Genomic DNA, 56,200 nt, shown 5'->3' on the forward strand with positions numbered 1-56,200 from the left:
GTTGATAGGCCGGATCTGGAAGCCCAGTAATGGGTGGAGGTGACCGGTACTAATAGGCCGAGGGCTTGTCCTCAGTTGCTCGCGTCCACTGTGTTAGTTCTGAGGCAACGACTGTTGCCGGTTTTTTGAGCAGAACGCATCACTATAACTACAGAGTGTGCTTGTTCGCTCGAAACCATTAGGGTTTCGGTGGTCATAGCGTGAGGGAAACGCCCGGTTACATTCCGAACCCGGAAGCTAAGCCTCAAAGCGCCGATGGTACTGCAGGGGGGACCCTGTGGGAGAGTAGGACGCCGCCGAACAATCTTTGGAAGGACCCCAGGTCCCAGCGTTCAGCTGGGACCTGGGGTCCTTTTGTTTTTACAATGCTTGCGGTACCGAAGACAGGAGTCACCGATGTCCACCAACTCTCCCGACGACCGACCTGAGCGCGACCAGCGGCGACGGGACAGTGGTGACCGGGGCGATCGCGGCGGCTTCCGCCGTGACGACCGTGGTGACCGCGGTGACCGTGGCGGGTACGGTCGGCGCGATGACAACCGTGGCGGCGGTGGCGGTGGCGGGTACGCCGGCCGTCGCGACGACCGCCGTGGAGACGACCGGCGCAGCGACGATCGTGGTGGCTTCCGCCGTGACGACAACCGAGGCGGCGGCGGTGGTGGTTACGCCCCGCGCCGTGACGACCGCCGTGATGACCGTCGTGGTGACGACCGTGGTTCCCGTCCGGCGTTCCGTCGTGATGGTGACCGTCCTGCCGGTCCGCGTCGTGACGATCGGGATCGTGACCGTGGGTTCCGTCGTGACGGTGACCGTCCCGCCTTCCGCCGCGACGACGACCGCCGTGGAGACGACCGCCGTAGCGACAACCGTGGCGGCGACAACCGTGGCGGTTACGCCCCCCGCCGTGACGACAACCGTGGTGGTGGCGGTGGCGGTTACGCCCCGCGTCGTGACGACCGCCGTGATGACCGTCGTGGCGATGACCGGGGCCCCCGTCCGGCTTTCCGTCGTGACGACAACCGCGGTGGATTCGACCGTCGTGACGACCGCCGTGACGACCGGCGCGATGACCGCCGGGACGGCGACCGCGGCGGCTTCCGTCGTGACGACCGCCGTGATGACCGTCGTGGTGACGACCGGGGTTCCCGTCCGGCGTTCCGTCGTGATGGTGACCGTCCTGCCGGTCCGCGTCGTGACGATCGGGATCGTGACCGTGGGTTCCGTCGTGACGGTGACCGTCCCGCCTTCCGCCGCGACGACGACCGCCGTGGAGACGACCGGCGCAGCGACGATCGTGGTGGCTTCCGCCGGGACGACAACCGAGGCGGCGGCGGTGGCGGCTACGCCCCGCGTCGTGACGACAACCGTGGCGGCGGCGGTGGCGGCTACGCTCCGCGCCGTGACGACAACCGGGGCGGATTCGACCGCCGTGACGACCGACGCGACGACCGCCGGGACGGCGACCGCGGCGGCTTCCGCCGGGACGACCGAGGCCCCCGTCGCGATGACCGCCGTGACGACCGAGGTCCCCGTAGGGACGACCGAGGTGGCCGGCCCGGAGGCGGCGGCTTCCGCGGGCGCGACGACCGGCGTGACGACAGGCGTGACGACCGTGGTGGGTACGGGCGGGGGGACGACCGCCGTGGTGGTGGCCGGTTCCGCGACGACCGGGATCGTGACCGCGACCGGGACCGTGAGCCCATCAAGCGGCTGCCGATCCCCGAGGACGTCACCGGCGACGAGATCGACAAGGACGTGCGGCAGGAGCTCCAGAGCCTGCCGAAGACGCTCGCGGAAGACGTCGCGCGCAACCTGGTGATGGTCGCGCGGCTCATCGACGAGGACCCCGAGGGCGCCTACGGCTACTCCAAGGTGGCGCTGCGGCTCGCGTCGCGTGTCGCGGCGGTGCGCGAGGCGGCCGGCTTCGCGGCGTACGCGAACCAGAAGTACGGCGAGGCCCTCGCCGAGTTCCGGGCCGCGCGGCGCATGACCGGCAACGTCGAGCTGTGGCCCGTGATGGCCGACTGCGAGCGTGGGCTCGGCCGGCCGGAGAAGGCGCTGGACATGGCGGGCGCGCCCGACGTGAACAAGCTGGACAAGGCCGGTCAGGTCGAGATGCGGCTCGTCGCGGCCGGTGCCCGGCGTGACATGGGCCAGCTGGAGGCGGCCATCGTGACGCTCCAGAGCCCCGAGCTGGCGTCCAGCTCGGTGCAGCCCTGGACCGCGCGGCTGCGCTACGCCTACGCGGACGCGCTGCTCGCGGCCGGCCGTGACGGCGAGGCGCGCGAGTGGTTCGCCAAGGCCGTCGAGGCCGACCGGGACGGCAGCACCGACGCCTCCGACCGGCTCGCCGAGCTGGACGGCGTCGAGTTCGTCGACGCGCTCGGCGATGACGAGGCCACCCCCGAGGCGCAGCCCGAGCCCGAGGCAGAGCCCCAGGCCGAGATCACGGTCGTCGAGAGCGACATCGACGAGGACGACATCGACGACATCGGCGAGGACGACCTCGACGAGGACGACGAGGACGACGAGGACGACGAGGACGACGAGGACGTCAAGGGTGACGAGGACGTCAAGGGTGACGACAAGGACTGACGTCCGTCCCCGAGCGTGGGCACGTGAGAGCGTGAGCAAGTGAAAGGGCGGGATCCCGGTATCGGGATCCCGCCCTTTTCGTAGGGGCGCGGCGGCTCGGACCGGCTCAGATCTCCAGGGCGCGCAGCACCAGTCCCGACGCCGGCTTCGGGCCGAAGGACGTCGACTTGCGGGGCATGGTGACGCCCTGGCGGGCCAGGTCGCGGACGACCTCCTCGCGGACCGGGTGCATGAGGACGGCCGTGCCGCCGTCGCGCTCGGCCTTGCGGACCGTGGCCGCCGTGTCGTGGATGTAGGCGATGCGGGCCGGGTCGTCCTCGGGGACGTGCCAGACGTGCTCCAGGAGCGTGGCGTGCAGGACCGTCGCGTCCAGGGTGCGCCAGGCCGCCGGGCGGTCGGCGGGGATCGTGCGGGCCAGGAGGTCCGGGTCGGGGCGGTCCAGGAGGTGGAAGGCTCCGTCTCCGGCGAGGAGGAAGGCGTTGCCCGCGCAGGCCGCGTCGGCCAGGGCCTCCAGGGCTTCGGGCAGAGGCACGTCCAGGCGTTCCACCCGGAACAGGCCCTCCAGGGGAGCCAGCGCCCGCGCGACCGGCACGCCGTGCAGGAGCCGGTGGATCGCGCGGACGCGGAGCGGGTAGCGGACCGTGTCGACGAGGAGGACCAGGCCGTAGTCCCAGGGGCTCGGCGAGGGATGCTCCGCGCGTAGACGACGGTAGGTCGCCCAGCGGTGGTGGCCGTCGGCGATCAGGGCCTGGTGGTGGGCGAGGTCGGACTGGACGGCGCTCACGTCGGCGGGGTCGGTGAGGGCCCACAGGCGGTGGCTGTAGCCGTCCTCGGTGGTGGTGGCGAGGAGCGGGGGCCGTTCCGCCGTCCGCTCCACGACCGCCGTGGTGTCTCCAGTCGAGCCGTTGCCGCGGTAGGTCAGGAGCAGGGGCTCCAGGTTCGCGGAGGTCGCGCGCATCAGGGCCGCACGGTCGGCGACCACATGCGGCATCACGTCCTCGTGGGGCAGCACCACATGGTCCGCCGGGTCCGAGACATGGAGGGCGCCGATGATGCCGCGCTGGAGCATGCCGTCCGCGTGGCGCTGCTCGTAGACGTAGAAGCCGGGTTCGGCGTCGGCGGCCAGGACTCCCTCGGCGAGCCAGCGGCGCAGGGTGTCGGCGGCCTGTTCGTTGCGAGCGCTCGGCGTGGTCGCCTGCGGCAGGATGAGCCGGACGATGTTGTACGGGTCGGCGGACTGGAGCTGGTGCAGGCCGTCGGGGCGGACGACGACGTCGTACGGGGGCGATGTCACGGCGGCGAGGCTGCCGACCCGGTCGGGGTCGTAGCGGAGGCCGCGGAACGGGGTGAGTTCCAGACCTCGGGGCACCCTTGCTTCCGAGTGACCTGCAGTGTTCATCCCGGCATCGTACGTGTGTCGGTGGTGTGCGAGATGATCGGGGGAAAGCCGTCCAGTGAGGAGCGATGCGGAATGAGCCAGAGCGTCAGGACGAGGCCCGAGGGCAGTGGGCAGGCCCTGAGCGAGGCGTACGACACCGCGCTGCTCGACCTCGACGGGGTGGTGTACGCCGGGGGGAGCGCCATCGCGCACGCCGTCGAGTCGCTGGCCACCGCGCGTGCGGGCGGGATGCGTCTCGCGTACGTCACGAACAACGCCCTGCGGACGCCCGACACGGTGGCGGGGCATCTGACCGAGCTGGGGATACCGACGGAGGCGCCGGAGGTCATCACCTCCGCGCAGGCGGTGGCCCGGCTGATCTCCGAGCAGGTGCCCGCCGGGTCGCGGGTGCTGGTCATCGGCGGTGAGGGGCTGCGGGTCGCGCTGCGCGAGCGGGAGCTCGTTCCCGTGGAGTCCGCGGACGACGATCCGGTCGCCGTGGTGCAGGGCTTCGGCGGGCCCGATCTGCCGTGGGGACGGTTCGCGGAGGCGTCGTACGCGATCGCGCGCGGGGTCCCGTGGTTCGCGTCCAACACGGACCTGACGATTCCCAGCGGGCGCGGGATCGCGCCGGGGAACGGGGCCGCCGTGGAGGTCGTGCGGATCGCGACGGGTGCCGAGCCGCAGGTCGCGGGCAAGCCGCTGCCTCCGATGCACCGGGAGACGATCCTGCGGACGGGCGCCGAGCGGCCGTTGGTGGTCGGGGACCGGCTGGACACCGACATCGAGGGCGCGTTCAACGGCGAGGTGGACTCGCTGCTCGTGCTGACCGGTGTGACCGACGGGGCCCAGCTGCTGGCCGCCCCGCCGCAGCACCGGCCGACGTACGTCGACGCGGACCTGCGCGGCATGCTCACCGGACAGCCCGAGGTCACGGAGGCGGACGGCGGGTTCCGGTGCGGCGGGTGGACCGCGGTCGCCGGTGCGGAGCGGCTGGAACTCGACGGTGACGGGGAGCCGTTGGACGGCCTTCGGGCGCTGTGCGCGGCGGCCTGGACGGCCGCCGGGGCGGGAAGCTGCGCGCTGGACGCGGGGAAGGCGCTGGCCCGGCTGGGCCTGTAGGGAGAAGAAGCCGGGCCGCCCGTATCGAGGCCGGGGCGGCCCGGCCGTGTCCCCGTGCAGCGGGAGCGTGGCCGGATCGGAGGGTAGGCTAACCTAACTGCGTGTTGGTCGACAGTCCCCCTGAACAGCGCGCGGAGACCGCTCCCGCGCCCCCCGGCCGCCGGGCGATACGTGCCCTCGGGCTGCTCCTGTCCGTCGTGCTCCTGGTGCTCGTCGCGCTGGCGAGCATCGCGATCGGGGCGAAAGAGCTGACGCTCCCACAGGTGTGGCACGGCCTGTTCGAGAACTCGGGAACCTACGGCGACGTCGTGGTGACCGACCGGCTCTGGCGGACCGTCCTCGGTCTGCTGGCCGGCGCCGCGCTCGGTCTGTCCGGCACCGTGCTCCAGGCGCTCACCCGCAACCCGCTCGCCGACCCCGGGCTGCTCGGCATCAACGCCGGCGCGTCCGCCGCGGTCGTCACCGCGATCACGTTCTTCGGGATCACGAGCCTCGACGGCTATGTGTGGTTCGCGTTCCTCGGCGCGGCGGCCGTCGGAGCCCTCGTCTGGTTCCTCGGCGGCAGCCGGGGCGCGACCCCGGTGCGGCTCGCGCTCGCCGGTACGGCGATCAGCGCGGCGCTCTACGGCTATCTCCAGGCCGTGATGATCAGCGACGAGGCGGCGCTCGGCAAGATGCGCTTCTGGACCGTGGGTTCGCTGACCTCGGCCAGTGAGTCGACCATCCTCCAGGTGCTGCCGTTCCTGGCGGGCGGCTCGCTCCTCGCCCTCGCGCTCGCCCGGCCGCTGAACGCGATGGAGATGGGCGACGACACCGCCAAGGCCCTCGGCGCCAACCTGAACCGGACCCGGGCGCTGTCGATGCTCGCCGCCGTCGTGCTGTGCGGTGCGGCGACCGCCGCGTGCGGGCCGATCGTGTTCGTCGGGCTGATGGTGCCGCACGTCGTGCGCTCCTTCACCGGGCCCGACCTGCGCTGGATCATGCCGTACGCGGCCCTCCTGTCGCCGGTGCTGCTGCTCGGCGCCGATGTCGTCGGGCGCGTCGTGGCCCGGCCCTCGGAGCTCCAGGTCGGCATCGTGACCGCGATCCTCGGCGGTCCGGTCTTCATCTTCCTCGTACGACGGCGAAGGACGGCACAACTGTGAAGACCCTTCGTGCCGCACGCGCCACCCGTGCCGTCCGGACCCCGGGCGGTCTCTCGTTCCGGCTCGACGTCCGGGCCGCCGGGGTCGTCCTCGCCCTGCTGCTGGCCGCGCTCCTGGCGAGCGTCGTGCTGATCGGCACCGGCGACTTCCCGATCTCCGCCGGGGACGTCCTCAAGACCCTCGTCGGGGGCGGCAACGCGGGCCAGGAGTTCATCGTCAACGAGCTGCGGCTGCCGAGGGTCCTCGTCGGGCTGCTCGTCGGGGCCTCGCTCGGGCTCGGCGGGGCGCTGTTCCAGGCGGTGTCCCGCAACCCGCTCGGCAGCCCGGACATCCTGGGCCTCTCGCAGGGGGCGTCGGCCGGTGCGCTCGTCGTCATCGTGCTGTTCTCCGGGAGCGCCGCGCAGGTGACCCTGGGGGCGCTCGCCGGAGGGCTCGTGACCGGCGTGGCGATCTACCTGCTGTCCTGGAAACAGGGGGTGCACGGATACCGGCTCGTCCTGGTCGGCATCGGCGTCTCCGCGATCCTCACCGCCGTCAACGGCTATCTGCTCACCGTCTCCGACATCGTCGACGCGGCCCGTGCCGTCGTCTGGATGACCGGGTCGCTCAGCGGCCGGGACTGGGACCAGGTGTGGCCGCTGCTCGCGCTCTGCGCGGTGCTCGTGCCACTCGTCCTCGGCAACGCGCGCGGGCTGCGGATGATGGAGATGGGCGACGACGTCTCGAACGCCCTCGGGGTGCGCGTCGAACGGGTGCGGGCGCTGCTGCTGGTGGCCGCCGTGCTGCTGGTGGCGACCGCCACCGCCGCCGCGGGCCCGGTCAGCTTCGTGGCGCTCACCGCGCCGCAGCTCGCCCGCCGGCTGACCCGCTCGCCCGGCCCCAACCTGCTGGCGTCCCTGTGCATGGGCGCCGCCCTGCTGGTCACCGCCGACTGGCTGTCCCAGAAGGTCTTCGGCGCCGACCAGATGCCCGTCGGTGTGGTCACCGGTGTCCTCGGCGGCGTCTATCTGCTGTGGCTGCTGGTCACCGAACGCAAGGCGGGCCGGATATGAGCGGCTCGGCGAACATCGACACCCGGGCGAACCAGAACACCCGAAGGAGCACCGTGAACCGCCTCTCCGCCGAGAACGTCACTCTCGCCTACGACCAGCGCGTCATCGCCGAGGAGTTGTCGGTCGAGATCCCCGACAACTCCTTCACCGTGATCGTCGGGCCGAACGCGTGCGGCAAGTCCACGCTCCTGCGGGCCCTGTCGCGGATGCTGAAGCCGAACCAGGGCCGGGTGCTGCTCGACGGGCAGGTCATCCAGTCGATGCCCGCGAAGAAGGTCGCGCGGACGCTGGGCCTGCTGCCGCAGTCGTCGATCGCGCCCGACGGGATCACCGTCGCCGACCTCGTGGGCCGCGGCCGGTACCCGCACCAGGGCATCCTGCGCCAGTGGTCCACCGAGGACGAGCGGGTCGTCCAGGAGTCGATGGCGCGGACCGGTGTCGCCGAACTCGCCGACCGGTACGTCGACGAGCTGTCCGGCGGCCAGCGCCAGCGCGTGTGGATCGCCATGGCGCTCGCCCAGCAGACCCCGCTGCTGCTCCTCGACGAGCCGACGACCTACCTCGACATCCAGCACCAGATCGATGTTTTGGACCTCTGCGCCGAACTCCACGAGGAGCAGGGCCGTACGCTCGTCGCCGTCCTGCACGACCTCAACCACGCCGCCCGGTACGCCACCCATCTCATCGCCCTCAAGGGCGGCCGGGTGATCGCGGAGGGCGCGCCCGGCGACATCGTCACGGCCGGGCTGGTCGAGGAGGTCTTCGGGCTGGGCTGCCAGGTCATCGACGACCCGGAGACGGGGACGCCGCTGGTGGTCCCGGCGGCGCGCAAGGCCCGCACCCGGGGCGAGGGGCGCGCGGCGGCCGACGGGGCGCGCGCGGTGGCTACAGAAGCTTCCTGAGCTGGAACAGGTCGCGGAGGCCCGCTTCGAGCTTCACCCGGCCCGAGCCCCAGGCCTTCGCGAAGTTCAGCTCCCCGTCGACCAGGGCCAGCAGGTCGTCGCCCGTCATGGTCAGCCGGATCTGAGCCTTGTCCTTCGGGGGGCCCTGGAGCGTGTCGTGCACGACGATCCCGCCGCCGGTCATCCGCCCGGTGAACGTGACGTCCAGGTCGGTGATCCGGCAGCTCACCGAGCGGTCCAGGGCCGCCGCGGCGGCGACGTCCCCCTCGGCGCGCCGCATGCTGTCCGAGAGCTTCTCGAGTGCGCTGCGGCACTCCTCGATCGTGGCCATCGCGACCGACGGTACCGCAGCGCTTCGGGGTAGCGTCTGGGCATGAGCGACGCAGTTCCCGAGAGCCCGGAGGCCTTCGAGGAGGCGGCCGAGGACGACCCGTCCGCCCCGGCCCCCCTGGACGTCCCCCGCACCCCCACGGACCACCCCGGCGTGGACGCCCTGCTGGACCGGCTCGGCGACGCCGACCACCTCGCCACGGACGGCCACGTCGAGGTGTACGAGGATGTACACCGGGGGCTTCGTGACGCGCTGACCGCGCTCGACGCCCGCCCGGGACCTCAGGGGCCCGCACCGTCGTACGGACAACACAGGAGCTGAACCGAACGTGGCCGGAGTCGCACGCCGCCGTCTGGATGCCGAGCTGGTGCGCAGGAAGCTCGCGCGGTCGCGTGAGCACGCCAGCCAGCTGATCGCCGCCGGGCGGGTCACCGTCGGCAAGACCGTCGCGACGAAGCCCGCCACCCAGGTGGAGACCGCGGCGGCGATCGTCGTGACCGCCGACGACGGTGAGCCCGACTACGTGTCCCGCGGTGGGCACAAGCTTGCGGGCGCCTTCAGTGTGTTCGTCCCCCGGGGGCTCGTCGTCGAGGGACGGCGCGCGCTGGACGCCGGGGCCTCGACCGGCGGGTTCACCGATGTGCTGCTGCGCGCGGGTGCCGCGCACGTCGTCGCGGTGGACGTCGGCTACGGACAACTTGCATGGACTCTGCAGAGTGATGAACGCGTCACCGTCAAGGACCGTACGAACGTACGCGAGTTGACGCTTGAGGTGATCGATGAGGAGCCCGTGGATCTTGTCGTGGGGGATCTTTCCTTCATCCCGCTGGGGCTGGTCCTGCCTGCCCTGGTGCGCTGCGTGACACCGGACGCCGACCTGGTGATGATGGTGAAGCCGCAGTTCGAGGTGGGGAAGGAACGACTGGGCAGCGGGGGAGTCGTCCGGAGTACGGAGCTGCGCGCGGAGGCCGTGCGCGGGGTGGCCGAAAAGGCGTGGGAACTCGGGCTCGGGGTGAACGGTGTCACGGCAAGTCCGTTGCCCGGCCCCTCGGGCAATGTCGAATACTTCCTGTGGCTGCGTGCCGGGGCGCCCGCCCTGGACCCGGCCGATGTTGACCGTGCAGTGGCGGAGGGGCCGCGTTGACACAGAACCGAGCTCGTACTGTTTTCCTGCTGACCCACACCGGGCGGCCGGCCGCGATCAGAAGCGCCGAGCTGGTCGTGAAGGGGTTGCTCCGTGAGGGCATCGGAGTGCGGGTCCTGGCGTACGAGGCCGCCGACCTGCCGTTGCCCGAGGAGGTGGAGCTGGTCGAGGAGGCCACTCCGCAGTGCCTGGACGGCTGCGAGCTGCTGATCGTCCTGGGCGGTGACGGCACGCTGCTGCGCGGCGCCGAGTTCGCGCGCGCCTCCGGAGTGCCCATGCTGGGGGTGAACCTCGGCAGCGTCGGCTTCCTCGCCGAGGCCGAGCGGGACGACCTGGACAAGGTCGTCGACCGGGTCGTCAGCAAGGCGTACGAGGTCGAGGAGCGGATGACCGTCGACGTCGTCGTGCACAGCAACGGCGACATCGTGCACACCGACTGGGCGCTGAACGAGGCCGCGGTGCAGAAGGCGGGCGCCGAGAAGCTCCTGGAGGTCGTCCTGGAGATCGACGGGCGGCCGGTGACCGGGTTCGGGTGCGACGGCATCGTGCTGTCCACGCCGACCGGGTCGACCGCGTACGCGTTCTCGGCGGGCGGGCCCGTGGTGTGGCCCGAGGTCGAGGCGCTCCTGATGGTGCCGATCAGCGCGCACGCCCTGTTCGCGAAGCCGCTGGTGACCTCGCCGGACTCGGTGCTCGCCGTGGAGGTGCTGCCGCACATCCCGCCGGGCGTGCTGTGGTGCGACGGACGGCGGACCGTGGAGCTGCCCGCCGGGGCCCGGGTCGAGGTGCGGCGCGGGGCGGTGCCGGTGCGGCTGGCGCGGCTCCACCACGCCTCCTTCACCGACCGCCTGGTCGCGAAGTTCGCTTTGCCGGTTTCGGGCTGGCGCGGGGCTCCCCACTAGGGGCCGGTCCACCCGCCCGGGTGACAGGGCGCCTCGCATCCGGGCGCCCGTACCTCGTATGGTCGTGTCCGTGCTGGAAGAGATGCGGATACGGTCCCTCGGAGTCATCGACGACGCGGTCGTCGAGCTGTCGCCCGGGTTCACCGCCGTCACGGGTGAGACGGGCGCGGGCAAGACCATGGTGGTCACCAGCCTGGGGCTGTTGCTCGGTGGACGGGCGGACCCGGCGCTGGTACGGATCGGGGCCGAGAAGGCCGTGGTCGAAGGACGGATCGCGCTGCCGCCCGGCGCGTCCGCCGCGCTGCGGGCCGAGGAGGCCGGCGCCGAGCTGGACGACGGGGCGCTGCTGATCAGCCGTACCGTTTCGGCGGAGGGCCGGTCCCGGGCGCACGTGGGCGGGCGCAGCGTGCCCGTGGGCGTGCTCGCCGAGCTGGCCGACGAACTGGTCGCCGTGCACGGCCAGACCGACCAGCAGGGCCTGCTGAAGCTGTCCCGGCAGCGCCAGGCCCTGGACCGGTACGCCGGGGACGCCGTCGCGGGACCCCTCGCCAAGTACGGCGAGGCCTACCGGCGGCTGCGGGCGGTCTCCGTCGAACTCGACGAGATCACCACACGCGCGCGTGAACGGGCCCAGGAGGCCGACATGCTGCGCTACGGCCTGGACGAGATCGGCGCGGTCGAACCGCGCCCCGGGGAGGACGTCGAGCTGGCCGAGGAGGCCGAACGGCTCGGACACGCCGAGGCGTTGTCGTCCGCCGCGACGGTCGCGCACGCCGCCCTCGCCGGGAACCCCGAGGACCCCGAGGGCATCGACGCCAACACCCTGGTCGCGGGCGCCCAGCGGGCCCTGGACGCCGTACGGTCGCACGACCCGGAGCTGTCCGCGCTCGCCGACCGGATCGGCGAGGTCGGCATCCTGCTGGGCGACGTGGCGGGCGAGCTGGCCGGCTACGCGGACGACCTGGACGCCGATCCGCTGCGTCTGTCGGCCGTGGAGGAGCGGCGGGCCGCGCTCACCGCCCTGACCCGCAAGTACGGCGAGAACGTGGCCGCCGTGCTCGCCTGGGCCGAGCAGAGCGCCGCCCGGCTCACCGAACTCGACGGCGACGACGAGCGGATCGACGAGCTCACCGCCGAGCGCGACGGGCTGCGCGGTGAACTGGGCGGCCTCGCGCAGGCGTTGAGCGACGCGCGGACGGAGGCCGCCGAGCGGTTCGCGGCGGCCGTCACCGCCGAGCTGGCGTCCCTCGCGATGCCGCACGCGCGCGTGTCGTTCGCGCTGCGGCAGACCGAGGACCCCGAGGGCGTCGAGGTCGGCGGACGGCCCGTCGCCTACGGGCCCTCCGGTGTCGACGAGGTCGAGCTGCTGCTCGCCCCGCACCCGGGTGCCCCGCCGCGGCCCATCGCCAAGGGCGCCTCCGGCGGTGAGCTCTCGCGCGTGATGCTCGCCGTGGAGGTCGTGTTCGCCGGGACCGACCCGGTGCCGACGTACCTCTTCGACGAGGTCGACGCCGGTGTCGGCGGCAAGGCGGCCGTGGAGATCGGGCGGCGCCTGGCCAAGCTCGCCAAGTCCGCCCAGGTCGTGGTCGTCACGCACCTGCCGCAGGTCGCCGCCTTCGCCGACCGGCAGCTGCTGGTGGAGAAGACGAACGACGGGTCCGTCACCCGGTCCGGCGTGAAGGTCCTCGAAGGGGAGGACCGCGTACGGGAGTTGTCCCGGATGCTCGCCGGCCAGGAGGACTCCGAGACGGCCCGGGCGCACGCGGAGGAACTGCTGGCGGCGGCACGCGCGGGGGACGCGGGGTAGCGGAACCGACGCGTGGGGCGCACGCTCACCCATGTGGGTGACCCACGCGGAATCCGCACACTCCCGGCGTTCCCGGAACACCCGTGCGTGCTGGCATGCTTGGCGGTACGCACGCAGTACGCGGAGGAAGCGCGCGGTCCATCCCACCGCCCGGTCGCTTCTGTACGTTTCCTCGTGACCGCCCGACGCCGAACCAGGAGCCCCGGCCACGTGAGCCTCGTGAGCAGCCACTCACCGCACGGTCAGTCGCCGCTGCGCACCGTGCAGGTGCTCGGCGGAGGCAACGCCGGGAGCAGCGCGCATGTGCGGTCCCTGGCCTCGGGGCTCGTGGCGCGGGGCGTGCGGGTCACGGTGTGCGCCCCCGCCGATGCCGATCGCACCTACGACTTCTCGGGCGCCGGCGCCGAGCACGTGCACGTACCGCGCAGCAGCGATCCGACCTCCGTCGCCATGCTCCGGGCGGCCTGCGCGGACGCCGACCTGGTGCACGCGCACGGGCTGCACGCCTCCTTCCGCGCCGTCCTCGCGCTGAGCGGGCGCCGTACGCCCCTGGTCGTCACGTGGCACGACCGGGCGCAGGCCGAGGGCGCGCGCGCCCATCTGGTGCGCCTGCTGGAGCGGCGGGTCGTACGGGCCGCCTCCGTGGTGCTGGGCGCCAGTTCGGCCCTCGTCGACCGGGCCCGCTCCACAGGCGCCCGGGACGCGCGGCTCGCCGCCGTCGCCCTGCCGGGGCCCCGCCGGGAGGTCCGTGCGGAGGACCCGGCGCGCCCCAAGGTGCGGGCCGAACTCGGCGCCATCGGACGTCCGTTGCTGATGGCCGTCGGCTCCCTGGACCGGCACCGCGGCTACGACACCCTGCTGGACGCCTCCCGCGCGTGGCGCGCCCTGGACCCGCTGCCGCTCGTCGCGATCGCCGGGGAGGGGCCGCTGCGCGCCGAGTTGCAGCAGCGCATCGAGGACGAGGCGCTGCCGGTCCGGCTCATCGGACGGCGCGACGACGTCTCCGAGCTGCTCGCCGCCGCCGATCTCGCCCTCCTGACGAGCAGTTGGGAGGCGCGTTCCCTGCTCGCCCAGGAGGCCCTGCACGCGCGCGTGCCGCTCATCGCCACCGAGGTGGGCAGCATGCCCGAACTCGTCGGAGACGCCGCCGAACTCGTGCCCTACGGGGACACCCGGGCCCTCGCCGACGTCGTCGTCCGCCTCCTCGGGGACCCCGAGCGGTGCGAGGAGCTGCGGGAGCGGGGCGTGCGGCAGGCGGCGACCTGGCCGACCGAGGACGAGACGGTCGCGCAAGTCCTCAGCGTCTACGACGAGTTGACCCAGGCCCGGCCGCTGATCTGAGGCCGAGGGGGCGGACGGCCGGTCACGGCACGTGCCGGCGGGCCCGCAGGGCCAGGCTCAACGCCAGGACCGTCTGCGGGTCGTCCAGGTCCGTGCCGAGCAACTCGCCGATCCGCGCGAGCCGGTTGTAGAGGGTCTGCCGGTTCAGGTGCAGCTCGCGCGCGGTCTCCGCCTTGCGGCCCGCGTGCGCCAGATAGGTCTCCAGGGTGGGCAGCAGCGGCGGTTTGGACCGCAGGTCGTGATCGCGGACCGGGCCGATCGCGCGGTCCACGAAGGCCGCGAGGTCCGGGTGGTCGCGCAGCCGCCACAGCAGCAGGTCGATGTCCAGGCGCCGCGCGTCGTACCAGGGCAGGTCCGGCAGGCCCTGCGCGGCGGTCGCCGTCTCCGCCGCGTGCCGCAGGCCCGCCGAGGCCGCCGCCCAGCCGCCCGCCACGCCCACGACCACCACCGGCGGCCGGGCGCCGGGACGCCGCATCCCGGCGCGCTCCACCCCGGCCCGCAGCGCCGCCGCGACCCGGTCGGCGACCGTCGTGCGCTCCGGTTCCGTCCGCAGGCCCAGCAGGACCAGCACGCGGCCCTCGACCGGCCGTACGCCCAGCAGCACCGGCACGCCGACCGAGGCCAGCTCCTCGGAGACCGCGCGGGCCAGGACGGCCCAGCCTCCGCCGGGGGAGAGGGTGTCGCCCAGCCGCATCACCACCGGCAGCAGCGGGCTGCCGCCCGGCTTGAAGCCGAGCACGCGCGCCTGCGCGGGCGCGTCCTCGGCGGTGATCCGGCCCTCGGCGAGATCGGTGAGGAAGTCGCCGCGGCCCCGCGCCGCCAGCTCCTCCTCCTGGCGGGCCTGCATCAGCACCACCGCAAGGATGCCGGCCGCCCGCTCGGCGGCGATGCGGTGCACGGGCGCGAGCGGCGAGCGCACGGGCAGCAGCACCAGCCGGGCCCGTACCGAGCCGGTGCCGGGGCCCCCGCCGGGGACGTCCACGAGGACCGAGCCGGACGGCGGCGGGGCGTGCCGGTGCTGGCCGCGCAGCCCCTCCCACACCTGGAGCGGGTCGGCGCCCTCGGGACCGGCGCCCGCGGCGTACAGGAGCTGTCCGTCGACGGTCTCCAGGAACACCGGGTTGCCGCCGAAGTCGGCCAGGATGCCCAGCACCTGGGGCACCCCGCCGCCGCCCAGCAGGGCCTGGGTGCAGCGCCGGTGGACCTCCTCGGCCCGCTGGAGCAGCGCGTAGTGGCCGTTGACGATCTCGGTGTGGATCTCCTCCGTCACCGTCACGAACGGCACCTCACGGTGCAGCTGGACCAGCGGCAGCCCGGTCGAGCGGGCCGTGTCGACGAGGGTGGCGGGCAGCCGGGCGAACCGCGGCCCCAGCTCGATCACCAGGGCGGCGATGCCCCGCTCGGCCAGGGTCCGGACGAACGCGCGCTGCTCGGCGGGGCGGGTGCCGAGCCCGTAGCCGGTGGTCAGCAGCAGCTCCCCGCCCTTGAGGAGCGACGCGATGTGCGGCACCTCGCCCGCGTGCACCCACCGCACCGGCCGCTGGAGCCGCTCGGCGCCCGCGAGCACCTCCGGCAGCCCGCCGCGCAGGCCGGGCAGCTCCAGTGCCCGCTGAACGGTGATGCCGGCGCCGTGGCTGTCGAATCCGCTGTCCATGAGCCGGACGCTACCTCCGGGGGCGCCGCGGGCACATCTCAGGGTTCCCCACGCCCCGCCAGGCCGCCTGCCCGCTCACTCGGGGGCGATGTTGTGGTTGAAGCGGAACACGTTGTCCGGGTCGTACTCCCGTTTGAGAGCGGCCAGCCGGTGCGTGTTCTCGGCGCCTAGGCCGGCCACGACGCGGTCCGCGCCCTCGTCGCCGATGAAGTTGAGGTAGACGTCGCCGGTGGCCCAGGGTCTGGCCTCGGCGCGGACGTCTCGGACCCACTGCACGCAGCGCTCGTCGTCGGCCGGGTCCTCCCAGGCGGCGAAGGGGTGCATGCCCCAGGGCGCGCCGCGGTACGGCACCGGGAACCCGGCAGGCCCGTCGGCGACCGCGCCGCCCTCGGGGAACAGGACGTGCAGGGTCCCGCTCGGGACGGGCATGCGGGAGGCGCCGGCGCAGAACACGTTCACGTAGTCGTCGGTGAGCGCCGTCAGGTACTCCGCCGACCAGTAGTTCCTGAGGCCGGGAGGATCGTCGAGCATGCACTGCACGTCGGCGTAGGGCATCTGGCCGACGATCTCCACCTCGTGCGGCAGCGCCAGTAGCGGTTCGGCGAGCTTGCGCAGGTCCGCCTCGGTCCCGGCGTAGGTGAGCAGGGCGCCGCACAGCAGCTTGCCGACCAGATGGCGGGGCATGAACTCCTCGTCCTGGCCGGTGAGGTAGATGACCCCGCCGCCCGCCTCCACCGGGCCCGCGTCGATGACGTCGCGGTACGTGCGGACCACGTCGTCGCCGAACTCCGGGAGGAAGAAGAGCATCGCGATGGAGAACGCGGGCAGTTCGTGCAGCCGCAGGGTCAGCGAGGTCGCGACGCCGAAGTTGCCGCCGCCGCCGTGCAGCCCCCAGAACAGCTCGGGGTTCTCCTCGGCGCTCGCCGTCACGGTCGAGCCGTCGGCGGTGACGAGGTCGGCGCCGAGCAGATTGTCCACGGCCAGCCCCCAGCAGCGCTCCAGCCAGCCGCTGCCGCCGCCGAGCACGAACCCGCCGACACCGGTGGTCGACACGCGCCCGCCGGTCGTGGCGAGCCCGTGGGGCTGGCAGGCGCGGTCCAGGTCGCTCATCGTGGCGCCGCCCGCGACCGTCACCGTCATCGCCGCCGGGTCGACGGTCACGGCCCGCATATGGCGCAGGTCGACGACGAGCCCGCCGTCGTTCAGGGACATGCCGGCCACGCTGTGCCCGCCCCCGCGCACCGCGATCGGCAGGTCCAGGTCACGGCCGAACCGTACGGCGCGGACGACGTCGTTCGCGTCCACGCACTGGGCGATCACCGCCGGACGCCGGTCGATCATCGAGTTGTAGAGCGTGCGGGCCTCGTCGTAGCCCGTGTCCCCCGGGGCGAGCACGTCGCCGACCAGATCCTCGCGGAGCGCGGCAAGCGCCGCGCCCGCCTTCGTTGGGGAGGCCATGGGGCGCCCCCTTCCGTGCAGGGGCAGATGGTTCCAGCGTAGGCGGGCGCGGGGCCGCGGTCCTGTTGGCGCCGGGTCAGCCGCCGTAGGCGCCGGACGCGGTCAGCCTCAGGGCCGTGTCGATGAGGGGCACATGGCTGAAGGCCTGCGGGAAGTTGCCGACCTGGCGCTGGAGACGGGGGTCCCACTCCTCGGCCAGCAGACCGAGGTCGTTGCGCAGGGCGAGGAGCTTCTCGAACAGTTTGCGGGCCTCGTCCACGCGGCCGATCATCGCGAGGTCGTCGGCCATCCAGAACGAGCAGGCGAGGAACGCGCCCTCGTCGCCGGGCAGCCCGTCCACGTTCTCGTCGCCGCTGTGGGTCGGGTAGCGCAGGATGAACCCGTCCGGGGTGGACAGCTCGCGCTGGATCGCCTCGATGGTGCCGATGACGCGCTTGTCGTCCGGCGGCAGGAAGCCCATCTGCGGGATCAGCAGCAGCGACGCGTCCAGCTCCTGGGAGCCGTAGGACTGCGTGAAGGTGTTGCGTTCCTTGTCGTAGCCCTTCTCGCAGACGTCCCGGTGGATGTCGTCGCGCAGCTCCCGCCAGCGCTCCAGCGGGCCGTCCGCGTCGCCGGACTCGATCAGCTTGATCGTCCGGTCGACGGCGACCCAGGCCATCACCTTGGAGTGCACGAAGTGCCGGCGCGGGCCGCGGACCTCCCAGATGCCCTCGTCGGGCTCGTCCCAGTGGTCCTCCAGGTAGCGGATCAGCTTCAGCTGGAGCAGGGAGGCGTAGTCGTTGCGGGCGAGCCCGGTCATGTGGGCGAGGTGGAGCGCCTCGGTGACCTCGCCGTACACGTCCAGCTGGAGCTGGTGCGCAGCCCCGTTGCCGACCCGGACCGGGGCGGAGCCCTCGTAGCCGGGCAGCCAGTCCAGCTCGGCCTCGCCCAGCTCGCGCTCGCCCGCGATGCCGTACATGATCTGGAGGTTCTCCGGGTCACCGGCGACCGCGCGCAGCAGCCACTCGCGCCAGGCGCGGGCCTCCTCGCGGTAGCCGGTGCGCAGCAGCGAGGAGAGCGTGATGGCCGCGTCGCGCAGCCAGGTGTAGCGGTAGTCCCAGTTGCGGACGCCGCCGATGTCCTCCGGCAGGGAGGTGGTCGGCGCGGCCACGATGCCGCCGGTCGGGGCGTACGTCAGGGCCTTCAGGGTGATCAGCGAGCGGACCACCGCCTCGCGGTACGGGCCGTGGTACGTACAGTGCTCGACCCACTCGCGCCAGAACTCCTCGGTCGCCTCCAGCGACTGCTCCGGCTCCGGCAGCGGGGGCGCGTCCTTGTGCGAGGGCTGCCACGAGATGGTGAACGCGATCCGGTCACCGGGGGCGACGGTGAAGTCCGAGTACGTCGTGAGGGACTTCCCGTACGTCTCGCACTCGGTGTCGTACCAGACCGAGTCGGGTCCGGCGACGGCCACCGTGCGGCCCTCGTGCTTGTGCACCCACGGCACGACCCGGCCGTAGGAGAACCGCATCCTGAGGGCCGAGCGCATCGGGACACGGCCCGAGACGCCCTCGACGATCCGGATGAGCTGGGGGGCGCCGTCACGCGGCGGCATGAAATCGGTCACCCGGACCGTGCCGCGCGGGGTGTCCCACTCGGACTCCAGGATCAGCGAGTCGCCGCGATAGGTGCGCCGGGCCGCGCGGGGCGGTGGCGCGTCGGCGGCATGCGCGGGCCCGAGGCGCCAGAAGCCGTGCTCCTCGGTGCCCAGCAGGCCGGCGAAGATGGCATGTGAGTCGAAGCGGGGCAGGCACAGCCAGTCCACTGTGCCGTCCACGCAGACCAAGGCGGCGGTCTGCATGTCTCCGATGAGTGCGTAGTCTTCGATGCGCCCGGCCACGTGCAACTCCAGTCGAACGGCCACGTCACCCCCCGAGGAAAAGGGGGCTGTCGCTAGTGCGGTCAAGGGGTCGGTGTACTGCGTCGTTGAGCGGTGAAGCAAAGCAGTCGCTCTGGCTGGACGCAAAACGACAGGTCAGTGCTCAACGAACTGACGAGCTCTCGTTGTTCCGGTGATGACGGGCGGGGGGTGGTGCCGTGTTTCCGGACGGGCTCGGCAGGCAATGTCCGAGCAGGATACGACGCACGTAGATGATCTGTGTGCCGCTCCGGGCAACGCGGGTGGTCCGATCGGGTGAGCGACGGGTAAGAAACACGTGAGCCCCGTGTGTCCGTGTCGTTGCGTGTGCGGAGAGTGGCCGGAAGCCATCGCGTCGAGGCGCTGATACCCTGGTAGCCCGTGGACCGGTGGGCGAAAAACCCCCGAACCGCAGCGACGGCGCCTCCGGAGATTTCCGGGAGTGAAGCCGCCCAGCACCCCAGACCGCGACCACGGGAGCCCCCCTTTGGCCATGCCGCCCAAATCTGCGACGACCAAGCACATCTTCGTCACCGGGGGTGTCGCCTCCTCTCTCGGCAAGGGGCTGACCGCCTCCAGCCTCGGCATGCTGCTCAAGGCCCGCGGCCTGCGCGTGGTGATGCAGAAGCTCGACCCGTACCTCAACGTCGACCCGGGCACGATGAACCCCTTCCAGCACGGAGAGGTGTTCGTCACCAACGACGGCGCCGAGACCGACCTGGACATCGGACACTACGAGCGCTTCCTCGACCGTGACTTGGACGGCAGCGCCAACGTCACTACAGGCCAGGTCTACAACACCGTCATCGCCAAGGAGCGGCGCGGCGAGTACCTCGGTGACACCGTGCAGGTCATCCCGCACATCACCAATGAGATCAAGCACCGCATCCGCCGTATGGCGACCGACGAGGTCGACGTAGTCATCACGGAGGTCGGCGGCACGGTCGGGGACATCGAGTCCCTGCCGTTCCTGGAGACGGTCCGCCAGGTCCGTCACGAGGTCGGCCGCGACAACGTCTTCGTCGTCCACATTTCCCTCCTGCCGTACATCGGGCCGTCGGGGGAGCTGAAGACGAAGCCGACCCAGCACTCGGTTGCGGCGCTGCGCAACATCGGTATCCAGCCGGACGCGATCGTGCTCCGCTGCGACCGTGAGGTCCCCACCGCGATCAAGCGGAAGATCTCGCTGATGTGCGACGTCGACGAGGCCGCCGTGGTCGCCTGCCCGGACGCCCGTTCGATCTACGACATCCCGAAGACCGTGCACGGCGAGGGCCTGGACGCCTATGTCGTCCGCAAGCTGGACCTGCCGTTCCGCGATGTGGACTGGACGACCTGGGACGACCTGCTCGACCGCGTCCACAACCCCGACCACGAGATCACCCTCGCGCTCGTCGGCAAGTACATCGACCTGCCCGACGCCTACCTCTCGGTCACCGAGGCGCTGCGCGCGGGCGGCTTCGCCAACAAGGCCCGCGTCAAGATCAAGTGGGTCACCTCCGACGACTGCAAGACCCCGGCCGGCGCCGCGGCGCAGCTCGGCGACGTCGACGGCATCTGCATCCCCGGCGGCTTCGGCGACCGCGGTGTGCTCGGCAAGGTCGGCGCCATCCAGTACGCCCGCGAGAACCGGATCCCGCTGCTCGGCCTCTGCCTGGGCCTGCAGTGCATCGTGATCGAGGCCGCGCGCCACCTCGCCGACATCCCGGACGCCAACTCCACCGAGTTCGACTCCGGCACCGCGCACCCGGTCATCTCCACCATGGCCGAGCAGCTCGACATCGTCGCGGGTGAGGGCGACATGGGCGGCACCATGCGGCTCGGCATGTACCCGGCCAAGCTCGCCGAGGGCTCCATCGTCCGTGAGGTCTACGACGACAAGGAGTACGTCGAGGAGCGGCACCGCCACCGCTACGAGGTGAACAACGCCTACCGCGCGGAGCTGGAGAAGAAGGCGGGCATCCAGTTCTCCGGCACCTCCCCGGACGGCAAGCTCGTCGAGTACGTCGAGTACCCGCGCGAGGTCCACCCCTACCTGGTCGCCACTCAGGCGCACCCGGAGCTGCGCTCGCGCCCCACGCGCCCGCACCCGCTCTTCGCGGGGCTGGTGAAGGCGGCCGTCCAGCGGAAGGTCTCGAAGTAACACACCGGTTGTACGGTGGCCGGGGTGCCCGCATTCAACGGCGGGCACCCCGGCTTCACTTTGTGCGCACGTGCGGAAGGACAGGGCATGACGATCAAGGACACCCCCGAGGAGTGGGAGATCCGGTCCACGGAGACCCCCTTCGTGGGCAACAAGACCTCCGTCCGCACGGACGAGGTGGTCATGCCCGACGGATCGGTCGTCCGCCGCGACTACCAGGTCCACCCCGGCTCGGTCGCGGTCCTCGCCCTCGACGACGAGGACCGCGTCCTGCTGATCCGCCAGTACCGCCACCCCGTGCGCCACAAGCTCTGGGAGATCCCGGCCGGCCTGCTCGACGTGCCCGGCGAGAACCCGCTGCACGCCGCCCAGCGCGAGCTGTACGAGGAGGCCCACGTCAAGGCCGAGGACTGGCGGGTGCTGACCGACGTCTACACCACCCCCGGCGGCTGCGACGAGGCCATCCGGATCTTCCTCGCCCGTGACCTGGCCGAGGCCGAGGGCGAGCGCTTCGAGGTGGAGCACGAGGAGATCGACCTGGAGTACGCCCGCGTGCCGGTCGACGAACTCGTGCGCGGCGCCCTCGCGGGCGAGCTGCACAACAACTGCCTGGTCGTGGGCGTCCTCTCCCTGGTCGCCGCGCGCAACGGGGACGGACTGGACGCGCTGCGCCCCGCGGACGCCGCCTGGCCCGCGCGCCCGTTCGAGGCCTGAGCCCGAACCGGCCACGGTGTGACCATCGGCTGATCCGATCGGGGGACGTCACCGCCGTGCTCCTCACGGAACGTTGCAGAGAGTGAACTACGCTCTGTAAGTGCCCGATCCGGATTCCCGGCGGGCTTGCGCGTGCGTGGGACGGGAGTGTGGCCCGTGACGGATCAGGCGGTGGACACGAGCGGGGTGCGGGTGTCGGCCGAGGGCCAGTTCCTGGGCCGGACCAGGGAGTTGAAGGAGCTGCTCGCCGACATCGAGCGAGCGGGTCTCGACACCCTGGCCGGACGGAAGGCGCCCCGCGCGCGCGTGCTGCTCATCGCGGGCCGCCCCGGCTCCGGCCGCTCCGCGCTCGCCGAGGAACTCGTCCGCCAGGTCGCGGACCGTTACGACGGGCTGCTGCGCGTCCGGCTCAGCGAACCCGACGGCACGCCCGTCCCCGTCGAGCGCGCCGCGCGCGAGCTGCTCACCGCCCTGGACCGGCCGACCCCGGCCGGGGCCGACGAGGACGACCTGACCGAGGTCCTGCGCGAGACGCTCGCCGACCGGCGCGCCCTGCTCCTGCTGGACGACGCGGTCACCGCCGAGCAGGTCGACGCGCTCCTGCCGGACAGCCCGGAGTGCCTGGTCGTCGCCGTGTCCGACGGCCCGCTGACCGGGATCTCCGACGTCCGCCCGTGCACGCTCGGCGGGCTCGACACCAAGTCCGCCCTGGAGCTGCTGACCCGGCACACCGGCTCGGTCCGCATCACCGTCGACCCGCGGGCCGCCGAGGGACTCGTCGAGGAGTGCCAGGCCCAGCCCGCCGCGCTGGTGCTCGCCGGCGGCTGGCTCGCCGCCCGCCCCAAGACGGCCGTCGCCGACCTCGCCAAGCAGCTGCGCGCCGAGGGCGACGAGGGCACCCCGCTCACCCGTGCGTTCCGCCTCGCCTACGCCTCCCTGCCGAGCGCCGCCGCCCGGATACTGCGCCTGCTCTCCCTCGCCCCGGCCGGTCTGATCGACCCGCACACCGCCTCCGCGCTCGCCGGCTGCTCGGTGGGCGGCGCCCGCACCACCCTGGACGACTTCGTCGCCCTCGGCCTGCTGCACCCGATCGACTCGCCGCTGCCCCAGTACGAGGTGCCCGGCTGTCTGCACCCCCTGCTCAAGGCGCTCACCGAGACCCAGGACCGCCCCGGAGAGCTCCAGCTGGCCCGCGCGCGCATGCTGGAGCGCACCGTACGGCTGCTCCAGTCCAGCCGGGCCATCACCGAGACCGACAACCCCGAGGCCCGCGAGAAGCTCCAGGGCATGCCCCGCTCCCTGCGCTTCCCGAGCCCGCGCGCCGCCGAGGACTGGCTGCGCATCCGCCGGCCCGCCCTGCTCGCCTCGGCGCGGCTCGCGGTCGCCGACGGGGAGCTGGACACCCTCGCCCGACGGCTGATGTCCCAGCTGGTGCGGGCGATGGTCGCGCACTTCGGCACCCAGGCCGCCGCCCCCGACCTGTACGGCGTCCACACGCTCGTCCTGGACGTCGCCGAGCGCCGGGAGCTGCCCCGTGAGCGGGCCGCCGCGCTGCTGAACCTGGGCGACCTGGACGCGCAGACCGGCCGTACCCACGACGCGCTGGCCCGGTACCGGGCCGCGCTGGACGCCGGACGGGAGGCGAACGACCCGTATGCGACCGGCCGCGCGATGGAATCCGTAGGCGGCGCGCATCTGGAGCTCCAGGACTACGACCGGGCCGCCGACTGGTTCGGCCGGGCGCTCGCCCAGCGCCTGGCCCGCGAGGAGCGCGAGGAGGCCGCGCGGCTGTACGGGCGGATCGCCGAGGCCCACACCTACGCGGGCCGCTACGGCGAGGCGCTCAGGGGCTGGCGGGCCGCGGTCGCCGGATACCGCAAGAACGGCGATGTCGCCGCCCACGCGCGGGCGTTGAGCGAGCTGGCCCGCGTCCAGGAGTACGCCGGGCGCCCCGAGGAATCGCTGCGCACCTGCCAGGAGGCGGTGGAGTGGGCGCGCCGCGCCGAGGACGTACGGCTCCAGGCCGCGCTCCAGCTGCGGCTCGCCGACAACCTGGAACGGCTCGGCGATCCCACGGGTGCTGCGCTGCACCGCGGGGCCGCCGAGCGGCTGCTGGGCGAGGAGCTTTCGGAGGCGGAATCGGAGCCGGAACAGGCCCCCGAACCGGCCGAGCAGCCGAAACACGACCCTGACACCTACGAAATCCGTAGTACATCCGCTGAAGATTGATGCAATGAAAGGCTAGACAGCGGGAACACCTTCATTAGACTGGCTGTGCCGCACCTTCTCCTGCGGTGCATCCTGGTGTGCTCATGCATGACCGGGTATGTGTTGTATCGCCCCATGGGTGACCCCACACCCTCTGAGCCAAGGACCGTGATCCACGTGAAGGTCGGCATCCCCCGCGAGGTCAAGAACAACGAGTTCCGGGTGGCCATCACCCCGGCCGGCGTGCACGAGCTGGTGCGCCACGGCCACCAGGTCGTCGTCGAGCAGGGCGCCGGCACCGGTTCGTCGATCCCGGACGAGGAGTACGTGGCCGCCGGCGCGCAGATCCTCGGCACCGCCGACGAGGTGTGGGCCACCGCAGACCTGCTGCTCAAGGTCAAGGAGCCCATCGCGGAGGAGTACCACCGCCTACGCAAGGACCAGACGCTCTTCACGTACCTGCACCTGGCCGCCTCCAAGGAGTGCACGGACGCGCTCATCGAGTCCGGCACCACGGCCATCGCCTACGAGACCGTCGAGCTGCCGGGCCGCGCCCTTCCGCTGCTCGCCCCGATGTCCGAGGTCGCGGGCCGTCTCGCCCCGCAGGTCGGCGCCTACCACCTGATGCGCTCGGTCGGCGGTCGCGGCGTGCTCCCCGGCGGCGTCCCCGGCACCCAGCCCGCGCGCGCCGTCGTCATCGGCGGCGGCGTCTCCGGCTGGAACGCCACCCAGATCGCCGTCGGCATGGGCTTCCACGTGACCCTGCTCGACCGGGACATCAACAAGCTCCGTGAGGCCGACAAGGTCTTCGGCACCAAGGTCCGGGCGATCATGTCCAACTCCTTCGAGCTGGAGAAGGCCGTCCTCGACGCCGACCTCGTCATCGGCGCGGTCCTCATCCCGGGCGCCAAGGCCCCGAAGCTGGTCACCAACGAGCTCGTCGCCCGGATGAAGCCCGGAAGTGTCCTTGTCGACATCGCGATCGACCAGGGCGGCTGCTTCGAGGACTCCCACGCGACCACGCACGCCGAGCCGACGTTCACCGTCCACGACTCGGTCTTCTACTGCGTCGCCAACATGCCCGGCGCGGTGCCCAACACCTCCACCTACGCGCTCACCAACGCGACGCTGCCCTACATCGTCGAACTCGCCAACCGCGGCTGGGCCGAGGCGCTGCGCCGTGACCCCGCGCTCGCCAAGGGCCTCAACACCCATGACGGCAAGGTCGTTTACCGCGAGGTCGCCGAGGCCCACGGTCTGGAGCACGTCGAGCTGGAGAGCCTGCTCGGCTGATCCACCGGCCGACCCGCCCGGCTAAGTCACCTTTTCGTAAAGGCGATACGTCAACAAGGCGCGTCAACCACACACTCGCGGCCGGACCTTGCCCGACAAGGTCCGGCCGGATGTGTGTATGGTCACTTTGCGACGCTCGGCCAACTCGCCTCGAACGTAACCCTTTGGTCGATTCGTACACCGGTGAAACCTGCTGTGCGACGGCCGTACGCCCTTGACAGAGGGATGTTTCATTGCCGACACATCGGGCCGGGTCCGGCGGATTGTGTTGCTGCGAACCGCCGACACGCCATAGAGTCGCCGACTGTCGGCATGGTGCCACGCTGACCTGTCTAGAAGTTTCCTGGTCACCAAGGAGGTAAGACGACTTGTGAATGAGTCGACATTTACTCCCGGGGGTGGTCAACCAGGAATGCCGGCAAGGGTCCAGAGCCCCGCGGGGTTCGAGGCTGTCGGCTCCGTCGCGGTGCGTACCTTCGCAGCAGCCCAGAGTCCGCTGACCACGCGGACAGCACACCAGAGCATGGATGGCCATCACGTGAACGCCATGGCCGGCGACGGAAGTGGCGCGCCCCACAACCACTTCGCCGACTACGACGAAGTCCCCGAGGGGCACTTCTACGACCCGGACGCCGAGTACGAACCCGACCCGGAGTACGCGGCCACGCTCGCGCCCGACGCTGCCCGCCAGCGCCGGGAGCGCATCGGCCCGACCGGCCGCCCGCTGCCGTACTTCCCGATCCCGGGACCGCTGACCGACCACGGTCCCGCGAAGATCATCGCGATGTGCAACCAGAAGGGCGGCGTGGGCAAGACCACGTCGACCATCAACCTGGGTGCCGCGCTCGCGGAGTACGGACGCCGCGTGCTGCTCGTGGACTTCGACCCGCAGGGCGCGCTGTCGGTGGGCCTGGGCGTCAACCCGATGGAGCTCGACCTCACCGTCTACAACCTGCTCATGGAGCGGGGCATGTCGGCCGACGAGGTCCTCCTGAAGACCGCGGTCCCCAACATGGACCTGCTGCCGAGCAACATCGACCTGTCGGCGGCCGAGGTCCAGCTGGTCTCCGAGGTCGCCCGCGAGTCGACCCTCCAGCGTGCGCTCAAGCCGCTGATGGCCGACTACGACTACATCGTCATCGACTGCCAGCCCTCGCTCGGTCTGCTGACCGTGAACGCGCTGACGGCCGCTCACAAGGTCATCGTCCCGCTGGAGTGCGAGTTCTTCGCGCTGCGCGGCGTGGCCCTGCTGACCGAGACGATCGAGAAGGTCCAGGAGCGACTCAACCCGGACCTGGAGCTCGACGGCATCCTCGCCACCATGTACGACTCGCGCACGGTCCACAGCCGCGAGGTGCTGGCCCGTGTGGTCGAGGCCTTCGACGACCACGTCTACCACACGGTCATCGGACGCACGGTCCGCTTCCCGGAGACCACGGTCGCCGGTGAGCCGATCACCACGTACGCCTCCAACTCCGTCGGCGCCGCCGCCTACCGTCAGCTCGCCAGGGAGGTGCTCGCCCGGTGTCACGCCGAGTGAGTCTGCCGGGGGCCGACGAACTCTTCCGTACGACAGGGGGAATGGCGCTCCAGCCGTCCACTCCGCGACGGGGGGCCAACGGCGACGCCCGTGTGCCCGCGCCCGCCGGGGAGAGCGACGGAGCCGCCGCGGAGGACGCGCCGCAGTCCGTGCCCGCACAGGGCGGGGACGGCGACGGGGCGGAGCACGTGGCCGCCGAGCCGGAGCAGGGCGACGCCGGTGAGTCCCGCAGCCGGGGCGCCGCGGGCGACCGCCCGACGCGCCGCCAGGACGCGCAGGAAGGTTCTGCCGCCGCGGCGCCGCGCAAGCAGCGGGGCGGCGGACGGCAGGCCTCGCGCCGCCCCAGCGGGCGGGAACGGCACGACGAGAAGATCACCGTGTACGTCTCCGCCGAGGAGCTCATGGACCTGGAGCACGCCCGCCTCGTGCTCCGCGGTGAGCACGGGCTGGCCGTCGACCGCGGACGCATCGTCCGCGAGGCCGTCGCCGTGGTCCTCGCCGATCTGGAGTCGCGCGGAGACGCGAGCATTCTCGTCCGCCGACTGCGCGGGCGGTAGCGGTAGCCTGCGGAGGCGATGACCTCCCACGACACTCCCGCCCCCGGCACCCCGGCCGGCCGTCGGCGTGCGCTGGGGAGGGGGCCGGGGACACCGGCCGCCCCGGTGGAGGCCGAGCCCGTCGAGCCCGCTGAGCCTGTCGGGCGGACCGAGGCCGAGCCGGTCGTACCGGAGCCCATCGAGCCGCAGGAACCGCCACCGGACCCGGACCCGGACCCGGAACCTGAGCCTGAACCGGCGGGGTCGCAGGAGTCCGACGACGGTGTCTTCAAGGTCAGGCTCGCCAATTTCGAGGGGCCCTTCGATCTGCTCCTCCAGCTGATCTCCAAGCACAAGCTGGACGTCACCGAGGTCGCGCTGTCGAAGGTGACCGACGAGTTCATGGGGCACATCCGGGCCATGGGGCCGGACTGGGACCTGGACCAGACGACCGAGTTCCTGGTCGTCGCCGCCACCCTGCTCGATCTGAAGGCCGCGCGGCTGCTGCCCGCCGCGGAGGTCGAGGACGAGGCCGATCTGGCCCTCCTGGAGGCACGGGACCTGCTGTTCGCGCGGCTGCTCCAGTACCGGGCGTACAAACAGATCGCCGACATCTTCAACCGGCGGCTGGAGGAGGAGGGGCGGCGCTATCCCCGGACCGTCGGGCTCGAACCTCACCACGCCGAGCTGCTGCCCGAGGTCGTCATCAGCATCGGCGCGGAGGGGTTCGCCCGGCTCGCCGTGAAGGCGATGCAGCCCAAGCCCAAGCCGCAGGTGTACGTCGACCACATCCACGCGCCGCTGGTGAGCGTGCAGGAGCAGGCCGGGATCGTCGTCGCCCGGCTGCGGGACCTCGGCGAGGCCAGCTTCCGGGACCTGGTCGAGGACACCGACGACACCCTGACCGTCGTCGCCCGCTTCCTGGCGCTGCTGGAGCTGTACCGGGAGAAGGCCGTCGCCCTCGACCAGGAGACCGCCCTCGGTGACCTGATCGTGCGCTGGACCGGCGGGGACGGCGGGACGCAGCCGATGGTGACCGACGAGTTCGACCGGCCGCCCGAGCCGCCCAAGGAGGAGAAGAAGGCGTGAGCGAGGACACCAACGACACTCCGGCCGGGCCCGGCGCGGTCGCCGGCCTCGACCTCAAGCCGGCCCTGGAGGCCGTCCTCATGGTCGTGGACGAGCCCGCCACCGAGGAACACCTCGCCAAGATCCTCCAGCGGCCCAGGCGCCAGATCGGCGACGCGCTGCGGGCACTGGCCGACGAGTACACGGTCCAGGGACGCGGCTTCGAGCTGCGGCTCATCGCCGGGGGCTGGCGCTTCTACTCCCGCCCCGCCTACGCGGCGGCCGTCGAGGGCTTCGTCCTGGACGGCCAGCAGGCCCGCCTCACGCAGGCCGCGCTGGAGACGCTCGCGGTCGTCGCGTACCGCCAGCCGGTCAGCCGCAGCAGGGTCTCCGCGGTGCGCGGAGTGAACTGCGACGGTGTGATGCGCACCCTGCTCCAGCGGGGTCTGGTGGCGGAGGCGGGCACGGAACCCGAAACAGGTGCGATCCTGTATGTGACGACGAACTATTTCCTGGAGCGGATGGGCCTGCGCGGCCTGGACGAGCTCCCGGAGCTCGCGCCCTTCCTCCCGGAGGCGGAGGCGATCGAGGCCGAGACCCAGGAAGGCGTGCCGTCGTTCGATCCGGACGCCCCCGACACCGGGGACGCAGACGACAAGACGGAATTTTGATGCGAAGCAGCAGCGGCAGGAACAGCAGCGGAAACAACGGCGGGAGCCGTGGTGGCAACAGCGGCGGCCGCGGCGGGAGCAGCGGGGGTCGCGGCAACTACCGCGGCGCCGGCAACGACCGCGACGACAAGCAGGGCGCCCGGCCGAAGAAGCCGCGCCCCGAGGAGCGCCGGTACGACGTGGGCCCCGGCGCCAGCCCGGACGGCCCGAAGACCGGGCGCGGCTCCGCCGCGCGCGGCGGCGCCAAGGGCGGCCCCAAGCAGGGCCAGGGCAGCACCGGACGCGGTCGCTGGGCCCCGGCGACCTCCCGTGAGTACGACGCCCGCGCCGAGGAGCGCAACCGGGAGCGGTACGCGCACAAGAAGGACGTCAAGCTGCCCAAGACGTTCCCGGGCGCCGAGCAGGAGGGCGAGCGGCTCCAGAAGATCCTCGCGCGCGCGGGCTACGGCTCCCGGCGGGCCTGCGAGGAGCTGATCGAGCAGGCACGGGTCGAGGTCAACGGCGAGATCGTCCTCGAACAGGGCATGCGGGTCGACCCGGAGAAGGACGAGGTCAAGGTCGACGGCCTGACCGTCGCGACGCAGTCGTACCAGTTCTTCTCGCTGAACAAGCCCGCGGGCGTCGTCTCCACGATGGAGGACAACGAGGGCCGGCAGTGCCTCGGCGACTACGTGACGAACCGCGAGACGCGGCTCTTCCACGTCGGGCGGCTCGACACCGAGACCGAGGGCGTCATCCTGCTCACCAACCACGGTGAGCTGGCGCACCGGCTGACGCACCCCAAGTACGGCGTGAAGAAGGTCTACCTCGCGCACATCGTGGGCCCCATCCCGCGCGACCTGGGCAAGAAGCTCAAGGACGGCATCCAGCTGGAGGACGGCTACGCGCGCGCGGACCACTTCCGTGTCGTCGAGCAGACCGGCAAGAACTACCTCGTCGAGGTCACCCTCCACGAGGGCCGCAAGCACATCGTGCGCCGCATGCTCGCCGAGGCCGGCTTCCCGGTCGAGAAGCTCGTGCGCACGTCCTTCGGTCCGATCACCCTGGGCGACCAGAAGTCGGGCTGGCTGCGGCGGCTGTCCAACACCGAGGTCGGCATGCTGATGCAGGAAGTCGACCTGTAGCCCGCACGCCCCCGCACATACGTCGGCCGGTCCCGGAATCGCCCCGGGGCCGGCCGACGCGTTTCGCCGCCCGCGCCGACCGGGACCTGGGGGAGCTGCTCGGCCATCTCGACGACTCCCTGGACGCGCTGCACGAGGGCCTGACCGGCGGCCGGATCGGCCCGCTGCCCCAGGCCGACCGGGTGTGCGGGTTCCGCACGCGCGCGTGCGCGGTGCCCGGGGCCTGGGCGGCCGGACGGCCGCGCCCCGTCACGCCGTCCCCGGCCGCCGAGCCGCTGCCCGTGGCCCGCCGCGTGGTCGCGCGGCGGGACCGGGGCGTGCGCTTCGCCGGCCCGCTGACGGTTCCGCCGGACGCGTCTACCCGGCACCCGTCTGCCGGCGTTCCTGGGATGCGGCGCGTTCCTGGGGCGGGGGCCGCGTGGCCCAGGGCTTGTGCGGGCCGCCTTCCGCTCTTTATAGTCGTACTGACTATTAAAGGGGGTGGGGCCGCATGGGCACGGACGCCTACGACAAGTACGCCCACGAACCCTTCGCCGTCACCGTCGATCTCGCGGTCCTGACCCTGCGCGAGGGCGCTCTGCACGTCCTGCTCGTCGAGCGGGGCCAGGAGCCCTACGAGGGCTCCTGGGCGCTGCCCGGCGGGTTCGTACGGCCCGACGAGTCCGCGGAGACGGCGGCGCGGCGCGAACTCGCCGAGGAGACCGGCCTGTCGGACGTCTCCGGGCTCCACCTGGAGCAGCTGCGCACCTACAGCGAACCCGGCCGCGACCCCCGGATGCGGGTCGTGTCCGTCGCGTTCGCCGCGCTGCTGCCCGACCCGCCCGAGCCGCACGGCGGGAGCGACGCGGCGGACGCGCGCTGGACGCCGTACGAGAAGGCGGGGCCGCTCGCCTTCGACCACGACCGGATCCTGGGCGACGCCCGCGAACGCGTCGGCGCCAAGCTGGAGTACACCTGCCTGGCCACCGCCTTCTGCCCGCCGGAGTTCACCCTCGGCGAGCTCCAGCAGGTCTACGAGACCGTCTGGGACACCCCGGTCGACCGGCCCAACTTCCGCCGCAAGGTGCTCGCCACACCCGGCTTCGTCGAACCCGTGCCCGGCGCCGCGCGGCTGACCGGAGGGCGCGGCAAACCGGCCGCGCTGTACCGCGCGGGCACCGCCACCGCCCTGCACCCGCCCCTGCTCCGACCGTCCCCGGAAGGACGTCCCGCATGACCGCCACCACCGTCAGGAAGCGCGCCGCGACCGGCACGCTCATCGGGCTCGCCCTCGGGGACGCGCTCGGCTTCCCCACCGAGTTCAACGACGTGCCCTCGATCCTCGCCAAGTGCGGGCCGTGGCGGGAGATGGAGCTGCCGCGGCCGGCGATCGTCACCGACGACACCCAGATGACCCTGGCGCTCGGGCGGGGCCTGCGCACGGCCATGGACCGGGGCGTGCTCGCGCCGAAGCGGATGGAACGGCCCGTGCGCGAGGAGTTCGTGGAGTGGTACCGGTCCCCGGAGAACAACCGCGCCCCCGGCCGGACCTGCCTGGTCGCCTGCAACCTGCTCAAGGACGAGAACCGGCTGTGGCAGGACGCCGGCCAGATCCACTCCAAGGGCTGCGGCGCCAACATGCGGGTCGCCCCGATCGGCCTCGTGCCCGGCCTGAGCGACGAACAGCGCGCCGGCGCCGCCCAGTTGCAGTCCGCCCTCACCCACGGCCACCCCACGGCGCTCGCCGCGTCCGACCTCACCGCGCACGCCGTACGGCTGCTCGCGCAGGGGGCCGAGCCGACCGGGCTGATCGGGCTGCTGCGGTCGTACGCCGTGGAGAACCGCACCCGGTACCACGAGCGGTGGCTCGGGGACCTGTGGACGCGGAGCCAGGACCCGTCGGCCGAGCACTTCATCGCGCGCGGCTGGGACGAGTGCCTGGAGATCCTCGGCCGGCTCCAGGAGGCCGTGCGGACCGTCTCGCCCGAGACCGATCCCTGTCTGGCCACCGGTGAGGGCTGGATCGCCGAAGAGGCCCTGGCCACCGGGCTGCTGTGCTTCCTGCTCTTCGTCGACGAACCGGTGACGGCCCTGCGGCGGGCCGCCTGCACCGCTGGTGACTCCGACTCGATCGCCTGCCTCGCGGGCGCGTTCGCCGGGGCGTACCACGGCGCCGACGCGTGGCCCGCCGAGTGGGCGGACCGCATCGAGTACCAGAGCGAGCTGGCGACCCTGGGCGCCCTGTGGGACTAGGGCCTTCGCGTCAGGCCAGCTTGATCGAGCCGCCCTCGACAGTGATCTTCTTCTCGGTGAGCGGCTCGGTCGCCGGAGGGTTCTTGACCGAGCCGTCCTCGATGCTGAACTTGCTGCCGTGGCAGGTGCAGTTGATGGTGCCGCCCGACACGTTCGCCACCGGGCACCCCTGATGGGTGCAGATGTTCGTGAACGCCTTGAACTCGCCGTCCTTGGGCTGGGTGACGACGACGCCCTCGTCCTTGAAGATCGTGCCGCCGCCCACCGGGACGTCGCTCGTCCTCGCGAGTTCCTGGCCGGCGGAGGCCGAGGCGGTGTCGGACCCCGAGTCGTTCTCGTCGCCGTACTTGCCGCACCCGACGGTGAACGCCGTGGCGCTCGTCGCCAGAAGGACCGAGCGCCGCGTCGGGCCGTGCATCGTCATGTCGTCACTCCGAAGGTGCGGAAGAACCAGAGGGCGGAAGTCAGCCAGATGATCGTGAGAGCGGTGAAGACGAGACCGCCGACGATCGGCAGCAGCCAGCCCGGGAGTCGCTCCGCGCGGAGCAGCAGCATCTTGGCACTGAAGGCACCGAAGAAGAAGCAACCCAGGAGAGAGTGCCAGAAAACGCGCGTTTCGTACGTCTGATAGCCCAGCGCGTACAGACAGTGCACCGCGACCGGCACGGCGACCAGGAACGCCGCCCGGCCCGACCAGCGGTGGAGCGTCGACGACCAGCCCGGACCGGGCAGCCTGCCGTACACCATGAGCGCCGAGACGAGCTGGACCAGCGCGAAGAACACCGCGACCGTCGCCAGCCAGGACTTGACCGCGCCCGTGCTGCTGAACCCGGCGAGGTTGAACGCGGTGCCCGCCGGATCATGGACCTTGCCGTACGCGCCGAGAGCGACCGCCACCGCGGCGGCGACCAGCGCGGGGATCAGATAGCGGGCCGGTCCCGGCGCCCGGCCGGCGGGCGGGGACGGCGGGAAGGTCTGGGTGGCGGCGTTCGGATCGACGGGCATGGTCGGCTCCCTGGGGTCGGACCTGGCGGGCGAGCAGGAGGTCAGGGGATGACGGGCTCGGCCGTGAGCTGCCGGCCGTCGACCGTCACCGCGCCGGTCTCCGGGTCGATCTCGGGAGCGGGGGAGGGCTTGCCGTCACGGGTGAGGACACCGACCTGGCTGCCGTCCTTCAGGACGATCCAGCCGCCGTCGATCTTCGCCTCCCGCACGGTGGCCGTCGCCCGGTACAGGCCGGACGGCTTGACCGCCTTGTCGGCGGTGAAGGCGTAGTGCCCGCCGTCGATGTCGACCGTGCCGCGGATCCGCTTGCCCTGTTTGAGGGCGCCGGTCAGCTCGGAGCCGTTCTTGCCGGTGAGCTTCATCGTGCCGTCGTCCTCGACATCGCCCTTGAGCCACGACTCCTTGTCGCGGCCGTCGCAGAAGTAGGCGATCGCCCTGCCGTCGCGCAGGGTCACGGCCACCGCGGCGGAGTCGTCGTCGGTACGGCCCGCGTAGTCCGCGTCCGCGACGGGCGACCTGCTGGGCCCGGGCGACGGTGGCGGGGTCGTCCGGGTGGCGGTGGGGCTCGGTGACGCCTTGGTGGCGGGCGACTCCTCCACCGAGGCGGATGTGGGCTTCTCGCCTGTCGTCGCGTTGAGCGACAGCATGAACAGGGCCACCAACAGACCTGCGAGAAGGGTGAGCAGCGGTCCGGAGCGCTTCATTACGGGCCTCCCCCGAGGCGAGCTTGCTGCCCATGAGAGCGGACCGGGAGGCCGGAGTCCAGGGGCGCATCGGCGTGTTTCCTCCCCAAGTAGCGGAGCTGTGACGTTCGGGTGACATTGGCATGGTCTGAGGCCCGGCGTTCCCCTGCGCCGGGCCGCATCCCCGAAAGGCGTGATCATGGCCGGTAACGACCTCGGCAGCCTGCTGGGCAGCCTCCTCGGCTCGGGCAAGGCGGGCTCCGGCGGCGGCGACGTCCTGGGCGCCCTGCTCTCCGCCCTCGGCGGCAAGGGAGGCGGCGGGGACAACCCGCTGGGCGGGCTCCTCGACACCCTCGCCAGGTCGGGGCTCGCCGAGCAGAAGGACTCCTGGGTCGGCGGCGGCGAGAACCAGTCCGTGACCGGCGCGCAGATCCAGCAGGCGCTGCCCGACGACACCCTCCAGCAGGTCGCCCGGCAGGCCGGCGTCAGCACCGGCGAGGCCGCGGACACGCTCGCCCAGGAACTGCCCCGGGCCGTCGACCGGCTCACCCCCGACGGAGAGGTCCCCGCCTCCCTGGAGGAACTCATCAGGCAGCAGTCCCTGTAGCGGGCTCCGCCGGACGCCGGCGGACGTCTCAGCGGGCGGGCGCCCCGCACCCGCCCGCCCGCGGCTGACTACCCTTGACGGGTCAAGAGCCGTACATCAGCAAGGAGCATCGCCGTGGCGGTACGAGCGGTCCGGGGCGCCGTCCAGCTAGAGCGGGACGAGGCCGGTCACATGGACGAGCAGGTCGGGGCGCTGCTCACCGCCGTCCTGGAGCGGAACGACCTCACCGACGACGACCTGATCAGCATCTGGTTCACGGCCACCCCCGACCTGCACAGCGACTTCCCGGCCGCCGCGGCCCGCAAGCTCGGCATCGTCGACGTGCCGCTGATCTGCGCCCAGGAACTCGACATCCAGGGCGCCATGCCCCGGGTCGTGCGCATCCTCGCGCACATAGAGTCCGACCGCCCCCGCTCCGAGATCAACCACGTCTACCTCGGCACCGCCGCCGCGCTGCGCAAGGACATCGCCCAGTGAGAACCGCCCTCGTCCTCGGCACCGGCCTCATCGGCACCTCCGCCGCGCTGGCGCTGACCCAGCGGGGCGTCACCGTCCACCTCGCCGACCACGACCCCGAGCAGGCCCGCACCGCCGCCGCGCTCGGCGCCGGCACCGACGAGGCGCCCGAGGGGCCCGTCGACCTCGCGATCGTCGCCGCCCCGCCCGCCCATGTCGCCGGGGTCCTCGCCGACGCCATGCGCCGCGGCCTCGCCTACGGCTACCTCGACGTCGCCAGCGTCAAGGGCGGTCCGCGCCGCGAGCTGGAGGCGCTCGGCCTCGACCTCTCGTCCTACCTGGGCACGCACCCCATGTCCGGCCGCGAGAAGTCCGGCCCGCTGGCCGCCACCGGCGACCTCTTCGAGGGCCGCCCCTGGGTGCTCACCCCGACCCGGGACACCGACACCGAGGTCCTGAACCTCGCCCTGGAACTGGTCTCGCACTGCCGCGCGGTCCCCGTCGTCATGGACGCCGACGCCCACGACCGCGCCGTCGCACTCGTCTCCCACATGCCCCACCTGGTCTCCAGCATGGTCGCCGCCCGCCTGGAGCACGCCGAGGAGTCCGCGGTACGGCTGTGCGGGCAGGGCATCCGCGACGTGACCCGGATCGCCGCCTCCGACCCCCGGATGTGGATCGACATCCTCTCCGCCAACCCGGGCCCCGTCGCCGACCTGCTCACCGACGTCGGCGCCGACATCGACGAGACCGTACGGGCCCTGCGCTCCCTCCAGTCCTCCGACGACGCCAAGCGCCGCGAGGGCACCGAGGGCATCCAGGACGTGCTGCGGCGCGGCAACGCCGGCCAGGTCCGGGTGCCCGGCAAGCACGGCTCGGCGCCGCGCGCGTACGAGGTGGTCGTGGTGCTCATCGACGACCAGCCGGGGCAGCTGGCCCGGATCTTCGCCGACGCGGGACGGGCCGGGGTCAACATCGAGGACGTGCGCATCGAGCACGCCACGGGGCAGCAGGCCGGTCTGGTGCAGCTCATGGTGGAGCCGCAGGCGGCGCCGGTGCTCGGCGCGGCCCTGCGCGAGCGGGGCTGGGCCCTCCGGCAGTGAACCCCGACCGGTGCGCCCCGCCGGGTGCGCCGGTGTGCTCCGCCGGGTGCGCCGACCGGCGTGCTGGACCGCCGCGTGCGTCGGCGTGCTGTAAAGAGGCCCCCGGCGGGCCGGTAACCTTGTGCGGGGCGCTCTTGAGCCCCGCCCACCCCGCCCCACCGCACCAGGAAGGTGTCCCCCCGTGGAAAACGGCGCCGCCCAGCCCGTGATTGTCGCCATCGACGGTCCCTCCGGCACGGGCAAGTCGAGCACGTCCAAGGCTGTCGCCGCCCAGCTCGGCCTGAGCTACCTGGACACCGGCGCCCAGTACCGGGCGATCACCTGGTGGATGGTCACCAACGGGATCGACATCGACGACCCGCACGCCATCGCGGCGGCGGCCGGCAAGCCGGAGATCGTCTCCGGTACCGACCCGGCCGACCCGACGATCACCGTCGACGGCACGGACGTCGCCGCCCCGATCCGCACCCAGGAGGTCACCTCCCAGGTCAGCGCGGTCAGCGCGGTCCCCGAGGTGCGGGCGCGGATCACCGAGCTCCAGCGCTCCCTCGCGTCGGGCGCCGCCGAGGGCATCGTCGTCGAGGGCCGGGACATCGGTACGACCGTGCTGCCCGACGCCGACCTCAAGGTCTTCCTCACCGCCTCCCCGGAGGCGCGAGCCGCCCGCCGCAGCGGTGAGCTCAAGGGCGCCGACGTCCAGGCCACCCGCGAGGCACTGGTCAAGCGGGACGCGGCGGACTCCTCCCGCAAGACCTCGCCGCTCGCCAAGGCCGGCGACGCCGTCGAGGTCGACACCACCGAGCTCACCCTCGCGCAGGTCATCGAGTGCGTCGTGACCCTGGTCGAGGAGAAGCGGGCCGGGAAGTGACACGGGAAGCGACGCAGCCCTCGCTGCGCGGCGCCGAGGTCGGGCGGCGCATCGGCGTCGGCCTGATGTACGGGCTGTGGAAGCCGAGGGTGCTGGGCTCCTGGAAGGTGCCCGCGACCGGACCCGTGATCCTCGCGGTCAACCACTCCCACAACATCGACGGCCCCATGGTCATGGGCGTCGCGCCCCGGCCGACCCACTTCCTGATCAAGAAGGAGGCGTTCGTCGGCCCGCTCGACCCGTTCCTCCTCGGCATCGGGCAGGTCAAGGTCGACCGCTCCGGCACCGACCGCACGGCCATCACCCAGGCCCTGGACGTCCTGACGGCCGGGGGAGTGCTCGGCATATTCCCCGAGGGCACCCGCGGCGAGGGCGACTTCGCCGCGCTGCGCGCCGGGCTCGCGTACTTCGCGGTGCGCGGCGGGGCGCCGATCGTCCCGGTCGCCGTGCTGGGAAGCTCCGACCGGCGGGGACGGTTGGTGAAGGGGCTGCCTCCGCTGCGCAGCCGCGTCGACGTCGTCTTCGGCGACCCCTTCGACGCGGGCGACGGCTCGGGGCGGCGCACCCGCAAGGCGCTCGACGAGGCGACCGAGCGCATCCAGAAGCAGCTCACCGCGCACCTGGAAAACGCCAGGCGGCTGACCGGCCGCTAGGCGACACTGAGTAGTGGACCGACCTGGCCGAACGGGGCCGGGCCGGTCCACCGATCACCACGAAGAACTACGAGGTACGGACTTCATGAACGACCACATCGGCTCCGAGGGCTCCTTCGAGGAGCACGACCACGGGGCGCTTGGCGACGCCGAGTACGCGGAGTTCATGGAGCTCGCCGCGGAAGAGGGCTTCGACATCGAGGACGTCGAGGGCGCCATCGAGGCGGCGGGCCACGGTCCGCTGCCCGTGCTCGCCGTCGTCGGCCGCCCCAACGTCGGCAAGTCGACTCTCGTCAACCGCATCATCGGGCGCCGCGAGGCCGTCGTCGAGGACAAGCCCGGCGTCACCCGCGACCGGGTGACCTACGAGGCCGAGTGGGCGGGCCGCCGCTTCAAGGTCGTCGACACCGGCGGCTGGGAGCAGGACGTCCTCGGCATCGACGCCTCCGTCGCCGCCCAGGCCGAGTACGCGATCGAGGCCTCCGACGCCGTCGTGTTCGTCGTCGACGCCAAGGTCGGCGCCACCGACACCGACGAGGCCGTCGTCCGGCTGCTGCGCAAGGCAGGCAAGCCGGTCGTGCTGGCCGCCAACAAGGTCGACGGACAGAGCGGCGAGGCGGACGCCTCCTACCTGTGGGGCCTCGGCCTCGGCGAGCCGCACCCCGTCTCCGCCCTGCACGGACGCGGCACCGGCGACATGCTGGACGCCGTCCTGGAGGTCCTGCCCACCGCGCCCGAGCAGACCTTCGGCACCGGGATCGGCGGCCCCCGCCGCATCGCGCTGATCGGCCGCCCCAACGTCGGCAAGTCCTCGCTGCTGAACAAGGTGGCCAACGAGGAGCGGGTCGTCGTCAACGAGATGGCGGGCACCACCCGTGACCCGGTCGACGAGCTGATCGAACTCGGCGGCGTCACCTGGAAGTTCGTCGACACGGCCGGTATCCGCAAGCGCGTCCACCTCCAGCAGGGCGCCGACTACTACGCCTCGCTGCGCACCGCCGCCGCCGTCGAGAAGGCCGAGGTCGCGGTCATCCTGATCGACGCCTCCGAGTCCATCTCGGTGCAGGACCAGCGGATCGTGACGATGGCCGTCGACGCGGGCCGCGCCCTGGTCATCGCCTACAACAAGTGGGACACCCTCGACGAGGAGCGCCGCTACTACCTGGAGCGGGAGATCGAGACCGAGTTCGGCCAGGTCGCCTGGGCGCCCCGGGTGAACGTCTCGGCGCGCACCGGACGGCACATGGAGAAGCTGGTCCCGGCGATCGAGGCGGCTCTCGCGGGCTGGGAGACCCGGGTTCCGACCGGGCGGCTGAACGCCTTCCTCGGTGAGCTCGTCGCCGCCCATCCGCATCCGGTGCGCGGCGGCAAGCAGCCCCGCATCCTCTTCGGCACCCAGGCCGGCACGAAGCCGCCGCGGTTCGTGCTCTTCGCCTCCGGCTTCATCGAGGCGGGCTACCGCCGCTTCATCGAGCGCCGGCTGCGCGAGGAGTTCGGCTTCGAGGGCACCCCGATCCACATCTCGGTGCGGGTGCGCGAGAAGCGCGGCAACAAGAACGCCAGGAAGAAGTAGACGTCCCGGACGTCCGACATGCGCAAGGGCGCGCCCCCTGGACCAGGGGGCGCGCCCTTGCGCATGTCAGATGCCCCGGCGCGGGCCCGGCGGCAGCGCCGCCGGCACATGCTGCACCATCGTGCCGTTCTGCCCGATCTGGCCGACGCGCTGCCACGGCGACTGCTGCCCGGCGCGGGCGCTGTGCGCGCCCGCGCTGTAGGCGCTGTACGAGCTGCTGAACGACCCCGGACGGTGGCCGCCGTACGAGTCCGACCGCTGCGGGAGGTTCCCGAAGGCCGTGAACTCCAGCTCCTCCTCGCCGCTGCGGTCACCCGGCAGCGAGCGGAACGACCGGACGTACTCGGCGTAGAGCGTGTCGTAGATCGGCGTGGCCGATGGTCCGCCGAGCGGGTCCGGAGCCGTCCTGGAGGAGGGGATCGACTGGAAGGACTGGCGGCGTGGAACGTCGTATGCGTGCACGTATGTCCAAACGACGCCAGTCCTGATGAGATGCGGTTTCCCGGGTGACCGTCAGGGGGTCACCCGGGGCGCGCGGGGCGCTTTCACGTTCCCGCGAGCGGCAGCGCGGCGGCGACCAGCTTGCCGTTCGCGGCGGCCTTGTCGATCGCGTCGCGCAGCAGGTCCTCGCGCGGCTGACGGCCGATGGAGCCGACCGGCGCCGCGAACAGCAGCACCTGCTGGTGCTTGTTGGCGGCGGCCCGCCAGCCCTCGGTGACCTGGAGCGCCTGGTGCGCCTGCCACCAGGCCACCGGCTGACCGCCGTTGCTGTGGGGCTGGAGGATCGCGTGCAGCTGGCCCACGGCCAGCAGCACCGACCAGCCGTGCAGCACGGGCGGCACCTCGGACAGCTCCGTGAGCGGCATGAAGCCCTGCTCGATGAGGAGCGGCAGGAAGTCGTCACCGGCGGTGGTCGAGCCGGGGCGGGCGATCGGGCCGGTCGGCTCGACCACGAGCGCCGGGTGCAACTCCCCGGCGATCAGCACCAGTCCGCTGGTCACCCCGAGCACGGCCTGCTCGGGGACGGCCTTGGCGGGCGCGAGGTCCGCCGACTCGCCGCTGATCGAGCGCACGGCGCCCTGCAGCTGCTCCTCGGTGACCTGGACGACCTGCGAGGGCAGGCAGGTGGCGTGGGCGAAGGCGAGGACGGCCGTCTCGTCGCCGATGAACAGGACGGTGCTGGTGTGTTCCGCCTCGGAGTCGCCCGGGGTGCGGCACGACGTGCAGTCGTAGCTGCCGGGGGCGTTGTCTCCGGCGAGCAGCCGGTCGGCTTCCTCGTCGCCGATCTCGGCGCGTACTTCGTCACTGACGTCGAGCATGCGCGGCACGGGTGGCTCCCTCGGGTATGTGCGTGGCGCGGCCGGGGGCTCCCGGCCCGTGAACCGGGTGGGTCCCGGGCTCATGAAGAAGACAACGGGCGATCTGTGGCGGGGGTCACGCCCCAGGGCGAACGGAATCGAACCGACCGGCGCAGCGGGTCACGGCGGGTGCGGAATCGGACACTCACTGTCAAGTCCTCGGAAATCCAAGGAAGTTGGATGGGTGAACTGAGTCACAGATCGTCGGAGGTGCTGGTCGACAAATCAGGAAATCAGTGAATGAAATGGGTGTCCGAAAAAAGCCGATACCCTGGGTAACGGCTAACTGGCCTGCACGGACAGGGAGTTGGTTGTCCCGGGCTCGTCACCCTCTCTACATTCCTCCGCCGAGTGCAACGAGCACCGCTCGGGTACGTCCGCCGACCGCACCAGCCAGCTCGCAGCACCACCTCCGGCGGACGGGACGGAGCGCCAAGGACCGCCCAAGTGCGGGACCGGCGCCCCGTCTTGGGGGACCCCGGGTCCGTGGAGAGGGAAACGCATGTCCGATTGTGCCGATACCAACCGTGACCACACCCGTAAGACGCGTACGACGGCGGCTCTCGCCGGGGCGGTCCTGCTCGCCCCGCTCGGCCTGCTGGCGATGACCGGCAACGCGGCGGCGGCGGACGACGGAGTCTGGGACCGCATCGCCCAGTGCGAGAGCGGCGGCGACTGGCACATCAACAACGGCAACGGCTACTACGGCGGGCTCCAGTTCTCCGCCGGCACCTGGCGCGCCTACGGCGGCACCGCCTACGCGGCCACGGCCGACCGGGCCACCAAGGGCCAGCAGATCGCCGTGGCCGCCAAGGTCCAGCGCGCCCAGGGATGGGGCGCCTGGCCCACCTGCTCGGCCCGGGCCGGGGCGTACGGCAGTGCGCCGTCCACGTCCGGCGGATCCACCGGGTCCACGTCATCGGGTTCGTCCGGCTCCGCGCACGCCCCGTCGAAGACGCCGGCGCGCACGCAGAGCCACACCGGCCGCGGCACCACCCGCGGCGGTGACTACACCGTCCGCGCGGGCGACACCCTGAGCGCCATCGCCGCGCGCCACGGGACCACCTGGCAGGCGCTGTACGCCGCCAACAAGGCCGTCATCGGCGGTGATCCCGACATGATCGTGCCCGGGCAGCGGCTCGCACTCTGAGCGGCTCCCCCCTCCCGGGCACGGGGCCCCGTCCGGTCCGCCGACCGGGTGGGGCCCCAGGGGGCCCGGCCGCGTCCGGCCGGCCCCGTGCGGGGCGCCGCCTAGCGTGGGCCGATGTACCCCGCACCGATCATCAGGCTGCTCCTCGCGACGGCCGCCCTGCTCACGGCCGCCGCCCCCGCGCACGCGGCCCCGCCGCCCCCGGCCCCCGGCCCACCGTCCCAGCCCGTGCCGTACGACTGCGCCCGGGACGGCTGGCCCTGGAGCTGCGTCGCCCTCTGCGAGAGCAGCGGACGCTGGGACGTCAACACCGGCAACGGCTTCTACGGCGGGCTCCAGTTCTGGCAGCCCACCTGGGAGGAGTTCGGCGGCCTGAAGTACGCCCGGCGCGCGGACCTCGCCACCCGCGAGCAGCAGATCGCCGTCGCCCGGCAGGTCCTCGCCGTCCAGGGCTGGGAGGCCTGGCCGGTCTGCTCCAAGCGGTACGGGCTCAAGGGCCGCATGCACACGGTGGCACCCGGCGACACGCTCTCCGCGATCGCCGCCAAGTACCGCGTCGAAGGCGGCTGGCGGGCCCTGTACCAGGTCAACAAGGAGATCGTCGGCCGCTATCCGGACCGGCTGAACCCGGGGACGCTGCTGGTCATCCCGAAGGGCTCGGGGGACGGCCGGGCCGTCCGGGCCGAACCCGCCGTGTTCGGGCCGCCGTTGGCGCCCGCCGCAGCTCGCCCGCCTCTCCGCTGAACACGACCTCGCCGCGGCGCAGTTCGTACACGAGGGTTCCCGGGCGGCCGTGCAGGGCCGGTGGCAGCCGCTGTTCCGCCACCACCACGCAGACACCGAGCCCGGCCAGCAGTTCGTACGTCCGTTCCGCGACGGCCGGGGACATGCCCTGCGTGGGCTCGTCGACGAGGAGCACGCGCGCGTGGCGCAGGAAGGCGCGGGCGAGCGCCAGCATGCGCTGCTCGCCGCCGGAGAGGGTGCCGGCCCGGCGGGGCAGGAGGGCTTCCAGGGCCGGGTACGCCGTCAGGGCGTCCGCGGGGTCGGGGGACGCGAGGGCGAGGTTCTCGCGGACCGTCAGGGAGGCGAACACCGCCTGCCGTTCGGGCACCAGGCACAGGCCCCGGCGGGCCCGCTCGTGGGCGGGGACGCGGGTCACGTCGGCGCCGTCCCAGACGACCTCGCCCGCGCTGAGGGGAAGCGTGCCGGCGAGGGCGCGCAGAGCCGTCGTACGGCCCGAGCAGTTGCGGCCCAGCAGGACGGTCACGCCGGGGGACGGGGCGGCGAGCGTGACGCCGTGCAGGGCCTCCAGCGGGCCGTAGCGCACGCGCGCGTGGCGCAGGGAGAGCGTCATGCCGGGGTGCCCCTGGCGGTGAGGGTGTCCAGGACGCGGTCCGGGGGGCCGGAGGCGATGACGCGGCCCGCGGCCATGACGTGCACGACGTCCGCGAGGCCGGCGACCAGGTCGAGGTCGTGCTCGACGACGAGCAGGGCCGTGCCGTCCGCGGCGAGCGCCCTGAGGACGAGGGCGAGGGCCTCGACCTCCCCGGTGTCCAGGCCGGCCGCGGGTTCGTCGAGGAGCAGCACGCGCGGGGCGGTCGCGACGGCCCGGGCGAGTTCCACGCGGCGGAGCGTGCCGGTGGGGAGGTCCGCTGCGGGGCTGTCGCGGACGGGACCGTCCAGGGCGAGGAGCCTGAGGGCCTCGTGCGCGGTGGAGGCGGTGCCACCCACCCGGACGTTCTCGGCGACCGTGAGGGAGGGGAAGACGGCGAGCTGCTGGAACGTGCGGGCGACACCCGTGCGGGCGCGGGCGTGCGGGGGCAGGCGGGTGATGTCCCGGCCGTCCAGGAGCACCTGCCCCCGGGTGGGGCGCAGGGTCCCGGCCAGGCAGTGGAACAGGGTGCTCTTCCCCGCCCCGTTGGGACCGACGACGGCGGTGACGCGGGCGGGGTGCAGGGCGAGGTCGATCCCGTTCAGCGCGTGGAATCCGCCGTACCGCGCGTGCAGGTCCCGGACGGCGAGCACGGCCCGGCCCGCGGCCGGATCCGTGTTCCCGGCCGCACGACCCGCACGACTCGTGCGACCCGTGCGGATCCGGCGGGACGGTGCGGGTGTCCCCGGCGGGGGCTGCCCGCCGCCGGCGGCCGTCGGTGGGGGAGGGGGACCTGGCGGCTCATGCTCGGCCCTCGCACCGACCACCGCCTCGGGCGTCGCGCCCGCCTTCGTCGCCGACCCCGTCCCGGCCCCGGGCGCCGCCCTTGGTGGCGTGGTCTTCTCGCCTGGGCGGGGTTCGCGTGCCGGTGTGGCCGGCCGCTGTGGGGGCTGTTCTCCGTCGGTGGCCGTTCGTCGGGGCGGACGACCGGGTGGTTCGTGCTTCGCCGTGGCCTCCGGTTCTGCCTTTCGTGGCGCGACCGCGTTGTCCGGGCGGGGTTTGGGGGTCGGTGTGCCCAGCCTCGGCAGGGGTTCGTCGGCGGGGGGTGGCTGGGCGCGCAGGTGGGTGCGGACGCGGTCGCCCAGGGGGGTCAGCGCGGCTTCGTGGTGGGGGGACAGGCGGTGGAACGTCGCACGGAGCGCCTCGTACGGGCCGTTCGGGAAGCGGCCTGCCAAGACCGCCAGGACGCCGATCAGGGCCGCCGCCACGCCACCGCGTGTGCCCGCGTCGAGGCCGACCAGCAGGGCCGCCGCCGCGAGGGCGCCCAGGGTGCTGTCGGCGCCGAGGACGACCACCGCGGCGAACCAGAGGAGGCCGCGGACGGGGTCGTACGCGGCCGGGTCGAACGCGCGCAGGCCCATCCCCAGGAGGCCCCCGCCGAGCGCGGCCAGGGCGGCGCCGCAGACGAAGGCGAGGAGCTTGAGGGCCGGGACCCGCACGCCCGCCGCCGAGGCGCCCGCCTCGTGGTCCCGCATCGCGGCCAGGGAACGGCCCGTGCGGCCCGTGCGCAGGAGACGGGTCGCGAGGAGGGCCGCGGACAGGAGCGCCAGCTCCAGCACGTAGTACGCGCGGTCCCCGTCGAAGCCCGCCGGACGGTCCAGGGACAGCCCCGAGGTCGCGTACGGCTGGGCGAAGACGAAGCGGCTCACCCCCACGCCCACCGCGAAGGTCGTCAGCGCGAGGGCCAGGCCCCGGCGGGTGATCGCGGGCCAGCCGGTGAGCAGCCCCAGCGGGGCCACCAGGAGCACGGCGAGGGACAGCGCCGTCAGTTCGGGCAGGCGGGGCAGGAGCGGGAAGCGGCCCGCCGCCAGAAGGGCGGTGAAGAGGGCGCCCAGACCCGCGTACGCCGCCTGGCCCAGGGCGATCTGGCCGCTCCGGCCCGTGACCACCACGAGGGACAGCAGGATCACGCCCAGCGCGGGCACCTGGACCGAGGTGTGCAGGTCCTCGCCCGCGAGGCCCAGCGGCAGCAGGAAGAGCACCGCGGCCACCGGCCAGGCGCCCGGCGGGGTCCGCACCCGGGCCGTCGCCGTACGCGGCAGCGCGTCGCGGTCGCCGACGCGGGGCAGCGCCGGCGACGCCGCCAGCAGCGCCACCACGAACAGGTTCGACCCGATCGCCTGGACCAGCGGCCCGGCCCAGCCCGGCGGATGAAGACGCGTCAGCTGGCTCTGGGCCACCCCGATCGCCAGGGCCACCGCGACCGCGACCGACAGGCTGCGCATCCGGGCCGCCACGGCCACCGCCACGACCTCCATGACCAGCAGCGGCAGCCCGTACGGGTCGAGCCGCACGTACGGCGCCAGCAGCACGCCCGTCAGGCCCGCCGTGAACGCGCCGAACGCCCACCCGGCCGCCGCCACCCGGTCCGCGTCGACGCCGCCCAGCACGGCCAGCCCCCGGTCGTCCACCACCGCGCGCAGCTCACGGCCGAAACGGGTCCGGCGGATCACGGCGCCGACCCCGGCCGCCAGCGCGAGGACCACCGCCAGCTGACCCCAGGGGTCCGCCCGCACCAGCTCCGGCACATCGTCCCGGGCCCCCTGGCCCCACAGCAGCGCGGCCCCGCCCACCAGCAGCACGAACACCCCGATGGACGCCACCAGGGTCCGCGCCGGATCGCCGCCGAGGACCGCGAGCGGACGGAACACCCAGCGCTCCAGGGCCACCCCCAGCGCCGGGGCCAGCAGCACCAGCGTCACCGCCGCCCCCGCCCACGGCGGCCAGCCCCACTCCACCACGCACGCCCGGAACACGTACGCGCACACCATGGCGATCGCCCCGTGCGCGAAGTTCAGGACGCCGGTCGCGCGGTACGTCACGATCAGGCCGATCCCGCTCAGCGCGGCGGCGGCGCCCACCGAGAGCCCGGCGAGCGTCAGGTCGTAGGTCAGGGACGACATCAGTCGTCCGCTTCGGCCGGCTCGCAGATGGGGCACGGGCTCAGCTCGCCGCCGCGCACCAGCTTCGCGTCCACCGGCACGGCCTCCGCCTTCCCGGCGACCAGGGGGCAGTCCGCGCGGTGCCACAGCGTGCCGCCCGGCACCATCAGCAGGTCGCCGCCGACCGCGAGCGGAACCGTCACCGCCTCCTGCGGCGCCTCGGGCCCGGCGGCCACCAGCAGGCCGTACAGCTCCTCCACGCGCGTGGCCGCGAGCGCGTCGCGGCCGTGCGCGAGCAGGACCGCGCCCGCGACGATCAGCGCGGCGCCGGGGATCGTGCAGGAGGCGAGATAGGGCAGCTGCCGCTCGGCGAACCGCTCGCCGGAGACGCCGTACCAGCCGGCGACGCACAGCACCGCGCCCGCGGCGAGCACGACCCAGCCGGCCCAGCGGACGGGCTGCGCGGTCCGGGGTCTGGCTGTCCGCATCTGGAACTCCCGCACGTCATGTGTCTGTCCATGTCAGCCAATGCCTTGCACTATGCCTTCTGTAAGCCGACCCTGAAAGCACCGGGCGCACCCGGCCCGGACCGACACCCGGTGGTGAGCCAGATGGTTCTCGGGAGCGAACGCAGGCGGGGGAACGCGGGCCGGGGACCGGCGGCGGCCGTCCTCGTCCTCGCCGCCGTCCTCACGGCGTGCAGCGACGACAGCGGCGGCGCGAGCTCGAGCCCGCCGCCGAGCCCCACCCCGGAGACGACCAGCAGCGCGCCCGCGAGCCCGTCCGCGAGCGGGCCCGCCGACCCGGTGGCGGCCGAGAAGCAGGTCAAGGAGAACTGGCGGAAGTTCTTCGACCCCGAGGTCTCCACGAAGGACAAGCAGGCAGTCCTGGAGAACGGCGACGCGATGGCGCCGGTGCTCGCCGCGTTCAACGGCGACGACCGGGGCGGCCAGGTCGAGGCGCAGGTCACCGAGGTCGCGTTCACCTCGCCGACCGAGGCGACCGTGACGTACACGCTGCTCCTGAACGGGGCCACCGCCCTGCCGGACGCCTCCGGGAAGGCCGTCGAGCAGGACGGCACCTGGAAGGTGTCCGTCACCACGCTGTGCGCCCTGGTGCAGCTGAGCGGCAATGCGACGGCGTCGGCGCTGCCGGGCTGCTGAGGCCCTCGCCGGGGTCCTGCTGCTCGCGCTGTGCGCGGCCTGCGGCAGCCGGCTGCCCGAGAGCGACTTCGGCGGGCGGAGCCCTTCCCGGTCCGCCGCGCCGCTGCGGGTCGGCGTCATCACCAGTGTCACCAGCCCCGTCGGCGGCGACGCCTTCACCGGGCCCCGCGACGGCGCCAGGGCCTGGTTCGCGCGGCTCAACGCGCGCGGCGGCATCGACGGGCGCCGCGTCGAGGTGCGCGAGTGCGACGACGGGGGCAGCGGCGTCGGCAACAACACCTGCGTGCACCGGCTGATCGAGGAGGACGGGGTGGTGGCCCTGGTCGCCACGACCGCCCTCGACTACGCCGGTGCCTCCCGTGTCTCCGCCGCGGGCGTGCCCGACATCGGCGGCCAGCCCATCGGCGGCGCCTACGACACCTATCCGCACCTGTACGGCGTCTACGGCAGTCTCGCGCCCCGCGACGGCACCACGGGATGGGACGGCGAGCTGTACGGCGGCACCGAGGTGTACCGGTACTTCAAGCGGGAGCACGGGGCGCGCACGGCCGCCGTCGTGTCGTACAACCAGGCCGCGTCCGCCGCCTACGCGCGGCTCGTGGAGCGAGGGCTGAAGGCGGAGGGGTACCGCGTGGTCGGCGAGCAGGTGGACTTCGCGCTGCCCAACTTCCGCGCCGTCGCCGCCGATCTGAAGGAGCAGGGCGTCGACCTGGTCTTCGACGCCATCGACGCGCACGGCAACGCCCGGCTGTGCGCGGCGATCGACGCGGCGGGCGCCCGGATCACCGCCAAGGTCACCACCGTGCAGAACTGGACGTCGACGGTCGCCGACGACTACAAGGACGCCCCCCGCTGCCGCAACGCCCTGTGGGCCACGGGGTCCGGCCGCAACTTCGAGGACACCGGGCACGATGCCGTACGGGAGTTCCGGGACGCCACCGAGGGCCTTCGGACGCACTCCCAGTGGCAGCTGGAGGGCTGGGCGGCGGCCATGTGGTTCACGGAGGCCGCCCAGTCCTGCGCACGGGACGGTGACGGCGTCACGCGCGCGTGCGTCGACGCCTACATGGACCGCAGCGACGGGTACACCGCCGACGGGCTGCTCCTGCCCGTGCGGTTCGCGCGGCTGGCCGAGCCGCCCGCGACCCGCAGGACCTGTCTGTCGGTGGCCCGCTGGCGGGACGGGCGGGGCTGGGTCGCGCAGGGCGACATGGACCGCACCTGCTTCGAGGTGCCCCAACTCGCCTACCGGCCCTGACGGCCGCGCCCGCTGGGACAGAATTCGACCATGTTGGAGACCTCGGCACGGCTGCTGCGACTGCTCTCGCTCCTCCAGGCCCACCGCGAGTGGTCCGGCGCCGACCTCGCCGACCGGCTCGGCGTCACCCCGCGCACCGTGCGCCGGGACGTCGACCGGCTGCGCGAACTGGGCTACCCGGTCAACGCCAGCCCCGGCACGGGCGGCGGCTACCAGCTCGGCGCGGGCGCGGAACTGCCGCCGCTGCTCCTGGACGACGAGGAGGCCGTCGCCGTGGCCGTCGGACTGCGCACGGCCGCCGGGCAGGGCATCGAGGGCATCGGCGAGACCTCGGTGCGCGCCCTCGCCAAGCTGGAGCAGGTCCTGCCGAACCGGCTGCGCCGCCGGGTGGGCGCCCTGAACGCGTTCACCGTGCCGATGCTGCGCGGCCCGCAGCCCGGTGCCGTCGACCCGGCGGTGCTGACCGAGCTGGCCCATCTGTGCCGGGACGCCGAGCGGCTGCGCTTCGCGTACCGGGACCACGAGGGCGCCTCCACCCGCCGTACCGTCGAACCGCACCGGCTGGTCTGCACCGAGCGGCGCTGGTACCTCGTCGCCTGGGACCTCGACCGGGACGACTGGCGCACCTTCCGCGTCGACCGTGTCACCCCCAGACCCCCGCACGGCCCCCGCTTCACCCCGCGCCCCCCGCCCGCCGACGACCTCGCCGCGTACGTCTCGAAGGGCGTCTCCACGCGCGCGTACGCCGCGCAGGCGGTCGTCCGGCTGCTGGTGCCGCTGGCGGAGGCGGCCGAGCGGGTCTCGCCGTCGGCGGGACAGCTGGAGGCGGACGGGCCGGGCGCGTGCGTGCTGCGCACCGGGGCCGCGAGCCTGGACGTGATGGTCGTCCACGTGGCGCTGACGGGCTTCGAGTTCGAGGTGCTGGAGCCCGCCGGGCTGACCGACGCGATCAGGGCGACCCGGGACCGGCTGACACGGGCGCTGGACCGCTCGGCGGGGACCGGGGACGGCTGAGGAGGAGCGGGTTCCGTGTCGGAACCGTGCTTTTCTCATGCGCCGTCAGATCCCGGGGCACCGTCCGGAATCGGAAAGAAAAGGGTCCCGGAGGTCCGTCCGTGCGGCCTTTAACCGCCGCGTATTCCGGACGGTGGTGTGACACGCGGGAATTACGTTCGATTGTGCGAGGCGGGTGCAAGGAACCCCTCGTATGTGTGACAAAGCAGGGCCGAAACGCCTGTCGTGATCCTGTGACAGAAGCGTGACCGGAGGGGGATCGGCTACCGACGGTGGCCCGATCCGGCGGGCAGGCCCTAGCGTGGCGGTATGGCACCGATACCGAAACCCCCTACCGAACCCCAGGACGACCCGGACGGCTACGTGGGACTGGGCGCGGAGCGGGCCGAGCTGCTCGCGCGCGAGCAGGGCTGGTCCACGGTCCGTTCGCTGCCGCCGGGGGCGATCATCACGATGGAGTACCGCGCGGGACGGCTGAACCTCGAGGTGAGGGACGGCCGGGTGACGCGGGCCTGGAAGGGCTGAGACGCCCGCCGGGGGCACCCTCCGGACCCTCCGGCCCCCCGGACGACGACGGCCCCGGTTCCTTCCCAGGAACCGGGGCCGTCGCTGCGGGGTGGGTGTGTGCGTACCGTCCCGCTGTCCGCCGGCTAACCGCCCGTCAGGGGGCGGGCCGCCGAGGCCGTGCCGCGGGCGACGCGGTCCGGGTGGGGCGGCCTGCGGCTGCCGACCGGGGTGACCGGGGTGCGCTCCGAGCGGGTCGTGTGCGGGCCTGGTGCCAGATAGGCGGGCGCCCGGGGCGAGCGGGCCGCGGGCTCGCTCTGCGCGGCCGTCGGACGCGGCGTGACCAGCACCGGCGCCCCGACGGGGGTGACGGGGGCGGGGGCCGAGCCGCGGGTGCGCCACCGGTCGCGGAGGTCGAAGACGGCCGTCTCGGTGCGGGCGATCAGCGGCTCGCACCACGGCAGCGCCAGCAGGATCAGCAGACCCGCGGCCCAGCCGAGCAGGACGTCGCTCAGCCAGTGCGTGCCGAGGTAGACCGTGGCGAGACCCACGCCGAGCGAGGTGACCGCGGAGACGGCGGACAGCCAGCGGCGGGCTCTGGGGGTGGAGGCCAGATAGGCCAGGATGCCCCAGGTGACCACGGCGTTCGCGGTGTGGCCGCTGGGAAATATATCGCCGCCCAGACCCATCTCGCTGGAGCCGATGGTGGTCGCGTAGTGCGGTCCGAGCCGCCCCATGCCGTACTTGGCGGCACCCACCGTGATGTTCAGCAGCAGCAGCGCCGCGCCCAGTGTCAGCAGCGGGCGCAGGGTGTGCTGCCGCCAGGAGCGCCAGCCCAGCCAGGCCGAGACCATCACGGCGGTGGGGCCGCGCTGGCCGAGGACCACGTAGTAGTCCACGAACCAGTGGATCTCCGACCACTGCTGGTACGGCCGGAAGAACATGACCTGCCAGTCGAGCCGGACCAGCCACGAGGTGATGACGACGAGCCACACCATGGCCAGGTAGAAGGCGAGGGTCGCCGCGAACAGGGCGACCCGGTGCCGGCTCATCTTCGGCATGTCGAGGAGAGCCGGTCGTTCCGGCTCTCGGTCCAGCCTCGCGAACACCCGGTCCAGACGGGTGAGGTTTCGTTCGGTACGCACCCAATCGACGTTACAGCGAGTGAGTGCTCGTGCCCGGCGAATCCACGGCTTTGTGATGACGATGTGATGTGGGATTCCTCTCAGGGAGGGGTTTATTTCCTAGGAATCCGCTATCGAGTCCTGTGCCTCCCTTCAATTCCTTTGATCATTCTGCGTCACCGTTTATTGGCGCTTATGAATTCGTTCACCGGGTGATGGGGAGGAATTCCCTTGCCGCTCATCGGACCCGCTGGGCGGATCATGGCGGGCCCGAGCCGTTCAGCCAGAACGCCCCGTACGCCGCCGAGACCACCGCCGCACCGGCCACCACCAGCGCCGACGTGCGCGGACGTGCCCGGGCCAGGGCGAGCGCCAAGGGCAGCAGCAGCGGGAACGCGGGCATCAGCAGGCGCGGTTTCGAGCCGAAGTAGCTCGACGCGCACAGCGCGAGCGCGGTGACGACCCCGGAGTACACGAGCAGCGGCAGCGGCTGGCCCCGCCGCACACAGACGACGTACAGCCACACCACCAGGCCCACCCCGACGGTCAGACCGACGCCCGCGAGCGCCGACGGGAACGAGGTGAACTTCTCGGCGGTGAACCGGGCGAAGGCGTACCCGCCGTCGAAGCCGTTGCGCCAGCCCGCCTGGACGTCGAGATAGCCGAGCGGCCCCTTGCCGGTGCGACGGCCGACCCACAGGACGTAGGCGGCGGTGCCGAAGGGGGCGAGGAGCAGGCCCAGGGCGCGGGGCAGGAGGCGGGCGCCGTCGTCGCGCGCCGCGCTTCGGTCCCGCACGAACGAGACGGTACCGGCCGCCCACACCGCGGCCACGACGGCCAGTCCGACAGGCCGGGTCAGACCCGCGAACGAGGCGAGGACACCGGCCGTCACCCACCGGCCGGTGAGCACCGCGTACAGCGACCAGGCGGCCAGAGCGGTGAACAGCGACTCGCTGTACGCCATCGACTGGACGATCCCGACCGGCAGCACCGCCCACAGCAGCACCGCGCAGACCCCGGCGCGCCGGCCGTGCACATGGTCCGCGACCGCGAAGACGCCCCAGGCCGCGGCGAGCGAGGCGAGCAGGCTCACCACGAACCCCGCGTCGGCGGCGGAGAACGGCGTCACCGCCGCGAGGCCCCGCTCCAGCCACGGCAGCAGGGGGAAGAAGGCCAGGTCGGAGTGGAGATCACCGTTGGGCAGCCGGACCTCGTAGCCGTACCCCAGCTCCGCGACCCTCGCGTACCAGAGGGAGTCCCAGCGGGCGGTCAGCAGCGTGTACGCGCTCTTGTCGCGGGCGGCGCTCCACACGGCCAGCGTGAGCAGGCCGAGGGCGCGGACGGCGGCGTACCCGAGGAGGGCGGGCGCCGCCCGGCGCAGGGCGGGCCCGCGGGGGGCCGCGCGCGTCTCAAGATCGGTCACGGGTCCGATTATCGGCCGTCGCCCGAACCGGACGGCCCCGGAGCGCGTGTTCACCGGAGAGGGTGAGTGGTGTACGCCACACGTGTTCTCCGCGGAGTGTGAGAGGTCCACCACTTGGCCGACGCGCGAACTCGCGTACGCTGACGTGTCACTCGCCTTCGTTGCGCGGGCCGGAGATCACCGCTCCACTCCGGCCGAGGTCACGGGGAGTCCCCACCCCGCGATGCCCGCCGAGCGCGAGGGAACTTCTGGGAGGTACGTACATGTCCGGGACGACCACGGCCGCCGCAGCGCTGCGCCGTCGGGCGGCCGGGGCCGGTGCAAACCGCTGGGTCGTCCTCGTCGTCCTGTGCGTGAGCCTGCTCCTGGTGGCGCTCGACGCGACGGTGCTGCACGTGGCGGTCCCCGCCGTCACCGAGGACCTCAGGCCCGGCGCGATGGAACTGCTCTGGATCGTCGACGTCTACCCCCTGGTCTGCGCCTCGCTGCTGATCCTGTTCGGCACGCTCGGCGACCGGGTCGGCCGCAGGCGCGTGCTCCTGCTCGGGTACGCCCTGTTCGGCCTCGCCTCCGCCCTCGCCGCCCTCGCGCGCGACCCGCAGGTGCTGATCCTGGCCCGCGCGCTGCTCGGCGTCGGCGGCGCCATGATCATGCCCGCGACGCTGTCGATCCTGCGCCAGGTCTTCCCCGACCGGCGCGAGCGGGCGCTCGCGATCGGCATCTGGAGCGCGGTCGCCGCCGTCGGCGCGGCCGTCGGCCCGCTGCTCGGCGGGTTCCTCCTGGAACACTTCTGGTGGGGCTCGGTCTTCCTCGTCAACATCCCGCTGATGCTGGTCAGCCTGCCCGTCGGCCGCCTCCTCCTGCCGGAGTCGAAGGGCAAGGTCGAGGGCCCCTGGGACGTGGTCGGCGCGCTGACCGCCGCCGCCGGTCTCTTCGGCCTGGTCCTCGGCGTGAAACGGCTCGGCAGCGGTGAACTGGACGGCGTCACCGCGCTGCCCCTGCTCGCGGGCGCGACCCTGCTGACCGTCTTCGTACGACGCCAGCGCCGCCGCCGGCACCCCCTGGTCGACCTGCGGATGTTCGCCCGGCCCGCGTTCTCCACCTCGGTGGGCTGCATCGTCCTGGCGATGCTCGCGCTGGTCGGCCTGGAGCTGATCGCCGCCCAGTACCTCCAGCTGGTGCTCGGCCTCTCCCCGCTCCAGACGGGGCTGCGGCTGCTCCCGCTGACCGTCGCCGCCATGGCCTCCGGGCTCGCGGGCGCCCGCATGCTGCGCCGGTTCGGCCCGCGCGCGATGGTCTGCTTCGGCTTCTGCCTGACGGCGGCGGCCGTGCTGACCCTGCTCGCGATGGGCGGCCGCGACAACCCCGCCCTGCTCCTCGTCGGTTTCGTGCTGCTGGGCTTCGGCCTGGAGACGACGCTGTTCGGGGCGTACGAGTCGATGCTGAGCGAGGCGCCGTCCGAGCAGGCCGGCGGCGCCGCCGCGATCGGCGAGACCTCCTACCAACTGGGCGCCGGCATCGGCATCGCGCTGCTCGGCAGCGTCATGAACGCGGCCTACGCCCCCGGCCTGTCGAACGTGCCGGGCGTGCCCGCGTCGGCGTCGACGGCCGCCGGGCACTCGCTGGGTGAGGCCTACGAGGTCGCCGGACGGCTCGGCGGTTCGGCCGGGGAGAGTCTGCGCCGCACCGCGCGCGACTGCTTCGTGCACGGACTGCATGTGACGCTGCTGGTGAGCGCCGGGTTGCTGCTGCTGGGCGCGGTGATGGCGCTGCGGCTGCCGCGGACCATGCAGTGCGACCAGTTGCCGGAGCCGGCCGCCGGGGTGGAGCTGCCCGCGCCGCGGGACGTGGCCGACTCGCGGGTCTCCGCCTGACGTTGCCGCTGACGCGTTCCGCCGTACTGGACGCGGGGGACGACGGGCCGTAACGTCGGCCCCGAATGCCCGTGACTAGCAGTGCTAGTTTTTCTGAGTGCCGGAGGGTGTCCCCATGTCCGCGTCCTCGAAGCCGCCCGCCTTCGACCCCGCCGACCCGCTCGGCCTCGACGATCTCCTGGACCCCGAGGACCTGGCCGTCCGCGCCACCGTCCGCTCCTGGGCCGCGGACCGGGTGCTGCCGCATGTCGCCGGGTGGTACGAGAGCGGCGAGCTGCCCGGCATCCGGGAACTCGCCCGGGAACTGGGCGGGATCGGCGCGCTCGGCATGTCCCTGGAGGGCTACGGATGCGCGGGCGCGACCGCCGTGCAGTACGGCCTGGCCTGTCTGGAACTGGAGGCCGCCGACTCCGGCATCCGGTCGCTGGTCTCCGTGCAGGGCTCCCTCGCCATGTACGCGATCCACCGCTTCGGCAGCGAGGAGCAGAAGCGGGAGTGGCTGCCGCGCATGGCCGCGGGCGAGGTCATCGGCTGCTTCGGACTGACCGAGCCCGACCACGGCTCCGACCCCGCCTCGATGCGCACCCACGCCAAGCGGGACGGCGCGGACTGGATCCTGAGCGGCCGCAAGATGTGGATCACCAACGGGTCCGTCGCCGGGGTCGCCGTCGTGTGGGCCCAGACCGACGAGGGCATCCGCGGGTTCGCCGTACCGACCGACGCCCCCGGCTTCTCGGCGCCCGAGATCAAGCACAAGTGGTCCCTGCGCGCGTCCGTCACCAGCGAACTCGTCCTCGACGACGTACGGCTGCCCGCGGACGCCGTCCTGCCGGAGGTCGTGGGGCTCAAGGGCCCGCTGAGCTGCCTCTCGCACGCCCGGTACGGGATCGTGTGGGGCGCCATGGGCGCGGCGCGGTCCTGCTTCGAGGCCGCGGTCGACTACGCGAAGTCCCGCGAGCAGTTCGGGCGGCCCATCGGAGGGTTCCAGCTCACCCAGGCCAAGCTGGCCGACATGGCGGTCGAACTGCACAAGGGGATGCTGCTCGCCCACCATCTGGGGCGGCGGCTGGACGCCGGACGACTCCGTCCGGAGCAGGTCAGTTTCGGCAAGCTGAACAATGTGCGCGAGGCGATCGAGATCTGCCGGACCTCGCGGACGATCCTCGGCGCCAACGGGATCTCCCTGGAATACCCCGTCATGCGGCACGCGACGAATCTGGAGTCGGTGCTGACGTACGAGGGGACCGTCGAGATGCACCAACTGGTACTGGGCAAGGCGCTCACCGGACTGGACGCCTTCCGGTAAACGTCTTCGGTTCTCGGTGGGACCCTGCGCGGGGCAGGGCCGGTGAGCGGCCCTGCCTCAGCTCTGGTTGAAGAAGCCGTCCGTGCGGTGCGCGGCCGGGTCGCCGTTCACGATCTCCGTGTTGGCGGGGGTCAGCAGGAACACACGGGTCGAGACACGCTCGATCGAACCGCGCAGTCCGAAGATGAGGCCCGCGGCGAAGTCCACGACGCGCTTGGCGTCGGAGGCCTCCATCGCGGTCAGGTTCATGATGACGGGAACGCCGTCCCGGAAGAGCTCGCCGATGGCGCGCGCGTCCCGGAAGCTGTCCGGGGTGACCGTGCCGATCCGGCGCCCCTTCTCCTCGGCCACCTCCGAGGCCACCTTGACCCGGGGGTCGGTGACCCAGGCATCCCCGGCCTCGGTCCCTTCGGAGTATCCGTCGTCGTCGTAGTAACGCTCGTCATCGTTGTCGTCAACGAGGCCCAGCCAGGCACTCGCCTTGCGCACCGATCCCATGGACGCCTC

The 56,200-nt window shown here is 72.7% G+C and carries 52 protein-coding genes and 2 rRNA genes; 38 read left to right on the forward strand and 16 right to left on the reverse strand.

The annotated features are described in order from the left end of the window. From ACIPSE_RS41610 to ACIPSE_RS41625, 4 genes are all read left to right on the forward strand, one after another. Positions 1-73: ribosomal RNA gene (locus ACIPSE_RS41610) — 23S ribosomal RNA — on the forward strand; the annotation flags it as partial. A 112-nt stretch (positions 74-185) separates the two neighbouring features. Beyond that, a 5S ribosomal RNA gene (gene rrf / locus ACIPSE_RS41615) occupies positions 186-302 on the forward strand. A 182-nt stretch (positions 303-484) separates the two neighbouring features. Beyond that, entirely contained in the window at positions 485-1,819 is a 1,335-nt protein-coding gene (locus ACIPSE_RS41620; protein ID WP_401674262.1) for a hypothetical protein, read from the forward strand. Continuing rightward, positions 1,711-2,595, forward strand: coding sequence for a hypothetical protein (locus tag ACIPSE_RS41625; protein ID WP_401674265.1), 885 nt, complete (start codon positions 1,711-1,713; stop codon positions 2,593-2,595). The genes ACIPSE_RS41620 and ACIPSE_RS41625 overlap by 109 nt, the downstream gene beginning before the upstream one ends. 106 nt (positions 2,596-2,701) lie before the next feature. Here the strand turns inward: ACIPSE_RS41625 and ACIPSE_RS41630 are convergent, their stop codons facing one another. After that, positions 2,702-3,994 carry a DUF1015 family protein gene (locus ACIPSE_RS41630; protein ID WP_401673947.1) on the reverse strand — a complete coding sequence of 431 codons (1,293 nt, stop codon included), beginning with the start codon at positions 3,992-3,994 and terminating at the stop codon, positions 2,702-2,704. 72 nt (positions 3,995-4,066) lie between these two features. On the opposite strand from ACIPSE_RS41630, the gene ACIPSE_RS41635 reads away from it, so the two are divergent. The 4 genes from ACIPSE_RS41635 (at position 4,067) to ACIPSE_RS41650 (ending at position 8,194) form a co-directional block, all read left to right on the forward strand. Next, on the forward strand, positions 4,067-5,095 hold the full coding sequence (locus ACIPSE_RS41635; RefSeq protein ID WP_401673950.1) for an HAD hydrolase-like protein: 1,029 nt from the start codon (positions 4,067-4,069) through the stop codon (positions 5,093-5,095). A gap of 101 nt (positions 5,096-5,196) precedes the next feature. After that, on the forward strand, positions 5,197-6,240 hold the full coding sequence (locus ACIPSE_RS41640) for a FecCD family ABC transporter permease (protein WP_401673952.1): 1,044 nt from the start codon (positions 5,197-5,199) through the stop codon (positions 6,238-6,240). Beyond that, positions 6,237-7,292, forward strand: coding sequence for a FecCD family ABC transporter permease (locus tag ACIPSE_RS41645; protein ID WP_401673955.1), 1,056 nt, complete (start codon positions 6,237-6,239; stop codon positions 7,290-7,292). The genes ACIPSE_RS41640 and ACIPSE_RS41645 overlap by 4 nt, the downstream gene beginning before the upstream one ends. After that, on the forward strand, positions 7,289-8,194 hold the full coding sequence (locus tag ACIPSE_RS41650; protein WP_401673958.1) for an ABC transporter ATP-binding protein: 906 nt from the start codon (positions 7,289-7,291) through the stop codon (positions 8,192-8,194). The genes ACIPSE_RS41645 and ACIPSE_RS41650 overlap by 4 nt, the downstream gene beginning before the upstream one ends. Here the strand turns inward: ACIPSE_RS41650 and ACIPSE_RS41655 are convergent. After that, a complete protein-coding gene (locus ACIPSE_RS41655; RefSeq protein ID WP_401673960.1) occupies positions 8,178-8,525 on the reverse strand; it encodes an SCP2 sterol-binding domain-containing protein in 348 nt (115 codons plus the stop codon). The two genes, ACIPSE_RS41650 and ACIPSE_RS41655, sit on opposite strands and share 17 nt — an antisense overlap. A gap of 42 nt (positions 8,526-8,567) precedes the next feature. Between ACIPSE_RS41655 and ACIPSE_RS41660 the strand changes: the two genes are divergently transcribed. The 5 genes from ACIPSE_RS41660 to ACIPSE_RS41680 all read left to right on the forward strand — a co-directional run bounded on the left by ACIPSE_RS41660 (position 8,568) and on the right by ACIPSE_RS41680 (position 13,719). After that, entirely contained in the window at positions 8,568-8,846 is a 279-nt protein-coding gene (locus ACIPSE_RS41660; RefSeq protein WP_401673962.1) for a hypothetical protein, read from the forward strand. A gap of 7 nt (positions 8,847-8,853) precedes the next feature. Then, entirely contained in the window at positions 8,854-9,669 is an 816-nt protein-coding gene (locus tag ACIPSE_RS41665) for a TlyA family RNA methyltransferase (protein WP_401673964.1), read from the forward strand. Continuing rightward, positions 9,666-10,571, forward strand: a complete 906-nt coding sequence (locus ACIPSE_RS41670) for an NAD kinase (RefSeq protein WP_401673966.1) — start codon at positions 9,666-9,668, stop codon at positions 10,569-10,571. Before ACIPSE_RS41665 ends, ACIPSE_RS41670 begins: the two co-directional genes overlap by 4 nt. A gap of 58 nt (positions 10,572-10,629) precedes the next feature. Further along, on the forward strand, positions 10,630-12,378 hold the full coding sequence (gene recN / locus ACIPSE_RS41675; protein ID WP_401673968.1) for a DNA repair protein RecN: 1,749 nt from the start codon (positions 10,630-10,632) through the stop codon (positions 12,376-12,378). Positions 12,379-12,588: 210 nt separating this feature from the next. Then, positions 12,589-13,719 (forward strand): glycosyltransferase family 4 protein, encoded by a 1,131-nt coding sequence (locus ACIPSE_RS41680; protein ID WP_401673970.1) that lies wholly within the window; start codon positions 12,589-12,591, stop codon positions 13,717-13,719. Positions 13,720-13,741: 22 nt separating this feature from the next. Here the strand turns inward: ACIPSE_RS41680 and ACIPSE_RS41685 are convergent, their stop codons facing one another. The 3 genes from ACIPSE_RS41685 to ACIPSE_RS41695 all read right to left on the reverse strand — a co-directional run bounded on the left by ACIPSE_RS41685 (position 13,742) and on the right by ACIPSE_RS41695 (position 18,710). Then, positions 13,742-15,373, reverse strand: a complete 1,632-nt coding sequence (locus ACIPSE_RS41685) for a PucR family transcriptional regulator (RefSeq protein ID WP_401673972.1) — start codon at positions 15,371-15,373, stop codon at positions 13,742-13,744. A 75-nt stretch (positions 15,374-15,448) separates the two neighbouring features. Continuing rightward, a complete protein-coding gene (locus ACIPSE_RS41690; RefSeq protein WP_401673974.1) occupies positions 15,449-16,831 on the reverse strand; it encodes an FAD-binding oxidoreductase in 1,383 nt (460 codons plus the stop codon). A gap of 76 nt (positions 16,832-16,907) precedes the next feature. Then, the gene (locus tag ACIPSE_RS41695; RefSeq protein WP_401674267.1) at positions 16,908-18,710 is read right to left on the reverse strand and encodes a glycoside hydrolase family 15 protein; all 1,803 of its coding nucleotides are present in this window, start codon (positions 18,708-18,710) and stop codon (positions 16,908-16,910) included. A 511-nt stretch (positions 18,711-19,221) separates the two neighbouring features. Between ACIPSE_RS41695 and ACIPSE_RS41700 the strand changes: the two genes are divergently transcribed. From ACIPSE_RS41700 to ACIPSE_RS41750, 11 genes are all read left to right on the forward strand, one after another. Continuing rightward, positions 19,222-20,871: a CTP synthase gene (locus ACIPSE_RS41700; protein ID WP_401673976.1), complete on the forward strand. Its 1,650-nt coding sequence runs from the start codon at positions 19,222-19,224 to the stop codon at positions 20,869-20,871. 87 nt (positions 20,872-20,958) lie between these two features. After that, entirely contained in the window at positions 20,959-21,585 is a 627-nt protein-coding gene (locus tag ACIPSE_RS41705) for an NUDIX domain-containing protein (protein ID WP_401673979.1), read from the forward strand. A 156-nt stretch (positions 21,586-21,741) separates the two neighbouring features. Beyond that, entirely contained in the window at positions 21,742-23,814 is a 2,073-nt protein-coding gene (locus tag ACIPSE_RS41710) for a tetratricopeptide repeat protein (RefSeq protein ID WP_401673982.1), read from the forward strand. Positions 23,815-23,970: 156 nt separating this feature from the next. Continuing rightward, positions 23,971-25,086 carry an alanine dehydrogenase gene (gene ald / locus ACIPSE_RS41715; RefSeq protein WP_401674269.1) on the forward strand — a complete coding sequence of 372 codons (1,116 nt, stop codon included), beginning with the start codon at positions 23,971-23,973 and terminating at the stop codon, positions 25,084-25,086. Between the two features lie 412 nt (positions 25,087-25,498). Then, on the forward strand, positions 25,499-26,626 hold the full coding sequence (locus ACIPSE_RS41720; protein ID WP_401673984.1) for a ParA family protein: 1,128 nt from the start codon (positions 25,499-25,501) through the stop codon (positions 26,624-26,626). Then, a complete protein-coding gene (locus ACIPSE_RS41725) occupies positions 26,611-27,183 on the forward strand; it encodes a hypothetical protein (RefSeq protein WP_401673986.1) in 573 nt (190 codons plus the stop codon). Before ACIPSE_RS41720 ends, ACIPSE_RS41725 begins: the two co-directional genes overlap by 16 nt. Before the next feature lie 18 nt (positions 27,184-27,201). Beyond that, entirely contained in the window at positions 27,202-28,251 is a 1,050-nt protein-coding gene (locus ACIPSE_RS41730) for a segregation and condensation protein A (protein WP_401673989.1), read from the forward strand. Continuing rightward, positions 28,248-28,901 (forward strand): SMC-Scp complex subunit ScpB, encoded by a 654-nt coding sequence (gene scpB / locus ACIPSE_RS41735; RefSeq protein ID WP_401673991.1) that lies wholly within the window; start codon positions 28,248-28,250, stop codon positions 28,899-28,901. Before ACIPSE_RS41730 ends, scpB begins: the two co-directional genes overlap by 4 nt. Then, entirely contained in the window at positions 28,901-30,025 is a 1,125-nt protein-coding gene (locus ACIPSE_RS41740; RefSeq protein WP_401673993.1) for a pseudouridine synthase, read from the forward strand. The genes scpB and ACIPSE_RS41740 overlap by 1 nt, the downstream gene beginning before the upstream one ends. Positions 30,026-30,515: 490 nt before the next feature. Then, on the forward strand, positions 30,516-31,241 hold the full coding sequence (locus ACIPSE_RS41745; RefSeq protein WP_401673996.1) for an NUDIX hydrolase: 726 nt from the start codon (positions 30,516-30,518) through the stop codon (positions 31,239-31,241). Further along, positions 31,238-32,257: an ADP-ribosylglycohydrolase family protein gene (locus ACIPSE_RS41750; protein ID WP_401673998.1), complete on the forward strand. Its 1,020-nt coding sequence runs from the start codon at positions 31,238-31,240 to the stop codon at positions 32,255-32,257. Before ACIPSE_RS41745 ends, ACIPSE_RS41750 begins: the two co-directional genes overlap by 4 nt. Positions 32,258-32,267: 10 nt before the next feature. Here the strand turns inward: ACIPSE_RS41750 and ACIPSE_RS41755 are convergent, their stop codons facing one another. Genes ACIPSE_RS41755 through ACIPSE_RS41765 form a run of 3 tightly spaced genes read right to left on the reverse strand, consistent with a single transcriptional unit; the run spans position 32,268 to position 33,966 of the window. Continuing rightward, positions 32,268-32,681: a Rieske (2Fe-2S) protein gene (locus ACIPSE_RS41755; protein WP_401674001.1), complete on the reverse strand. Its 414-nt coding sequence runs from the start codon at positions 32,679-32,681 to the stop codon at positions 32,268-32,270. After that, complete coding sequence (locus ACIPSE_RS41760) at positions 32,678-33,262, reverse strand: DUF6529 family protein (protein ID WP_401674004.1); 585 nt, start codon at positions 33,260-33,262, stop codon at positions 32,678-32,680. Before ACIPSE_RS41760 ends, ACIPSE_RS41755 begins: the two co-directional genes overlap by 4 nt. A 41-nt stretch (positions 33,263-33,303) precedes the next feature. After that, positions 33,304-33,966 carry a hypothetical protein gene (locus ACIPSE_RS41765; protein WP_401674006.1) on the reverse strand — a complete coding sequence of 221 codons (663 nt, stop codon included), beginning with the start codon at positions 33,964-33,966 and terminating at the stop codon, positions 33,304-33,306. 178 nt (positions 33,967-34,144) lie between these two features. Here ACIPSE_RS41765 and ACIPSE_RS41770 point away from each other — a divergent pair, with 178 nt between their 5' ends. From ACIPSE_RS41770 to der, 6 genes are all read left to right on the forward strand, one after another. Next, positions 34,145-34,552, forward strand: coding sequence for a YidB family protein (locus ACIPSE_RS41770; RefSeq protein WP_401674009.1), 408 nt, complete (start codon positions 34,145-34,147; stop codon positions 34,550-34,552). Positions 34,553-34,666: 114 nt separating this feature from the next. Continuing rightward, positions 34,667-35,029: a chorismate mutase gene (gene aroH / locus ACIPSE_RS41775; RefSeq protein ID WP_401674012.1), complete on the forward strand. Its 363-nt coding sequence runs from the start codon at positions 34,667-34,669 to the stop codon at positions 35,027-35,029. Continuing rightward, positions 35,026-36,111, forward strand: coding sequence for a prephenate dehydrogenase (locus ACIPSE_RS41780; protein ID WP_401674014.1), 1,086 nt, complete (start codon positions 35,026-35,028; stop codon positions 36,109-36,111). The genes aroH and ACIPSE_RS41780 overlap by 4 nt, the downstream gene beginning before the upstream one ends. 181 nt (positions 36,112-36,292) lie before the next feature. Next, positions 36,293-36,979, forward strand: coding sequence for a (d)CMP kinase (gene cmk / locus ACIPSE_RS41785; RefSeq protein WP_401674016.1), 687 nt, complete (start codon positions 36,293-36,295; stop codon positions 36,977-36,979). Between the two features lie 65 nt (positions 36,980-37,044). Further along, positions 37,045-37,632: a lysophospholipid acyltransferase family protein gene (locus ACIPSE_RS41790; RefSeq protein WP_401674271.1), complete on the forward strand. Its 588-nt coding sequence runs from the start codon at positions 37,045-37,047 to the stop codon at positions 37,630-37,632. A gap of 85 nt (positions 37,633-37,717) precedes the next feature. Then, positions 37,718-39,205: a ribosome biogenesis GTPase Der gene (gene der, locus ACIPSE_RS41795; protein ID WP_401674019.1), complete on the forward strand. Its 1,488-nt coding sequence runs from the start codon at positions 37,718-37,720 to the stop codon at positions 39,203-39,205. A 66-nt stretch (positions 39,206-39,271) separates the two neighbouring features. Here der and ACIPSE_RS41800 read toward each other — a convergent pair whose 3' ends face one another. Further along, positions 39,272-39,667: a hypothetical protein gene (locus ACIPSE_RS41800; protein WP_401674021.1), complete on the reverse strand. Its 396-nt coding sequence runs from the start codon at positions 39,665-39,667 to the stop codon at positions 39,272-39,274. An 83-nt stretch (positions 39,668-39,750) separates the two neighbouring features. Beyond that, the gene (locus ACIPSE_RS41805; protein ID WP_401674024.1) at positions 39,751-40,533 is read right to left on the reverse strand and encodes a hypothetical protein; all 783 of its coding nucleotides are present in this window, start codon (positions 40,531-40,533) and stop codon (positions 39,751-39,753) included. A 532-nt stretch (positions 40,534-41,065) separates the two neighbouring features. Between ACIPSE_RS41805 and ACIPSE_RS41810 the strand changes: the two genes are divergently transcribed. Both ACIPSE_RS41810 and ACIPSE_RS41815 read left to right on the forward strand, forming a co-directional pair. Beyond that, complete coding sequence (locus ACIPSE_RS41810; protein ID WP_401674026.1) at positions 41,066-41,713, forward strand: transglycosylase family protein; 648 nt, start codon at positions 41,066-41,068, stop codon at positions 41,711-41,713. Between the two features lie 114 nt (positions 41,714-41,827). Beyond that, complete coding sequence (locus ACIPSE_RS41815) at positions 41,828-42,457, forward strand: transglycosylase family protein (RefSeq protein ID WP_401674028.1); 630 nt, start codon at positions 41,828-41,830, stop codon at positions 42,455-42,457. Here ACIPSE_RS41815 and ACIPSE_RS41820 read toward each other — a convergent pair. The 3 genes from ACIPSE_RS41820 to ACIPSE_RS41830 are packed head-to-tail and all read right to left on the reverse strand — an operon-like array spanning position 42,357 to position 46,515. After that, positions 42,357-43,067: an ATP-binding cassette domain-containing protein gene (locus ACIPSE_RS41820; protein WP_401674031.1), complete on the reverse strand. Its 711-nt coding sequence runs from the start codon at positions 43,065-43,067 to the stop codon at positions 42,357-42,359. The two genes, ACIPSE_RS41815 and ACIPSE_RS41820, sit on opposite strands and share 101 nt — an antisense overlap. Next, on the reverse strand, positions 43,064-46,048 hold the full coding sequence (locus tag ACIPSE_RS41825) for an ATP-binding cassette domain-containing protein (protein ID WP_401674034.1): 2,985 nt from the start codon (positions 46,046-46,048) through the stop codon (positions 43,064-43,066). The genes ACIPSE_RS41820 and ACIPSE_RS41825 overlap by 4 nt, the downstream gene beginning before the upstream one ends. Continuing rightward, the gene (locus tag ACIPSE_RS41830; protein ID WP_401674036.1) at positions 46,048-46,515 is read right to left on the reverse strand and encodes a hypothetical protein; all 468 of its coding nucleotides are present in this window, start codon (positions 46,513-46,515) and stop codon (positions 46,048-46,050) included. Before ACIPSE_RS41830 ends, ACIPSE_RS41825 begins: the two co-directional genes overlap by 1 nt. Before the next feature lie 123 nt (positions 46,516-46,638). On the opposite strand from ACIPSE_RS41830, the gene ACIPSE_RS41835 reads away from it, so the two are divergent. The 4 genes from ACIPSE_RS41835 to ACIPSE_RS41850 all read left to right on the forward strand — a co-directional run bounded on the left by ACIPSE_RS41835 (position 46,639) and on the right by ACIPSE_RS41850 (position 49,987). Further along, positions 46,639-47,190, forward strand: coding sequence for a hypothetical protein (locus ACIPSE_RS41835; RefSeq protein ID WP_401674038.1), 552 nt, complete (start codon positions 46,639-46,641; stop codon positions 47,188-47,190). Then, positions 47,159-48,448 (forward strand): ABC transporter substrate-binding protein, encoded by a 1,290-nt coding sequence (locus ACIPSE_RS41840; protein ID WP_401674041.1) that lies wholly within the window; start codon positions 47,159-47,161, stop codon positions 48,446-48,448. Before ACIPSE_RS41835 ends, ACIPSE_RS41840 begins: the two co-directional genes overlap by 32 nt. 30 nt (positions 48,449-48,478) lie before the next feature. Next, positions 48,479-49,462 carry a helix-turn-helix transcriptional regulator gene (locus ACIPSE_RS41845; RefSeq protein ID WP_401674044.1) on the forward strand — a complete coding sequence of 328 codons (984 nt, stop codon included), beginning with the start codon at positions 48,479-48,481 and terminating at the stop codon, positions 49,460-49,462. 309 nt (positions 49,463-49,771) lie between these two features. After that, positions 49,772-49,987: an I78 family peptidase inhibitor gene (locus ACIPSE_RS41850; protein ID WP_401674046.1), complete on the forward strand. Its 216-nt coding sequence runs from the start codon at positions 49,772-49,774 to the stop codon at positions 49,985-49,987. A gap of 125 nt (positions 49,988-50,112) precedes the next feature. Here ACIPSE_RS41850 and ACIPSE_RS41855 read toward each other — a convergent pair whose 3' ends face one another. Next, positions 50,113-51,111, reverse strand: coding sequence for a phosphatase PAP2 family protein (locus ACIPSE_RS41855; protein ID WP_401674048.1), 999 nt, complete (start codon positions 51,109-51,111; stop codon positions 50,113-50,115). Between the two features lie 238 nt (positions 51,112-51,349). Beyond that, on the reverse strand, positions 51,350-52,513 hold the full coding sequence (locus ACIPSE_RS41860; protein WP_401674050.1) for a mannosyltransferase family protein: 1,164 nt from the start codon (positions 52,511-52,513) through the stop codon (positions 51,350-51,352). Positions 52,514-52,776: 263 nt separating this feature from the next. Between ACIPSE_RS41860 and ACIPSE_RS41865 the strand changes: the two genes are divergently transcribed. Both ACIPSE_RS41865 and ACIPSE_RS41870 read left to right on the forward strand, forming a co-directional pair. Beyond that, entirely contained in the window at positions 52,777-54,387 is a 1,611-nt protein-coding gene (locus tag ACIPSE_RS41865; RefSeq protein WP_401674053.1) for an MFS transporter, read from the forward strand. A gap of 115 nt (positions 54,388-54,502) precedes the next feature. Beyond that, positions 54,503-55,693 carry an acyl-CoA dehydrogenase family protein gene (locus ACIPSE_RS41870; protein WP_401674056.1) on the forward strand — a complete coding sequence of 397 codons (1,191 nt, stop codon included), beginning with the start codon at positions 54,503-54,505 and terminating at the stop codon, positions 55,691-55,693. Positions 55,694-55,750: 57 nt separating this feature from the next. Here ACIPSE_RS41870 and ACIPSE_RS41875 read toward each other — a convergent pair whose 3' ends face one another. Beyond that, positions 55,751-56,191: a cell division protein SepF gene (locus tag ACIPSE_RS41875; RefSeq protein WP_401674059.1), complete on the reverse strand. Its 441-nt coding sequence runs from the start codon at positions 56,189-56,191 to the stop codon at positions 55,751-55,753. Positions 56,192-56,200 lie beyond the last annotated feature (9 nt).

This window comes from Streptomyces sp. NPDC090106 (assembly GCF_044747265.1).
In the GTDB taxonomy this organism is placed as follows: Bacteria; Actinomycetota; Actinomycetes; order Streptomycetales; family Streptomycetaceae; genus Streptomyces.

What these genes read in the sequence shown, in the direction of transcription:
- ACIPSE_RS41630 (WP_401673947.1), bottom strand. Translation starts at nt 3,994, where the DNA reads ATGAACACTGCAGGTCACTCGGAAGCAAGGGTGCCCCGAGGTCTGGAA.
- ACIPSE_RS41635 (WP_401673950.1), top strand. Translation starts at nt 4,067, where the DNA reads ATGAGCCAGAGCGTCAGGACGAGGCCCGAGGGCAGTGGGCAGGCCCTG.
- ACIPSE_RS41650 (WP_401673958.1), top strand. Translation starts at nt 7,289, where the DNA reads ATGAGCGGCTCGGCGAACATCGACACCCGGGCGAACCAGAACACCCGA.
- ACIPSE_RS41655 (WP_401673960.1), bottom strand. Translation starts at nt 8,525, where the DNA reads ATGGCCACGATCGAGGAGTGCCGCAGCGCACTCGAGAAGCTCTCGGAC.
- ACIPSE_RS41660 (WP_401673962.1), top strand. Translation starts at nt 8,568, where the DNA reads ATGAGCGACGCAGTTCCCGAGAGCCCGGAGGCCTTCGAGGAGGCGGCC.
- recN (WP_401673968.1), top strand. Translation starts at nt 10,630, where the DNA reads ATGGTCGTGTCCGTGCTGGAAGAGATGCGGATACGGTCCCTCGGAGTC.
- ACIPSE_RS41685 (WP_401673972.1), bottom strand. Translation starts at nt 15,373, where the DNA reads ATGGACAGCGGATTCGACAGCCACGGCGCCGGCATCACCGTTCAGCGG.
- ACIPSE_RS41690 (WP_401673974.1), bottom strand. Translation starts at nt 16,831, where the DNA reads ATGGCCTCCCCAACGAAGGCGGGCGCGGCGCTTGCCGCGCTCCGCGAG.
- ACIPSE_RS41700 (WP_401673976.1), top strand. Translation starts at nt 19,222, where the DNA reads ATGCCGCCCAAATCTGCGACGACCAAGCACATCTTCGTCACCGGGGGT.
- ACIPSE_RS41705 (WP_401673979.1), top strand. Translation starts at nt 20,959, where the DNA reads ATGACGATCAAGGACACCCCCGAGGAGTGGGAGATCCGGTCCACGGAG.
- ACIPSE_RS41720 (WP_401673984.1), top strand. Translation starts at nt 25,499, where the DNA reads ATGCCGGCAAGGGTCCAGAGCCCCGCGGGGTTCGAGGCTGTCGGCTCC.
- ACIPSE_RS41730 (WP_401673989.1), top strand. Translation starts at nt 27,202, where the DNA reads ATGACCTCCCACGACACTCCCGCCCCCGGCACCCCGGCCGGCCGTCGG.
- ACIPSE_RS41740 (WP_401673993.1), top strand. Translation starts at nt 28,901, where the DNA reads ATGCGAAGCAGCAGCGGCAGGAACAGCAGCGGAAACAACGGCGGGAGC.
- ACIPSE_RS41745 (WP_401673996.1), top strand. Translation starts at nt 30,516, where the DNA reads ATGGGCACGGACGCCTACGACAAGTACGCCCACGAACCCTTCGCCGTC.
- ACIPSE_RS41750 (WP_401673998.1), top strand. Translation starts at nt 31,238, where the DNA reads ATGACCGCCACCACCGTCAGGAAGCGCGCCGCGACCGGCACGCTCATC.
- ACIPSE_RS41755 (WP_401674001.1), bottom strand. Translation starts at nt 32,681, where the DNA reads ATGACGATGCACGGCCCGACGCGGCGCTCGGTCCTTCTGGCGACGAGC.
- ACIPSE_RS41760 (WP_401674004.1), bottom strand. Translation starts at nt 33,262, where the DNA reads ATGCCCGTCGATCCGAACGCCGCCACCCAGACCTTCCCGCCGTCCCCG.
- ACIPSE_RS41765 (WP_401674006.1), bottom strand. Translation starts at nt 33,966, where the DNA reads ATGAAGCGCTCCGGACCGCTGCTCACCCTTCTCGCAGGTCTGTTGGTG.
- ACIPSE_RS41770 (WP_401674009.1), top strand. Translation starts at nt 34,145, where the DNA reads ATGGCCGGTAACGACCTCGGCAGCCTGCTGGGCAGCCTCCTCGGCTCG.
- ACIPSE_RS41790 (WP_401674271.1), top strand. Translation starts at nt 37,045, where the DNA reads ATGTACGGGCTGTGGAAGCCGAGGGTGCTGGGCTCCTGGAAGGTGCCC.
- der (WP_401674019.1), top strand. Translation starts at nt 37,718, where the DNA reads ATGAACGACCACATCGGCTCCGAGGGCTCCTTCGAGGAGCACGACCAC.
- ACIPSE_RS41810 (WP_401674026.1), top strand. Translation starts at nt 41,066, where the DNA reads ATGTCCGATTGTGCCGATACCAACCGTGACCACACCCGTAAGACGCGT.
- ACIPSE_RS41815 (WP_401674028.1), top strand. Translation starts at nt 41,828, where the DNA reads ATGTACCCCGCACCGATCATCAGGCTGCTCCTCGCGACGGCCGCCCTG.
- ACIPSE_RS41820 (WP_401674031.1), bottom strand. Translation starts at nt 43,067, where the DNA reads ATGACGCTCTCCCTGCGCCACGCGCGCGTGCGCTACGGCCCGCTGGAG.
- ACIPSE_RS41825 (WP_401674034.1), bottom strand. Translation starts at nt 46,048, where the DNA reads ATGTCGTCCCTGACCTACGACCTGACGCTCGCCGGGCTCTCGGTGGGC.
- ACIPSE_RS41830 (WP_401674036.1), bottom strand. Translation starts at nt 46,515, where the DNA reads ATGCGGACAGCCAGACCCCGGACCGCGCAGCCCGTCCGCTGGGCCGGC.
- ACIPSE_RS41835 (WP_401674038.1), top strand. Translation starts at nt 46,639, where the DNA reads ATGGTTCTCGGGAGCGAACGCAGGCGGGGGAACGCGGGCCGGGGACCG.
- ACIPSE_RS41840 (WP_401674041.1), top strand. Translation starts at nt 47,159, where the DNA reads ATGCGACGGCGTCGGCGCTGCCGGGCTGCTGAGGCCCTCGCCGGGGTC.
- ACIPSE_RS41845 (WP_401674044.1), top strand. Translation starts at nt 48,479, where the DNA reads ATGTTGGAGACCTCGGCACGGCTGCTGCGACTGCTCTCGCTCCTCCAG.
- ACIPSE_RS41850 (WP_401674046.1), top strand. Translation starts at nt 49,772, where the DNA reads ATGGCACCGATACCGAAACCCCCTACCGAACCCCAGGACGACCCGGAC.
- ACIPSE_RS41865 (WP_401674053.1), top strand. Translation starts at nt 52,777, where the DNA reads ATGTCCGGGACGACCACGGCCGCCGCAGCGCTGCGCCGTCGGGCGGCC.
- ACIPSE_RS41870 (WP_401674056.1), top strand. Translation starts at nt 54,503, where the DNA reads ATGTCCGCGTCCTCGAAGCCGCCCGCCTTCGACCCCGCCGACCCGCTC.
- ACIPSE_RS41875 (WP_401674059.1), bottom strand. Translation starts at nt 56,191, where the DNA reads ATGGGATCGGTGCGCAAGGCGAGTGCCTGGCTGGGCCTCGTTGACGAC.